The 56,630-nt window shown below is 44.6% G+C and carries 60 protein-coding genes, 1 pseudogene and 1 riboswitch (1 of these 62 only partly in view); of the genes and pseudogenes, 23 read left to right on the forward strand and 38 right to left on the reverse strand.

What is annotated here, in order from left to right; genetic code table 11:
* Positions 1-181: 181 nt before the first annotated feature.
* The 9 genes from AXG56_RS06010 to AXG56_RS06050 form a co-directional block, all read right to left on the reverse strand.
* Positions 182-565 carry an S-Ena type endospore appendage gene (locus AXG56_RS06010; protein ID WP_008639805.1) on the reverse strand — a complete coding sequence of 128 codons (384 nt, stop codon included), beginning with the start codon at positions 563-565 and terminating at the stop codon, positions 182-184.
* Positions 566-776: 211 nt separating this feature from the next.
* Positions 777-2,075 carry a TRAP transporter large permease gene (locus tag AXG56_RS06015; protein WP_062513577.1) on the reverse strand — a complete coding sequence of 433 codons (1,299 nt, stop codon included), beginning with the start codon at positions 2,073-2,075 and terminating at the stop codon, positions 777-779.
* Entirely contained in the window at positions 2,072-2,548 is a 477-nt protein-coding gene (locus AXG56_RS06020; protein ID WP_008639802.1) for a TRAP transporter small permease, read from the reverse strand. The genes AXG56_RS06015 and AXG56_RS06020 overlap by 4 nt, the downstream gene beginning before the upstream one ends.
* Positions 2,549-2,606: 58 nt before the next feature.
* Complete coding sequence (locus tag AXG56_RS06025) at positions 2,607-3,626, reverse strand: TRAP transporter substrate-binding protein (RefSeq protein ID WP_026577299.1); 1,020 nt, start codon at positions 3,624-3,626, stop codon at positions 2,607-2,609.
* A 27-nt stretch (positions 3,627-3,653) separates the two neighbouring features.
* Positions 3,654-4,307, reverse strand: a complete 654-nt coding sequence (locus AXG56_RS06030; protein ID WP_062513579.1) for a bifunctional 4-hydroxy-2-oxoglutarate aldolase/2-dehydro-3-deoxy-phosphogluconate aldolase — start codon at positions 4,305-4,307, stop codon at positions 3,654-3,656.
* Between the two features lie 11 nt (positions 4,308-4,318).
* Positions 4,319-4,861: a 6-phospho-3-hexuloisomerase gene (gene hxlB / locus AXG56_RS06035; RefSeq protein ID WP_062513581.1), complete on the reverse strand. Its 543-nt coding sequence runs from the start codon at positions 4,859-4,861 to the stop codon at positions 4,319-4,321.
* On the reverse strand, positions 4,842-5,483 hold the full coding sequence (gene hxlA / locus AXG56_RS06040; RefSeq protein ID WP_008639797.1) for a 3-hexulose-6-phosphate synthase: 642 nt from the start codon (positions 5,481-5,483) through the stop codon (positions 4,842-4,844). Before hxlA ends, hxlB begins: the two co-directional genes overlap by 20 nt.
* 8 nt (positions 5,484-5,491) lie before the next feature.
* On the reverse strand, positions 5,492-6,445 hold the full coding sequence (locus tag AXG56_RS06045) for a sugar kinase (RefSeq protein WP_008639796.1): 954 nt from the start codon (positions 6,443-6,445) through the stop codon (positions 5,492-5,494).
* On the reverse strand, positions 6,442-7,467 hold the full coding sequence (locus AXG56_RS06050; RefSeq protein ID WP_008639795.1) for a LacI family DNA-binding transcriptional regulator: 1,026 nt from the start codon (positions 7,465-7,467) through the stop codon (positions 6,442-6,444). The genes AXG56_RS06045 and AXG56_RS06050 overlap by 4 nt, the downstream gene beginning before the upstream one ends.
* 231 nt (positions 7,468-7,698) lie before the next feature.
* Between AXG56_RS06050 and AXG56_RS06055 the strand changes: the two genes are divergently transcribed.
* Together AXG56_RS06055 and AXG56_RS06060 are read left to right on the forward strand one after the other, a co-directional pair.
* On the forward strand, positions 7,699-8,229 hold the full coding sequence (locus tag AXG56_RS06055) for a DUF420 domain-containing protein (protein WP_008639794.1): 531 nt from the start codon (positions 7,699-7,701) through the stop codon (positions 8,227-8,229).
* A 122-nt stretch (positions 8,230-8,351) separates the two neighbouring features.
* A complete protein-coding gene (locus AXG56_RS06060; RefSeq protein WP_026577295.1) occupies positions 8,352-8,582 on the forward strand; it encodes a hypothetical protein in 231 nt (76 codons plus the stop codon).
* 42 nt (positions 8,583-8,624) lie between these two features.
* Here AXG56_RS06060 and AXG56_RS06065 read toward each other — a convergent pair whose 3' ends face one another.
* From AXG56_RS06065 to AXG56_RS06075, 3 genes are read right to left on the reverse strand one after another with little or no spacing between them, the layout of a single operon-like run.
* Positions 8,625-9,149, reverse strand: coding sequence for a GNAT family N-acetyltransferase (locus AXG56_RS06065; protein ID WP_062513583.1), 525 nt, complete (start codon positions 9,147-9,149; stop codon positions 8,625-8,627).
* A complete protein-coding gene (locus tag AXG56_RS06070) occupies positions 9,146-9,622 on the reverse strand; it encodes a GNAT family N-acetyltransferase (RefSeq protein WP_026577293.1) in 477 nt (158 codons plus the stop codon). Before AXG56_RS06070 ends, AXG56_RS06065 begins: the two co-directional genes overlap by 4 nt.
* A gap of 19 nt (positions 9,623-9,641) precedes the next feature.
* A complete protein-coding gene (locus AXG56_RS06075) occupies positions 9,642-10,073 on the reverse strand; it encodes a PH domain-containing protein (RefSeq protein WP_008639781.1) in 432 nt (143 codons plus the stop codon).
* 138 nt (positions 10,074-10,211) lie between these two features.
* A riboswitch (TPP riboswitch) is annotated at positions 10,212-10,311 on the forward strand.
* 94 nt (positions 10,312-10,405) lie between these two features.
* Here AXG56_RS06075 and AXG56_RS06080 point away from each other — a divergent pair.
* Genes AXG56_RS06080 through AXG56_RS06095 form a run of 4 tightly spaced genes read left to right on the forward strand, consistent with a single transcriptional unit; the run spans position 10,406 to position 13,929 of the window.
* Entirely contained in the window at positions 10,406-11,005 is a 600-nt protein-coding gene (locus AXG56_RS06080; RefSeq protein ID WP_062513585.1) for a YkoF family thiamine/hydroxymethylpyrimidine-binding protein, read from the forward strand.
* Entirely contained in the window at positions 11,002-11,580 is a 579-nt protein-coding gene (locus tag AXG56_RS06085) for an ECF transporter S component (protein ID WP_008639777.1), read from the forward strand. Before AXG56_RS06080 ends, AXG56_RS06085 begins: the two co-directional genes overlap by 4 nt.
* Entirely contained in the window at positions 11,580-13,205 is a 1,626-nt protein-coding gene (locus tag AXG56_RS06090; RefSeq protein WP_062513588.1) for an ABC transporter ATP-binding protein, read from the forward strand. Before AXG56_RS06085 ends, AXG56_RS06090 begins: the two co-directional genes overlap by 1 nt.
* Positions 13,192-13,929 (forward strand): energy-coupling factor transporter transmembrane protein EcfT, encoded by a 738-nt coding sequence (locus tag AXG56_RS06095; protein WP_008639773.1) that lies wholly within the window; start codon positions 13,192-13,194, stop codon positions 13,927-13,929. Before AXG56_RS06090 ends, AXG56_RS06095 begins: the two co-directional genes overlap by 14 nt.
* 101 nt (positions 13,930-14,030) lie before the next feature.
* Here the strand turns inward: AXG56_RS06095 and AXG56_RS06100 are convergent, their stop codons facing one another.
* Positions 14,031-14,756 carry an alpha/beta family hydrolase gene (locus AXG56_RS06100; RefSeq protein ID WP_008639770.1) on the reverse strand — a complete coding sequence of 242 codons (726 nt, stop codon included), beginning with the start codon at positions 14,754-14,756 and terminating at the stop codon, positions 14,031-14,033.
* Between the two features lie 199 nt (positions 14,757-14,955).
* Here AXG56_RS06100 and AXG56_RS06105 point away from each other — a divergent pair, with 199 nt between their 5' ends.
* Entirely contained in the window at positions 14,956-15,489 is a 534-nt protein-coding gene (locus AXG56_RS06105) for a peroxiredoxin family protein (RefSeq protein WP_026577291.1), read from the forward strand.
* Between the two features lie 83 nt (positions 15,490-15,572).
* Here the strand turns inward: AXG56_RS06105 and AXG56_RS06110 are convergent, their stop codons facing one another.
* The 4 genes from AXG56_RS06110 to AXG56_RS06125 form a co-directional block, all read right to left on the reverse strand.
* Entirely contained in the window at positions 15,573-16,742 is a 1,170-nt protein-coding gene (locus tag AXG56_RS06110; RefSeq protein WP_008639764.1) for a GTP-binding protein, read from the reverse strand.
* Between the two features lie 16 nt (positions 16,743-16,758).
* Entirely contained in the window at positions 16,759-17,892 is a 1,134-nt protein-coding gene (locus AXG56_RS06115; RefSeq protein ID WP_062513590.1) for an FAD/NAD(P)-binding protein, read from the reverse strand.
* 31 nt (positions 17,893-17,923) lie between these two features.
* Positions 17,924-18,193, reverse strand: coding sequence for a 30S ribosomal protein S14 (gene rpsN, locus AXG56_RS06120; RefSeq protein ID WP_008639759.1), 270 nt, complete (start codon positions 18,191-18,193; stop codon positions 17,924-17,926).
* A gap of 161 nt (positions 18,194-18,354) precedes the next feature.
* Positions 18,355-18,903: a GNAT family N-acetyltransferase gene (locus AXG56_RS06125; RefSeq protein ID WP_008639757.1), complete on the reverse strand. Its 549-nt coding sequence runs from the start codon at positions 18,901-18,903 to the stop codon at positions 18,355-18,357.
* Positions 18,904-19,181: 278 nt separating this feature from the next.
* Between AXG56_RS06125 and AXG56_RS06130 the strand changes: the two genes are divergently transcribed.
* On the forward strand, positions 19,182-19,595 hold the full coding sequence (locus AXG56_RS06130) for a sporulation protein (RefSeq protein ID WP_062513591.1): 414 nt from the start codon (positions 19,182-19,184) through the stop codon (positions 19,593-19,595).
* Between the two features lie 16 nt (positions 19,596-19,611).
* Here AXG56_RS06130 and AXG56_RS06135 read toward each other — a convergent pair whose 3' ends face one another.
* Positions 19,612-20,751 carry an FtsW/RodA/SpoVE family cell cycle protein gene (locus AXG56_RS06135; RefSeq protein WP_008639754.1) on the reverse strand — a complete coding sequence of 380 codons (1,140 nt, stop codon included), beginning with the start codon at positions 20,749-20,751 and terminating at the stop codon, positions 19,612-19,614.
* A gap of 127 nt (positions 20,752-20,878) precedes the next feature.
* Here AXG56_RS06135 and AXG56_RS06140 point away from each other — a divergent pair, with 127 nt between their 5' ends.
* Positions 20,879-21,256 carry a CrcB family protein gene (locus tag AXG56_RS06140; protein WP_062513593.1) on the forward strand — a complete coding sequence of 126 codons (378 nt, stop codon included), beginning with the start codon at positions 20,879-20,881 and terminating at the stop codon, positions 21,254-21,256.
* Entirely contained in the window at positions 21,253-21,624 is a 372-nt protein-coding gene (locus AXG56_RS06145) for a CrcB family protein (RefSeq protein ID WP_008639750.1), read from the forward strand. The genes AXG56_RS06140 and AXG56_RS06145 overlap by 4 nt, the downstream gene beginning before the upstream one ends.
* A 17-nt stretch (positions 21,625-21,641) precedes the next feature.
* Here the strand turns inward: AXG56_RS06145 and AXG56_RS06150 are convergent, their stop codons facing one another.
* Positions 21,642-22,349 (reverse strand): GDSL-type esterase/lipase family protein, encoded by a 708-nt coding sequence (locus AXG56_RS06150; protein WP_008639749.1) that lies wholly within the window; start codon positions 22,347-22,349, stop codon positions 21,642-21,644.
* Between the two features lie 131 nt (positions 22,350-22,480).
* Between AXG56_RS06150 and AXG56_RS06155 the strand changes: the two genes are divergently transcribed.
* Positions 22,481-22,906 carry a YusW family protein gene (locus AXG56_RS06155; RefSeq protein ID WP_008639747.1) on the forward strand — a complete coding sequence of 142 codons (426 nt, stop codon included), beginning with the start codon at positions 22,481-22,483 and terminating at the stop codon, positions 22,904-22,906.
* Between the two features lie 29 nt (positions 22,907-22,935).
* On the opposite strand, the gene AXG56_RS06160 is transcribed toward AXG56_RS06155, so the two are convergent.
* From AXG56_RS06160 to AXG56_RS06180, 5 genes are all read right to left on the reverse strand, one after another.
* Positions 22,936-23,235, reverse strand: a complete 300-nt coding sequence (locus AXG56_RS06160; protein ID WP_008639745.1) for a hypothetical protein — start codon at positions 23,233-23,235, stop codon at positions 22,936-22,938.
* Between the two features lie 163 nt (positions 23,236-23,398).
* A complete protein-coding gene (locus tag AXG56_RS06165) occupies positions 23,399-24,547 on the reverse strand; it encodes a saccharopine dehydrogenase C-terminal domain-containing protein (protein ID WP_062513595.1) in 1,149 nt (382 codons plus the stop codon).
* A gap of 27 nt (positions 24,548-24,574) precedes the next feature.
* The gene (locus AXG56_RS06170) at positions 24,575-26,071 is read right to left on the reverse strand and encodes an aldehyde dehydrogenase family protein (protein WP_008639741.1); all 1,497 of its coding nucleotides are present in this window, start codon (positions 26,069-26,071) and stop codon (positions 24,575-24,577) included.
* Between the two features lies 1 nt (position 26,072).
* Positions 26,073-27,728 carry a thiamine pyrophosphate-dependent enzyme gene (locus AXG56_RS06175; RefSeq protein ID WP_062513597.1) on the reverse strand — a complete coding sequence of 552 codons (1,656 nt, stop codon included), beginning with the start codon at positions 27,726-27,728 and terminating at the stop codon, positions 26,073-26,075.
* On the reverse strand, positions 27,725-28,900 hold the full coding sequence (locus AXG56_RS06180; RefSeq protein ID WP_008639739.1) for an aminotransferase class I/II-fold pyridoxal phosphate-dependent enzyme: 1,176 nt from the start codon (positions 28,898-28,900) through the stop codon (positions 27,725-27,727). Before AXG56_RS06180 ends, AXG56_RS06175 begins: the two co-directional genes overlap by 4 nt.
* A 280-nt stretch (positions 28,901-29,180) precedes the next feature.
* Between AXG56_RS06180 and AXG56_RS06185 the strand changes: the two genes are divergently transcribed.
* Both AXG56_RS06185 and AXG56_RS06190 read left to right on the forward strand, forming a co-directional pair.
* On the forward strand, positions 29,181-30,368 hold the full coding sequence (locus tag AXG56_RS06185; protein WP_062513599.1) for a CaiB/BaiF CoA-transferase family protein: 1,188 nt from the start codon (positions 29,181-29,183) through the stop codon (positions 30,366-30,368).
* Between the two features lie 12 nt (positions 30,369-30,380).
* Positions 30,381-31,574 carry an acyl-CoA dehydrogenase family protein gene (locus AXG56_RS06190; protein WP_026577287.1) on the forward strand — a complete coding sequence of 398 codons (1,194 nt, stop codon included), beginning with the start codon at positions 30,381-30,383 and terminating at the stop codon, positions 31,572-31,574.
* Between the two features lie 2 nt (positions 31,575-31,576).
* Here the strand turns inward: AXG56_RS06190 and uvsE are convergent, their stop codons facing one another.
* From uvsE to AXG56_RS06210, 4 genes are all read right to left on the reverse strand, one after another.
* Positions 31,577-32,554: a UV DNA damage repair endonuclease UvsE gene (uvsE, locus tag AXG56_RS06195; RefSeq protein WP_062513601.1), complete on the reverse strand. Its 978-nt coding sequence runs from the start codon at positions 32,552-32,554 to the stop codon at positions 31,577-31,579.
* Positions 32,555-33,148: 594 nt separating this feature from the next.
* A complete protein-coding gene (locus AXG56_RS06200; protein ID WP_062513602.1) occupies positions 33,149-33,613 on the reverse strand; it encodes an SRPBCC family protein in 465 nt (154 codons plus the stop codon).
* 26 nt (positions 33,614-33,639) lie between these two features.
* A complete protein-coding gene (locus AXG56_RS06205; protein WP_062513604.1) occupies positions 33,640-34,269 on the reverse strand; it encodes a class D sortase in 630 nt (209 codons plus the stop codon).
* A gap of 61 nt (positions 34,270-34,330) precedes the next feature.
* Entirely contained in the window at positions 34,331-35,221 is an 891-nt protein-coding gene (locus AXG56_RS06210) for an LPXTG cell wall anchor domain-containing protein (RefSeq protein WP_062513606.1), read from the reverse strand.
* A 264-nt stretch (positions 35,222-35,485) separates the two neighbouring features.
* On the opposite strand from AXG56_RS06210, the gene AXG56_RS06215 reads away from it, so the two are divergent.
* Entirely contained in the window at positions 35,486-35,689 is a 204-nt protein-coding gene (locus AXG56_RS06215) for a hypothetical protein (RefSeq protein ID WP_062513608.1), read from the forward strand.
* 11 nt (positions 35,690-35,700) lie between these two features.
* Here AXG56_RS06215 and AXG56_RS06220 read toward each other — a convergent pair whose 3' ends face one another.
* A complete protein-coding gene (locus tag AXG56_RS06220; RefSeq protein WP_062513610.1) occupies positions 35,701-36,408 on the reverse strand; it encodes a DUF421 domain-containing protein in 708 nt (235 codons plus the stop codon).
* Between the two features lie 514 nt (positions 36,409-36,922).
* On the opposite strand from AXG56_RS06220, the gene AXG56_RS06230 reads away from it, so the two are divergent.
* Entirely contained in the window at positions 36,923-37,561 is a 639-nt protein-coding gene (locus AXG56_RS06230) for a FusB/FusC family EF-G-binding protein (protein ID WP_062513614.1), read from the forward strand.
* Positions 37,562-37,684: 123 nt separating this feature from the next.
* Positions 37,685-38,668 carry a GMP reductase gene (gene guaC, locus AXG56_RS06235; RefSeq protein WP_062513616.1) on the forward strand — a complete coding sequence of 328 codons (984 nt, stop codon included), beginning with the start codon at positions 37,685-37,687 and terminating at the stop codon, positions 38,666-38,668.
* Positions 38,669-38,722: 54 nt separating this feature from the next.
* Here the strand turns inward: guaC and AXG56_RS06240 are convergent, their stop codons facing one another.
* Positions 38,723-39,802 carry a diguanylate cyclase gene (locus AXG56_RS06240; RefSeq protein WP_008639691.1) on the reverse strand — a complete coding sequence of 360 codons (1,080 nt, stop codon included), beginning with the start codon at positions 39,800-39,802 and terminating at the stop codon, positions 38,723-38,725.
* Positions 39,803-39,940: 138 nt separating this feature from the next.
* Here AXG56_RS06240 and AXG56_RS06245 point away from each other — a divergent pair, with 138 nt between their 5' ends.
* Positions 39,941-42,124, forward strand: coding sequence for a hypothetical protein (locus AXG56_RS06245; RefSeq protein ID WP_235601467.1), 2,184 nt, complete (start codon positions 39,941-39,943; stop codon positions 42,122-42,124).
* A gap of 103 nt (positions 42,125-42,227) precedes the next feature.
* On the opposite strand, the gene AXG56_RS06250 is transcribed toward AXG56_RS06245, so the two are convergent.
* A complete protein-coding gene (locus AXG56_RS06250; RefSeq protein ID WP_062513618.1) occupies positions 42,228-43,658 on the reverse strand; it encodes a glycosyltransferase in 1,431 nt (476 codons plus the stop codon).
* Positions 43,655-44,698 (reverse strand): hypothetical protein, encoded by a 1,044-nt coding sequence (locus tag AXG56_RS06255; protein ID WP_062513620.1) that lies wholly within the window; start codon positions 44,696-44,698, stop codon positions 43,655-43,657. The genes AXG56_RS06250 and AXG56_RS06255 overlap by 4 nt, the downstream gene beginning before the upstream one ends.
* A 233-nt stretch (positions 44,699-44,931) precedes the next feature.
* Between AXG56_RS06255 and AXG56_RS06260 the strand changes: the two genes are divergently transcribed.
* Positions 44,932-46,098, forward strand: coding sequence for an iron-containing alcohol dehydrogenase (locus AXG56_RS06260; RefSeq protein ID WP_062513621.1), 1,167 nt, complete (start codon positions 44,932-44,934; stop codon positions 46,096-46,098).
* A gap of 33 nt (positions 46,099-46,131) precedes the next feature.
* Here AXG56_RS06260 and AXG56_RS06265 read toward each other — a convergent pair whose 3' ends face one another.
* From AXG56_RS06265 to AXG56_RS06275, 3 genes are read right to left on the reverse strand one after another with little or no spacing between them, the layout of a single operon-like run.
* Positions 46,132-46,587 carry a hypothetical protein gene (locus AXG56_RS06265; protein ID WP_062513623.1) on the reverse strand — a complete coding sequence of 152 codons (456 nt, stop codon included), beginning with the start codon at positions 46,585-46,587 and terminating at the stop codon, positions 46,132-46,134.
* Complete coding sequence (locus AXG56_RS06270; protein WP_062513625.1) at positions 46,584-47,045, reverse strand: GyrI-like domain-containing protein; 462 nt, start codon at positions 47,043-47,045, stop codon at positions 46,584-46,586. Before AXG56_RS06270 ends, AXG56_RS06265 begins: the two co-directional genes overlap by 4 nt.
* Positions 47,042-47,632 carry a hypothetical protein gene (locus tag AXG56_RS06275; RefSeq protein WP_153017406.1) on the reverse strand — a complete coding sequence of 197 codons (591 nt, stop codon included), beginning with the start codon at positions 47,630-47,632 and terminating at the stop codon, positions 47,042-47,044. The genes AXG56_RS06270 and AXG56_RS06275 overlap by 4 nt, the downstream gene beginning before the upstream one ends.
* A 241-nt stretch (positions 47,633-47,873) precedes the next feature.
* Between AXG56_RS06275 and AXG56_RS19745 the strand changes: the two are divergent.
* A pseudogene (locus AXG56_RS19745) lies at positions 47,874-47,954 on the forward strand (YjcZ family sporulation protein); the annotation flags it as partial.
* A gap of 121 nt (positions 47,955-48,075) precedes the next feature.
* Positions 48,076-48,582, forward strand: coding sequence for a peroxiredoxin (locus AXG56_RS06285; RefSeq protein WP_008639674.1), 507 nt, complete (start codon positions 48,076-48,078; stop codon positions 48,580-48,582).
* Between the two features lie 37 nt (positions 48,583-48,619).
* On the opposite strand, the gene AXG56_RS06290 is transcribed toward AXG56_RS06285, so the two are convergent.
* Together AXG56_RS06290 and AXG56_RS06295 are read right to left on the reverse strand one after the other, a co-directional pair.
* Positions 48,620-50,113, reverse strand: coding sequence for a potassium/proton antiporter (locus tag AXG56_RS06290; protein WP_026577278.1), 1,494 nt, complete (start codon positions 50,111-50,113; stop codon positions 48,620-48,622).
* Between the two features lie 118 nt (positions 50,114-50,231).
* Entirely contained in the window at positions 50,232-51,128 is an 897-nt protein-coding gene (locus tag AXG56_RS06295) for an NAD(P)/FAD-dependent oxidoreductase (protein ID WP_062513630.1), read from the reverse strand.
* Between the two features lie 151 nt (positions 51,129-51,279).
* Here AXG56_RS06295 and AXG56_RS06300 point away from each other — a divergent pair, with 151 nt between their 5' ends.
* The 3 genes from AXG56_RS06300 (at position 51,280) to asnB (ending at position 55,778) form a co-directional block, all read left to right on the forward strand.
* Positions 51,280-52,836 carry an ABC-F family ATP-binding cassette domain-containing protein gene (locus AXG56_RS06300; RefSeq protein ID WP_008639841.1) on the forward strand — a complete coding sequence of 519 codons (1,557 nt, stop codon included), beginning with the start codon at positions 51,280-51,282 and terminating at the stop codon, positions 52,834-52,836.
* 231 nt (positions 52,837-53,067) lie between these two features.
* Positions 53,068-53,739, forward strand: coding sequence for an NAD(P)H-dependent oxidoreductase (locus AXG56_RS06305; RefSeq protein WP_026577276.1), 672 nt, complete (start codon positions 53,068-53,070; stop codon positions 53,737-53,739).
* Positions 53,740-53,951: 212 nt separating this feature from the next.
* Positions 53,952-55,778: an asparagine synthase (glutamine-hydrolyzing) gene (gene asnB / locus AXG56_RS06310; protein ID WP_026577275.1), complete on the forward strand. Its 1,827-nt coding sequence runs from the start codon at positions 53,952-53,954 to the stop codon at positions 55,776-55,778.
* A 45-nt stretch (positions 55,779-55,823) separates the two neighbouring features.
* Here the strand turns inward: asnB and AXG56_RS06315 are convergent, their stop codons facing one another.
* Positions 55,824-56,630 carry the 3' portion of a hypothetical protein gene (locus AXG56_RS06315; RefSeq protein ID WP_062513633.1) on the reverse strand. 291 nt of this gene lie beyond the right edge of the window, so 807 of the gene's 1,098 nt are visible here — the last part of the coding sequence; the start codon falls outside the window, past its right edge; its stop codon occupies positions 55,824-55,826.

Below are 56,630 nucleotides of genomic sequence, written 5' to 3' on the forward strand. Positions count from 1 at the left end.
GCCTGTTTCTCCCTGTGGACCTGCCGGACCTGCCTCTCCCTGTGGACCTGCCGGACCTGCCGGGCCTTCAGGTCCTCTTAAACCGCGGACACAATCTCCACTTCCATCATAAAAGTTTATAGCCATTACTCTGTTTCTCCCTTCCATAATAGTAAGAATTCCTGCCCATAGCCGGAATTTTTTACACTGCATCACAATTGACTTGATAACGCGGCGTCAAACAAACTAACCCGGAGGAAATATCTCCTTCTTCGCTATCAGGTACAGTGACTTCAATGCGCGTAAAGTTCGTTGCGGTAAAGCTTACACTGCCCCCCGCATATACAATTAAAGGCGTGCCTACCTGCGTTCCATCATTATAAAAAGTGACGCTGATAAACTCGGCAGCACCAGAGTCATACGCAACGAAACCGGAACTAAAAACGTTCACTCCACTTGTCACATATATATCTTGGTTGACTCCCTGCGGCATGCTCCATCCTACGCAGACTTTATCCTTAACAAAATCACAAGATACCGTAGTATCCGTATTGAAACAATCAAAACAATCGGAACAACTCGCCATTCTTTTAACCTCCGTTCGCCATAAATAAGAACTACAGTCATATCGTATTAGTTAATATCTGAACCGGAGACGGCCAATGACTCATACAGTATGAATTTATAGGTATTTATAATTTCCTTTTTTAAATGTACATAGTAAAAAATACCGCGACCTCCTCCAAATATGGAAGAATATCGCGGTTTTATAACCCTTACTCTTTTGTTGTCAGTATTTATTGACCGGAGAAGATGTCAGGGCTCATCTTTTCCGGCAGATAAAAGGCGATGTCAGGTAGAAATGCCACGAATAACAACACGACAACCACCACTGCTATATAAGGAATAACTGCTTTGAACGAACGCTCCACAGGCAGCTTTCCGATCTTCGCAGCTAGTAGGAGACATAGTCCGTAAGGCGGGGTAACCAATCCTACAGCAAGCGTCATAACGGTAACGATCCCCAGCAGTACCGGACTTACATCGAAAGTCAATGCCACGGGAAGCAGGACAGGGATAAACAGAATCATGGCAGGTATGGCATCCATAAATGTTCCAACAAATAAAAAGAAAGCGATAACAATTAACAGGAAGACCCACTTGCTGTCAATGTTGTTTGCGAAGAATTGCTCCGCCCAAGTGGACAACTGGTAATAACTCATCAATTCTCCAAGCGCATTTGCAGCTGCTAACGCAAACAAGGAAAGGGAACTTAATGTAAGTGTATCAACAAGAATTTTAGGAAAATCCTTGATTTTCAATGTCTTGTAATAAAACATCCCCACGATAACCGTATAAATAGAGGCGAAAGCTGCTGCTTCTGTAGCTGTAAAGATGCCTGTGATGATCCCTCCAATCAAGATGACAGGAGTCATTAATGCCGGGACCGCATCAAAAAACTGCTTGAAGAAATTTGATATTGAGGCTTTTTGATAGGTCGGGTATCCTTTCTTTAAAGCCAGGAAATAAACAATGACCATCATGGAAATGCCTACGAGGATCCCCGGGATAATGCCCGCCAGGAATAGAGCACCTACAGAAACATTCGTAAGTCCAGCGTATATAATCATAGGAATGCTGGGCGGGATGATAACTCCAATAGTAGAAGAGGCTGCAGTAACTCCGACAGCCGTACCGGTATCATACCCCTGCTTTTTCATATTGGGAATTAAAATTTTCCCAACTCCTGCTGTGTCTGCCTGGGAAGCTCCAGACACCCCGGCGAACAACATAGATACAAGGATGTTGGCATGGGCCAGTCCACCCTTTATATGCCCGACCATGGACAAAGAAAAATCAATGAGTTTCTGGGATATATTTCCACTGTTCATTAGATTCGCTGCAAGGATGAACAAGGGAACTGCCAGCAGGACAAATGAATCCAAGCCGTTGAACATTTTAACCGGGATGGTGACTTCAGGAATATAAGGGATATTAAATATGCCCACGAGAGCAACGATTCCAATGACGAAAGCGATGGGAATCCCTATGACCATCAATAAAATAAAAATGCCGACTAATAATGGACCGATCATAGTGCTGCCTCCTCTTTGGAGAATTCCTTAATGTTTTTAATAACGTGGCCAAGCGTGTAAACTGCCATCGTAGCTCCCATAACAGGAACGGAAATCCACACATAGCCCATTTTCATAGCCTCTATAGATACCCATTCATAATCCCAGAAGCTGACGGCTGCCTGCCATCCAAAATATACGATAGCTGTACTGAATAATAGAATGATAAGATCATTAATCAAATACAGAACGTTTTTGTATTTCCCTTTTGCTTTCCTTAATAAGAAATCAAACTGAAAATGTTCCCTCCGGTTCACCATGACACCAGCCCCCATGAATACAGACCATATGAAGGAGTACGTAGCGAGCTCTTCGGTCCATATAGCGGAAATGCCCATAAATCGAGTGACTACTTGAATGACAATCGTAACGAAGAAAGTAAGAAGGAACACAACACCGATGGTCAGTTGGACTCTTTCCAGTAGTTTTATCATCTACACTTGGCCTCCCTGATGAAATTAGGAAGCCGGGATCGGCCGGCTCCCTTCCTTTCTATTCCAATTCTTTGATTTGCTTAAGGATATCCTGCGCACCAACTTTATCCGCCGTCTCCTTTTGGATCGGTTCAGCCGCATCCATGAATGGTTGGCGATCAATTTCGTTCACTTCCGCCCCATCTTTTACTGCCTGCTCCTTATACTCTTCTTCCTGGGCATTTACCGCTTCTCTTTCTGCCTTTACGGATGCTTCGGCAGCTTCTAAGACTGCTTTCTTCTGCTCTTCTGAATAGTTATCGAACTTTTTACCGTTAATCAAAAGAAAACGTGTCGTATAGTCATGGGCTGTTTCAGTAATATATTTACCATTATCTACTTTGTGATGATTTTGCTGCACGAAATACGGATAGGAGTTTTCAGCCGCATCCACAACGCCCTGCTGCATTCCCTGGTACAGCTCTCCCCATGCCACAGACGTAGGAACCGCGCCGACCTGTTCCCAATAATCCGCTACTGCACCGGAGGTCTGTGTTCGATATTTCATGCCCTTAATGTCTTCGATTGTTTTAAGAGGTTTCTTTCCATAGTAATGTCGTACACCCGCCGACCAATATCCCAGCAATTTAAAATCATTCTTTGATTTCTCATTGATGATATCGGCCATTTCCTTTCCTATGGAACCGTCAACTACCTTTTCCCAATGGTCATAATTTTTAAATACATAGGGTACTGCAAAAAGGTCAATCTCTTCAATTCCCGTTTTAGACATAAAGCCGGGAGAAACAAGAACGATATCTGCTCCGCCAAGTTTTAATTTCTCCACCAACTCTGATTCACTTGTTCCCAATGTGCCTGCATGAACTTCTACTTCAATTCCCGCGCCTGCACTTTCAGCCGTTTCTTTGAAAGCTTCCATCCCAATTTGATAAGGGTTTTCCGGAGACGTTTGGTTATGAGCGGCTACGATCTTGATGCTTCCTTCTCCGGAAGGATTCTTAGCTTCACCATTGCTGCAGCCTGCTGAGACAAAAGCGATGATTGCAAAAGAACAAAAAGCCATTAGTAATTTCTTCATTAATTGTCCTCCTCCTATTGGATGCGCTTACATAGTAGAAAAAGATAGATTTATTTTCTTCTTCACCATTGAGACATAATCCTCGGTTAACTGTTCCAACAACGTGTAATCTTCGGTCTTTTGATAGGCAGAGGGTCGGACCAACTGGCTTCCAATCCCTACAGCATCCGCGCCGCTTGTCAAATATTCCTCCATATTCCCGAGATGAATCCCCCCTGTAGCCATAACTTTAATGTCAGGGAACGGACCTTTTAGACTTTTAATATATTGCGGGCCCATAACATGCGCTGGAAATACTTTAACCATTGCAACTCCGTACGTTAGCGCCTGGCTGATTTCCGTTGGAGTGAGGACTCCCGGAACACATAGTTTCCGGTATCGGTGGGTAAGCTTTATTGTGTCGATGTTCAATCCCGGAGATACGATGAATTCTGCTCCTGAAGCAATCATTTCCTTCGCCGTTTCTGGATCAAGCACCGTACCAGCACCGACCAGCATCCTAGTTCCGAACTCTTTCTTCACATCAGCTATCATGGCTGCCGCTCCAGGTGTCTCTGCCGTAATCTCCACTGCTTTTATACCACCTCTAAGCAAGGCTTCCGTAATGGGAACAATCTTATCTCGTTCTACCCCTCTGATGACAGGAGTCAGGCACAGCTTATTTAAGATCTCTTCCTGCACAGTTTCCCCTCCTATTCTAAATTGGCGTGTCTTGCCACCATTTCTTCTTGATCGCCACCCACTACCTGTATAACCACAGCATCCAAAAAGAGGTGGACGGATTGATCAAACTGGTTACCAAGAGGCTGAATGGTTTCCGGTTCACCCGCGTTTCTTCTCTTCGTCGCTGCAGGAACAAGAACATATGTATCGCACTTATCCAGAATTGGCGCATCCGAATTAGTAGTAACAACAGCGGTTCTCACTCCTGCTCCAGCCGCCGTTTCCGTATATTGGACAAGACCTGAGGTCGTACCGGAACCAGTTATGGCAATAAGGAGATCCCCTTTTTCGATAGTTGGTGTAATTGTTTCCCCGGTTACATACACTTCAAATCCTCCATGCATAAGCCTCATCGCAAACGCTTTTCCCATCAAACCCGACCGGCCTTCTCCCGTCACGAATATCCGATTTGCTTTGCCTAATTCCGCTGCAAGTTTCAAGGCTTGGTCCTCATTTATATTACGAAGCACATCCGTGACTTCCTTGGCTACCTCAACAATAATTTCCTTCAACCTTCATCGCCCCCTTTATAGCTTCCGCTTCCGCTTTTGGATTCTCTGCTTTCGTTAGTGCACTGCCCACAATGACGATTTGCGGTTCGTACTCGGACAAGGTCTTTATTTTATCTATGCTTATCCCACCAGCTACCGCTATATCAAAGTCTGGATACTCTTTAACTAACGAAAATAACTCATCCATCTCCGCGCCCTTCTTTTTCTGCATATCTTTTCCATAATGAAGACCAACCAAGTCGACACCAAGGTTCGACAGCTCTTTCAGCCTGGTTTCATTTTGAACATTTAACAGGTCGACCATGACTCGCTTTCCGTATATTTCTGCCATTAGAAGAGAATCCTTAATTGTTTGATCCGCAGAAAAGGCCATAACCGTAGTGACATCTGCACCTGCCCTGAAAGCTTGTTCCGACTCGTGCTTGCCGGCATCACATGTTTTCATATCTGCAACCAAAGTCGATTCAGGATACGCGGCTTTTAATTCAGCGAGAAAAGAAACACCGTACTCTTTAATGACACCTGTCCCGACTTCAATCCAGTCCACGTATGCCTTCGTTTCTTCGATAAGATCGATGCAATTTTCTTTGGTCATTCTATCCAATGCAAGCTGTAACTTCATAAGCTCCCCTACCTCTCTATCATTTCTTTCTCCCCAAGCTGAACAAATACATCTTCCAATTCAGGCAATCCTTCATTATCCCCGTGTACACTTACCACCATGGATCCAATGGTATTAGCAAATGCTAACGTTCGGTCCAAGGACCATCCTTGAAGCAGACCATAAATGAAGCCGGCATCAAATCCATCCCCGGCGCCTACCGTATCAACCACTTTGGCTGGAGGTACGGCAGGCATAGTAGCGGATTGATTATCTTTAAACGCATAAGCACCTAAATCTCCGTGTTTTACAGCCACAGTAGTTATTCCATAAGCGGTACACGCAGCGGCAATATCACGTGGGTCCGTCACTCCAAATAACAGTTCCGCCTCTTCGACACCGGTAAGCATGATATCTACATAAGGCAGCAATTCCTTTAAGGACTCTTTTGCTTCTTCTCTGCTCCATAGCTTCAAACGGATATTCGGGTCGAAGGAAATTAATGCTCCATGATCTTTGGCATATGTAATCACCCGCTTCAACAATCTTATGTTTTTTGCCGGGTTGATCGCAGCAAATACTCCTGTTATGTGGAGCACCTTCGTATCGCGGATGAAATCCATATTGAACGTCTGTTCTGTGAGTGTCTGTGTAGGGGAATTGCTCCTGTAATAGAACGTGCTGCCACTTCCATCCTCTTTGATCTCCTTGAAATTAATGGAGGTAGGATGTCCGTCCACAAGCTTCACTTCTGATACATCAATTCCTTCTCCTCTTGCAAAATTGCGAATATACTTTCCGAATTCATCCTTTCCAAGTCGGCTGATCCAAGCAGTTTCCAGCCCAAGTCTTGCGCAGCCAATGGCGAAGTTAAACTCAGCGCCCCCTGCTTTACGCTCAAACGTATGAACATTCCTCAGCGGTCCTTTTTTCAAAGGGTCAAATGTAATCATTGCATCTCCTATCGTCGCAACATCTTTCATTTCCCATCACCATCTCCTTTCCCCTTCTTTAGAGAGTCTCGGATCATCAAAGTCGGCTGGAACCGAAGATCAGACTCCCGTATCTCTTTTTTAGTAATTTGATTGAGAAGCAGTTCCGCGGCCTTTTTCCCCATTTTAAAAGTTGGTTGAGCAACGGTGGTAATGGCCGGAGAGTAAAATCCTGCGAAGGAAACATCGTCAATTCCTATCAACGCCAATTCATCCGGTATAACCACATTCTTCCTTTTGGCATATTTCAAGATTTCGATCAAAACGAGGTCGTTACCGGCCAGGAGAGCATCCGGAGGTGTATCCAATCTCAACAGCTCTTCCAATTGGTCTGTCAGGCCCTGAGGTTCAGCGCTGACAATATAATCTTCTGAAACCGCGATGCCATGGTTACTCATCGCTTCTTTGTAACCTTCGATTCTATCTATCCTAGTAGAAATATGCTCAAGGATGGATGTCGTAATAACAGCGATCCGCTCATACCCTTCTTCTACTAGGTGGTCGACTGCAAGTTTGGATGCTTTTCGATTATCAAGCGATACGGTCGGGATGTGGACGTCGGTTATCGTGCGGTCGAGAAACACGACCGGGTACGAAGCGTCCTTCATTTGTCTATACAAGCTAAGATTGTTCCCTGTAGGGAAAATGATCAGGCCATCCACCTGCTTCGCCCGCAGCATTTCAATATAATGCCTTTCTTTGACAGGATCATCATCTGCGTTACAAATAATCGTATGGAAATCTTCCCCGTGGCAATAGTCTTCGATCGCTCTTGTTACTTCTGTAGTAAATGTGTGCAGGATATTCGCTACAATGACACCTATTGTCTTTGTGGATTTCTGCTTTAAACTCCGCGCTACGATATTAGGCTGGTAACCAAGCTCCTGAATCGAAGCTTCAATTCTTTCCTTTGTCTTTTCCCCCATGTACGTGTAGCGTTTATTCAAATATTGAGAGACCGTGCTCTTCGATACATCTGCATGCTTTGCCACATCGGCTATTGTCACTGTCATTTTATACATCGACTCTTTCTTTTAAGTTTAATAAATCGGTTTAGTAAATCGGTTTAGTGATAGTATAATGCCTTTGTAAGCGTTTTACAATCATTATTTTCAGAAATTTCTACACAGAGAACCCATAAAGTTACTATTTTTGTCACGACAGCTGTATCTTCATTAGTGAATTTCTCGGGTTTTTTTAATATACTTAGATTGGACAACTTAAAGAGAGATGGTGAATTTCACATGGAGATTAAAAAAGATTTCAATTACGTCCCTTGGGTCGTGGGGCTTTCAATTGTCATTAACGCCATTGTTGTGGCACTATTATTCGCTCCTGAAATTGAAGGAGATACAGGTTTTGATCTGAAACTGCTACCTCTTCTAAATGCAGTTTTCAATTCCTTTACGTTCGTTTTTCTATTGGCAGCGTTGTTTATGATTATTCGAAAGAATATTAAATGGCATAAACGGTTCATTTTCGCCGCTTTCACAACAACAGCATTGTTCTTAATTTCTTACCTGACCTACCATTCGATGGCTGAGTCTACTCATTTTGGTGGGGAAGGAATAATCGTACCTATCTATTACTTCATCCTGATCACCCATATCGTTCTTGCAGCGCTGATCGTACCATTAGCACTTGTTACACTATTCCGTGGGCTTTCCATGCGCGTCGACAAACACAGGAAGATTGCCCGCTGGACGATGCCCCTCTGGCTGTATGTCAGCCTGACAGGCGTCATTGTTTACCTAATGATCTCCCCATATTATTAAACGCAAAAAAGATCCAGGAACCTGCAGGTTCCTGGATCTTTTTATGGGTAGGTTTGAGAAAAATTATATCGGGAAAGTATAAAAGTAGTTACATCTATTCTTTTCGTTATAAGGAGCATTCCATGGATATTTTGAAACATATGTTGGAAGAAGGCTATGGTTCCGCCAGGTTTTCCTCTGTCAGCGGGAAAGAATTCCACGTTGACCTCCATGACTTGATAAGCAGTAAGGAGCTCTTTGATAAGATGGAGATTATTCCACGGGCAATTGAGTATTTCCCCTTTGAAAGAGTCCCATATATCGCCCTCAATGACGGGGAACAATCCTACAAAATTAAACTTATTAAATTATAACCATATAAGAAAGCAGACCTTATTCACCGGCCTGCTTTCTTTTTATTTTCTGCTTATCCAAAACCGCTTGACTACGTTGCCGTCCTCTTCCACGAAGTCTTGGTCTTCCTTCCCCCCATTTTTCAAAATAGCTTTCCAAGACCCTGTATTCCACTGATCACATACGACAAGGACATCCGTTATCTTCATTTCCCAGGCTTTCTCCAATGAAAGGCGCAGTAATGTCGTTGCATAACCATTCCTTCTTTCCGAAGGTCGGATACTATATCCTATATGACCGCCTTCTTTTCTCAGACGATCTGTCAATTTGTGGCGTATGTTGGTAACACCGATTATTCGTTCTTGTTTATCCATCATCCAATAGGTGGTGTCCGGTACCCACCCGGGAGGAAGATAGACTCCTCGTTCATTATTTTCCAGGAATTCTATCATCTCGTCAAAAGCATACGGATCTTTCTCTATGACCCATGGTATCATCGTTTCTCCACTTTCCAGCCATTCCTTATAATAATTTATGTAAGCATCCTTCCACTTCAAGGCAGGCTTCACCAGAGTCATTTCACTCATCTTTCCCCATCTCCTTTCACCAAAACGATTTCATCCAAAATTGGTATCCCTGTAGAAGAAAAGCGGGGGATGGATGGTTTTACTAATCTCGCTTTTTCAACCGCTCCTCTAACGACGGACTTCAATCGGAAGCCTCTGCGCTGATAGAAACGGATAGCATGAATATTTTCATTCGTCGTGATTACCTTAATCCTTCGACCATCTGCAACACTCTCGACTCTATCAATCAGAAGAGAACCTATCCCTCTTCCTTCCCTCAAGCTGTCCAGAGATACGATTTCCACTTCCTCCTCACTCTCCACGTATGTGATGAGACCGATAATTTCTGCTTTTTCCCCCACATATGTGAACCCATCTAACTTCCTGCAATCGTAGATCCCGCTTGATACGATCATATATGGACTGTCCCAGTTATCCTTAAAAAAGGAATCCCACTTTCCCTTAGCTGTCTCCTGTTTTTTGTATATATTCATGAAAGTGCTCCGTACTTTCTCATCTACTCCCAATCTCCTTCAGAAACAGCGATTTATTTTTCGGGGATACTTTAATGGACTCCGCTGTTCCATAGTGAATTTCCAGGCGGTCAAAGGAAAGGGCAGGTGCCTGAAGTATATCTTTCACTTCCTCCACTCTCCTGATTTGGTCAAGCGGTACACGCTTCCGGAAAGGACCGTAGACGATTTTCAACTCCTCGTGATCGATGATATATCGTGTCCCAAAATATATCCAGCCGACGAGCGCACTTATAACAACTGCAAAGATCACCTTGGCAATGTAAGAATTCGAAAGGCCGGGAATCATAAATACCCCCCACTCCAGGCCGCCTATCGCATCAATAAGTACCACTCCCATTACCAGAACCAAGAAGACGGATAACCACTTGCTTTTCTTTGACGTGAATCGAAGGGATTGCTGATTGCTCATACCATCTCTCCTTTATGGAAATTTTATACTACTACATTCTACGACCGGACCCCTGCATACGTTTCAAGAAAAACAACCATTTACAAAAATTAAAATATTCGCTAAGATGAAGGCATCCAAGACAACTGCATAACGTGGAACTTGCACTGGGGGAGCTGCATTTGCGGCTGAGAGGTTTATCCGACCCTTAGCACCCGAACTAGATAATACTAGCGTGGGGAAGTGCAGCCTGACTCTCGCGATCAGACTTCTTTTTTGGCTTTTCTTTTCGATTGTTGGACTGCATTCCCATGGAATGCAGTTTTTTTGTGTTTAAAAAAGGAGGAAATTAAATGACTCAAGTATGTGGAAATTCAAAAATTGCCGGCTGCTCTTTTTCTGTCCATCCTATGTGTAATGACTTTCAGGATATGATCATGACAAGCCTTCAACAGACCGACACATCCAAAGTATGGATGAAAACGGATCATGTTACGACGACGGTTCGCGGACGCTTGGAACACGTCTTTGACGTAGCCAAAGCCGTCTTTCACCATACCGCCGTCACAGGGGTTCATGCCGCATTTCAGGGGACGTTTTCCATCGGCTGCCCGGGCGATCCTACTGGTGATGTGTACCTGGATGAAACATCTAACGTGATGAACAGGAATACAGCAGCTGTCAAACAGGCGGTGACAGCTAAGTTTTCTCTATACCCTTTAGGTGGAGGTAAGTATATGGAAACGATTTACGAAAAGATTGAAAGGATGAGAGAACAAGGCATTTCTGTAACACCTGCCCACTATTCCACCAGGCTGGAGGGGGATATCCACGACATCTTTCACGGTTTGGAAAACGTGTTTAAGGAAACAGAAGCCGGTGGATCCTCCCACACCGTGATGACTGTGAGCATTTCTGCAAACAGCCCATCTAAAAAGGAGGAGGAGGAATGAAGAACTGGAAATTAAAAGAAATCGTCGTCATGTCTGTACTTGCCGTCGTATTCGCTGTTGTTTACTTAGCTTTTCTACCTGTAGGCAAAGTTCTGTCCGGATTAATGGGTCCGATTGGATATGACTTCATATATGGAATATGGTTCATTGTCTCCATTATCGCCGCCTACATACTAAGGAAACCAGGCGCTGCATTCTTATCGGAAACCATTGCCGCCACTGTGGAAATGCTGCTCGGGAATGCGTCCGGACCGATGCTCATTTTGACAGGCGTCATTCAAGGACTTGGGGCAGAGACCGCCTTCGCCATCACCCGTTATAAGAGTTACCAACTCCTTACACTTATGCTCTCCGGTATGATGGCTGCCGTGTTCAGCTTTTTCTGGGAATATTTCCGCCTGGGGTACAGCGCCTTAAGTACGGATTACGTAGCAGCTATGTTCATCATTAGACTTCTAAGTGGAGCTCTCATCTCCGGGCTGGCAGGAAAAGCAATTGCCGATGCCCTTGCCAAAACAGGAGTGCTGTCAGGATTTGCTCTGGGTAAAGAACGTCGTAGGAAGCGGGCGGCATAATGAAAATGATTTTTGAAGTTGACCATTTATCGTTGACTTATGACCAACACCCGCAGCCGGTACTTAAGGATATAAACTTAAATGTCGCACAAGGAGACAGCGTTTTGGTACTTGGTCCAAGTGGCTCGGGAAAAAGTTCCCTGGTGCATTGCCTGACGGGACTTTATCCTGAAGAACTTGACGGCACCATGACCGGTACCGTCAAGATAGCAGGAAAAGATGCGTGCACCTATAAACCGGGAGAAGCAGCAAAAAAAGTAGGCGTCGTATTTCAGGATCCTGAAACGCAGTTTTGTATGCTTACAGTAGAGGAGGAAGTAGCTTTTGGTCTTGAGAATTTAGCCGTACCTCCTTCGCAAATGCAGGATCTTATCGAACAGGCGCTCTCCTGGGTTGGTCTGGAACAATACAAGAAAGAAAAAATCCACGTCCTTTCCGGCGGCCAGAAGCAGAAACTGGCTCTTGCCTGTACACTCGTAATGGAGCCGGATGTGCTGATATTAGATGAACCAACAGCGAATCTGGACCCGGTTTCGGCTAGAGAATTCATCGAGATCCTCTCAGAAATAAAGCGTAAGCGTAAACTGACTTTAGTAGTCATCGAACACCGGTTGGAAGGCTGGCTTTCTCTTCTTACACGCGTAATCGTCCTTGAGAAAGATGGACATATGTTTAGTGAGGGACCACTTCTGAAAAATTTGAAAACCTATGGGCCTACCTTGATGAAAGAAGGCGTCTGGCTCCCCTACTCTGCCCGCACTGCCATGGCTCTTGGATGGAAGGGAAAGCTACCGCTGAGCATAGATGAGTATGTATCGCTGCCAATTCCTTTACCAGCTCCCGAAATAAAAAAGCCGGCGACTGAGGGAACGCTATTGTCAGCAAATAACGTGGCATGGAAAGAAGTCCTTCATAATATCCATTTGGATATCCATCCTGAGGAATGGGTGGCCGTCGTTGGAGCGAACGGAAGTGGAAAAAGCAGTCTTTCCAAGCTTTTAGCGGGTATTATAAAGCCGTCCAACGGAGATGTTGCTTTCAAAGGAAGATCGATCACACGCTGGAAAGAGAAGCTTCTTCGCCGCGAAATCGGTTATGTTTTTCAAAATCCCGAACACCAATTCATAACAGATTCTGTATTTGAGGAAGTGTCCTACAGTTTGAAAGAGCGAGAAATGGATGAACAAGAGACGAAGGAAATAGTCCGGAAGACGCTTCTACTCTGTCAATTGGAAGGCTTGGAACATTCTCATCCATTCCTTTTGAGTCAAGGACAGAAACGGAGACTCAGTGTCGCCACCATGCTCGTTTTGGATGTCAATCTACTTATTTTGGACGAGCCGACATTCGGTCAGGATGCTGGTTCTACCGAAAGTCTTATGCAGATCCTGAAAGAAAAACACGACCAGGGCACCTCCATCATCATGATCACTCATGACATGGAGCTTGTCGACCGTTTTGCAACAAGGACCATCGTTATCCAGGAAGGCGGTATTCAATGGGACGGACCTACGGAAGAACTATGGGAAATAGAATCATTGGAAGATTACCATTTGGAAACACCCCCGAGGCTGCAACTGACATCCTCAAGGGACGCAAAGGAGCGGACTCATGTCTTTTCATAACGTTAACCCGACAGTGAAAGCATTGACGATCCTCGCCGTTGTCTTCGTGCTGGCTTTACGATACGATCCTGTCACCCCGGCGGTTTTCTCTGCTGCAACAATTGCCGTCACTTTTTTGTTCGGAAATGTAAATAAGAAGTTGTATGTGATCTATTTAATGATATTTTCCATCTTCGCCTTTGGGATGTTATGGACAACCATCGCATTCGCGGACGTTCCTGCAGATGCTAAGGAAACGGTTTCCTTGTTCGGATGGGTCGTCCCAAAAGAAGATTGGCTAATGGCATTATCTTTATCCTTCCGCATCATCGCATTTGCATCGCTTTCCTTATTGTTTGTCTTTACGACAAATATGGTGGAGTTTTTATTAAGCTTGATGCAGCAGCTTCGGCTGCCACCAAAACTCGCCTATGGCATTTTGGCAGGCTACCGCTTTCTTCCCATGATGAAGGACGAATTCCAACAAATCCGTGCAGCCCACCGGATCCGGGGCATCGAATACGCTTCCAGCCTGCAAGGAAGATGGATGCAATACCAACGTTATCTCATACCTCTACTAGCAGGAGCCATCCGAAAGGCAGAACGTACGGCTGTCGCAATGGAATCCAAAGGGTTTACAGGTAGTTGGAATCGTACCTTTTACAGACCCATGACTATCCGTAAGAAAGATTGGATGTTTCCGCTCCTCATGACGGCCATCCTTATGGGATCGATTCTCATATAGGTAAATGATCATTCCCACTCCTAAAGAAAATCCGAACGACCAATTCAGGTCTGTTCGGATTTTCTTTAGTGTTATATTTCCTGGTTGGGACATGCATTTGCTTACTCTTCCATGTCCTGTATCCAGTCCGTCATATCGTTTATAATGATGTCCTGCTGCTCCCATACGGTTATTTCAGCTTCCTTATCTCCTTTTTGAGGACCGTAAACACCAAACTGACCGTGATTACCACCAGGTATTTCCTTCCAAGTCGTCTGATTGGAAAGCAGCTGTTTTGTCTCTTCGACCTTATCAAGCGTCGTCAGTCCATCCCTCTCCCCGTATATCGAAAGGATGGGAAAGTCAGTTCCGGACAAATCATCTCCGGCAGGGTAGGAGGCCAGTAAAATTAACCCGTCGACCTCATTCATATTCCTGGAGGCAAAAGATGCAGCTGCGACCCCCCCAAGGGAATGACCGCCAACATACCAGTGCTTAACATTCGGATAGTCATCGATCAATTGCTCTGCTTTATCGCTGTCCAACATGGCAAGATTAAGGGTGACTTCAGGAATTCCTGTTACATATCCATCATCTGCTAAATTTTCGGCAATATAGCTGTATGCTTCCGGCTCTACTTTCGCTCCTGGATAAAGGACGATTCCTCCTTTGACGGCACCTTGCGGAATGTAAGTGATCCACCCATCTATACGGGACGGAATTTCCGTCCTTTCTTTCAATTCCGGAGATGCTTTATATGTCTGCTGTGTCCAAATCAGAAAAGCTGCTACTCCAGCTGCAGCTAAGACAAGAAGACTAATACCAATATATTTCCACCTTTTCTTCATATACCCTCCACCTTCATCTGTACCTTGGATTAATAGAATGATTCTATAAGATATAGATGGAGATTGTCCAGTTGGAAGATGGTTTGATATTAACCCCAATTGGTTATGCTTATGGATGATCCATTATTTTAAGAACCACTGAACAAGGAGCCGCATACGTTTGGTAAGAGATGCAATGAATCATAAAGGAGGTCACCATATGGCTGATATCACCCTTGGAGATCCTGCTCCAAATTTCTACCTTCCCTCTGTAGATGGAAGTAATTTTCTCTTTGAAACACAGCGGAAACACTATGAAGAATCGTGGCATCTCATTGTTTTCTTTCGCGGGTCCTGGTGCCCTGTGTGTATAGAAACCCTTAAGGAACTGGAAGTGTACCATGCAGAGCTTCATAAGAACGATATACAAGTAACTGCCATAAGCGCAGAGCCTTTGAATAAATTGAAAAGAATGAAGGAAAAAGAGAACCTGACATTCCCTGTTCTATCCGATGAATTCTTTTCCGTTCTCGACGCTTTCGGTGTCTACATTCATAAGACAGGAGCCCCCTATGAAGATCACGGCGCGCATGGCGAACCAGCATACTTTCTTTTCAATAAAGGCGGGACGCTTATGTACCAGCAGAAACAGACAGGTCCATTCGGGCGCCCTTCTCCAGAAGCAATCTTACAGACCGCTGCATTGATCCGAAGTCATATGAAGACTACGCCTCCAAAAGAAGAAAGTGGATAATTAATAAATCAACTTCAGAAGCTTTCTGAACACGGAATGAATTAAGCATGTGAATGGTCCAAAAAGAATGCCCATTTTCTGTGCTATTGGTAGGAAGGAAGAGTATCTGGAAAGGACCTCCAATCCATCTGCATCTCTTCCTCACTCAGCAGACATCCATCCAGTTCCTTTTGAATGGTTTCCTTGTCCATATTTGCACCAATGAATACCAGCTCCGTCAATCGATCCCCATGCATAGTATCCCACTCATCATAGAGAGCCGGATCTTCTTCCAACAAAGCAGACTGCTCCTCTGCGGGGTAGGACGCTATCCAGGAACCTGCCTTCTGGATGGATAAAGACGGGCCGGCCTGGGAAAGCAGACCAATGGCTTCATTCCTGGAAGCAAGCCAGAAAAAACCTTTAGAACGGATGACTGTATCCGGCCATTTCTCGAGCCATTGATGGAACCTTTCCGGATGGAAGGGTCTTTTCCTTTTATAAAGAAACGATGCGATTCCGTATTCCTCCGTTTCCGGCACGTGTACTTCATTCAATTCTTTGATCCAGCCTGCAGACTGACTGGCCTGCTCCCAATCAAATGAATAAGTACCCCACACTTCTTTTACATCCAGTTTCCCAAAGGATGTTTCGACAATTTTGGCATCCGGGTTCAATCGACGCAACACGGCAGAAAGATACTCCCTGTCTTCATCCCTAACAAGATCCACTTTATTGACGACGATTACGTTGGCAAACTCGACTTGGTCTATTAGTAAATCGATTACTTCCCGCTCATCCTCCTGACCTGACCCTTCCCCTTTGTCTATCAGTGACTCGCCAGATTGATAATCATGCCAGAAGCGATAGGCATCAACAACTGTGACCATCGTATCCAGTCTGCAGATAGAATTCAAATCAATTCCAGTTTCCTCATCTTTATAAGTGAATGTCTGTGCGACGGGGATAGGTTCGGAAATTCCTGTCGATTCAATGATAATATAATCGATATCCAATTTAGTTAATTTTTCCACTTCTATAATAAGATCTTCTCTTAATGTGCAGCAGATGCACCCATTTTGAAGTTCCACCAATTTTTCCTGCGTGCGCTTAAACGCCCCGTGTTTAATCAAAGAAGCATCTATATTCACTTCACTCATATCATTCACGATAACGGCTGCTTTGACCCCTTCTTTATTATGCAGAATATGGTTTAAAACTGTAGTTTTACCCGAACCTAAGAAACCGCTTAATACCGTAACAGGTACTCTCATTCATCCTTTTCCTTTCTTATAAAGCAGAGATGCGCTCTGCCACTTTTCTTGCACCTGCAATATTCCTTGCAGCTGGACCAATTTCAAGCTCAGCTAACGGACCTGTGACAAAAAGGCCCGATGCCCACGCCAGATTTTTATCGGGTATTGGAAACCCACACGGGGCACAAGGCAGGTCGGCTTGGCATATGGTCTCTTTTAACCAGAGAGGAAGCTTCTGCTCTGATCCAGTAGCAAAAATGCATTCGTTCACTTCGATCGTACAACAGTCCAAGGACAGCTGGATTTCCATCCCTTTATCCTCTACTTTCTCTATTTCACCTGTGTGAACAGTCAGCATCTTCTTTTTTTCCAACCTGTTAGCCTTTATGTGAAGATCCCTTGTTATCGACCCTTTATTACGGGCATGACGGATCATATCTCTTCGCTTTATATAGCAGGTGCTTTCATTAAATTTATTTAAATATTTTGGACCTAACCATCCGGGATCACTGTCAAAGTCCTTGATTCTGAACGGGTGACGTTTGATAAGATGGACCGGCTTCTCTGAAGTCTCAGCAAGCGATGCCGCCAAATGAACGGCTGACATTCCACCACCAATCACCGCCACTTCCCCTTCCTTTTGAAACGTATCGTGGGAAAAGACGTGGACAGGCTTTCTTTTCAACCCCTCCGCCCAGGCAGGTATAGATGGATACTCCGTCGCACCAACAGCAAGAACGACATTTTCAGCTATCATCTCTTCCCCGTCGTCAAGCTGGATCTTCCAAACATCGTTCAGCTTCCAGAGACCTCTTACTTTCCCTTTTTCCCAACACGACTTAAGATCAACAGCATGAAACATATCTTCACAGTGATTATTAAACATTTCAAGCATCGGGCGGTCATATCGACCGACAAACCCTTTCGTATATTCCTTCTGCTTCTTGTATTTTCTCAAGTTGTAAGGGTCGGGATGAAGATGATGAACGGAAGAGGACCGAAGATATTTCATCCCCACTTTAGAAGTTAATGTTTTCCATTTTTCCATTGGATGATCATGCGGGTCGATAATTACTACATCTTCCTTTCGCGTTTTCTCCTGAAGTAAAAGCCTTGTGGCAACGCTGCAACCGTGTACCCCTCCCCCAATAATCACCCACTCAAACATCATTTTCACCTCTTATTCCTCTGTTTTGAGATTACCAGCTTGATTTCTTCACGCCGGGAATCTGGCCTTTATGGGCATAATCTCTAAACGTGATACGTGACATTTTGAATTTTCGCATATATCCGCGGGGCCTTCCTGTGACTGCACACCTTCCAGTCAACCTTGTAGGAGAAGAATCCCTCGGCAGTTTACGAAGGGCCTCATAGTCACCCCTTTCCTTTAGTTCTCTTCTCAAGCTCGCATACTTCGCGACTAATTCCTGACGTTTTCTTTCCTTGGCAATCTTCGATTTTTTAGCCATCCTGTATCTCTCCCTAAAAAGTAATTATTACGATTTAAAAAACGTTAAAAAAAACACCCTCGAGGATGTTTTTTAGTAACGATTACGATTTACATGATATCGTATCGTTCCAATCTTGTAAAGTTTCTTTCCTCTCATGAAGAATACCGTCCTTTCCAACACTACGAAGACAGATCGTATTCCTCACTTAATAGCGAGTGAATGAAAGCGTCGTGACTTTGATCTTCACGGACTAAATAGTTCCGCAGCGTCCCTTCTTTCTTAAATCCGAACTTCTCCAACATACGGTTGGAAGGAATATTATCAGGAAAAGTGACAGCCCCGAGCCTACGTATCTTCAGCTCAAGAAAGGAAAAACGGATAATCTCTTTTACTGCTTCAGATCCCAATCCGAGACGCCAAAAGTCAGGATGAATCTCATAACCGATCTCCGCCCTCATGGCTCTTGGATTCCAATTGTTGAGACCAACTGTACCTATAAATCTTGACTCGTTCTTCACTGTAAGGCCCCAGCGGATTCCCCGCTTTTCCTTCCAAGTGGATTGGAAAGACCGGATGATTTCTCTCGCCTGCTCCGGAGTTTTCAATGCATCCATCCCATAATATTTGGTCACTTCTTCTCTGGACATGATGTCTAAATATGCAGCAGAATGCTTTCTTGATACATTAGTAAGTGACAATCTTTCTGTCTCCAAAATGGGAAATTCCATCTCCATCCCTCCTGATAAAATCAACCATACCACACCCTTAGAGAAAAGAATAAAGAAATTTCGAAAAAATGTTGACGAGGAGTGAAGCGTTAGGTAATATATGGCTACAGTCTTTAGAAAAAGAAAGATCATTGATTTTTGTGCAGCGAGGCGAAGGCTCAGTGGGAGCTGTTCGTGATGGATCTGCCTCTTTTTCACAGGAATGGCGATGGACCTTTATTTCTCCGTCGGGAATTATAATTTTGAGCAGCTATCACTTTTGTTCGGAGGTCTTACCTATGATTGCGAAACTACTGAACCTGGTTGGAGTTGGATCCCCAAATGTTGATCTTGTGTTATCGAAAACGAATTTTCACCCTGGGGATACGGTAACCGGTGCATTCCATTTCCGGGGAGGAATTAGTACACAAACTGTGAAACGGCTTGAATGTGATCTGATGAAGAAAGAACCCGGGGAAAACCCCGTATGGATCCAAGCCGTCACAACCATTTTAATGGCCCGCACGATGGAATCAGGGACCCGTGAAGAGTATCCATTCAGCTTTTTGATACCAGATAACATCGACTGCTCCAATCCGGCTCTGACATATGAACTAAAAACACGTCTTGTTTTTACGAACGATAAGAAAACATCCGATACGGATATGATTCATATCATTCCGAGACACGAAAAAAAAACGCCGTCCCTTTGAGGGCCGGCGTTTTCCGTTATGCGGCTATTTTGTCTTCCTGGTTTTTCTTTACTTTCGATACAGCGTGAATATTGATCAGGATACCCACAGAAAACATCATCATCAATAATGACGTTCCACCGTAACTCACAAAAGGAAGTGGAACTCCAGTGAGCGGAATCATTCCCGTCAACCCTCCGAGGTTTACAGCTGTTTGTATTCCTATCAGACCCGATATCCCTATTGCCAATAAACGCCCGAACATATCATGGCTCTTCATACTAATGAAAAGTCCCCTGAGTACAATCAAGGCAATCAATCCGAGTACCACAGTTACTCCAATAATGCCAAGTTCTTCTGCCACAACAGCCATGATGAAATCCGTGTGTGCTTCCGGCAGATAACCGAGCTTCTGGACACCTGCTCCGAGACCCGTACCAATCAAACCGCCATTATGTATTGCAAGGTAGGAATTGATCAGTTGATAGCCGGAATCATCAGCGTTTTGAAAGGGCTGATAGGCTCCCTCAAAGCGCGACATCTGCTCTTCACTAAGTCCGAACATATACAAACAGACGGCTGTTACACTAGCAAGTGTCAACAGGAATATAAGGTGGGACCGCTTCAGGCCGCTTGACATAATAACTAGTCCGGATACAGCAAGCGCAATAACGGCTGTCCCTAAGTCAGGCTGTTTAAATATCATACCGATGATGAGCATGGTCATGATGATAGGCGGCAGCAATCCGCGTGCAAAATCTTCAATGTAATCTTTTTTCTTCGTGTAAATAGCTGCAAGGTAGATAATCAATGTCATCTTGGCCAGCTCCGCAGGCTGAAAGCGCCCCAAAAACGGGATCGGCAGCCAGGATTGGGCGTTATTGGAAGTATGCCCGATGGCAAATACAAGCAGCAGAAGCACGATGGTCAATAAAAGCAGTAGTTTGAACAACTTCCTGTAATTCCTGTAAGGAAGGACAATTCCGAGGAACAAAGCGAACAAGCCTATTATCCACGAAACCACCTGCCTTTTAAAGAAAAAATCAGGGGTTACATCGTACACCATCACACTACTGACCATACTCGCGCTGTACACCATCACTGTACCGAAAGCGGAAAGGGCCAGAACTGCGAATAGGATGGAAAAATCCATGTTTTTTAAAATCTTCAGAATCATTGGTAACCCTCTTTCATCTGTTCCTTCCCTTAAATTATAAGGCTTATCTTCCCGTAAAAAAAGCATTCCTTTCAAATAACTTCGAAAGTAATTATAATGTCATATAGATAGGCAGGTGTTTTGTAAGATGGTATACCTTTATGTCGGTATGGGTGGTTTTATCGGGGCTGTCCTGCGTTACCTCGTCGGGTTGTTTTTGATGGGGCCGGTTACAGGTTTCCCGTACGCCACGCTTTTTGCCAATTTGACCGGCAGCTTCCTGCTGCCCGTCCTGACGATAGGCTTTTTAGAGAAGCATGATATTTCAAGCGAATGGAAGAGCGCAATTGGTACAGGATTAGTCGGATCTTATACGACTTTCTCGACTTTGACGACAGATGCACTGGCTCTTTACGGAACAGGCGCGTCTATTCTTTCCATTACTTATATTATCATCAGCCTTGCCGGGGGGCTTCTATTATCTAAATTCGGTTTCGAACTCGGAAGAAGGAGGGTCGCATCTTGATTTTCTTAAAAATTTTCTTAGTGGGTGCGGGAGGTTTCCTCGGTGCCATCCTTCGGTATGAGGCAAGCGAGCGTATGAAAGGGTGGATGAATGGGGACTTCCCATGGGGAACGTACACAGTGAACCTCCTGGGTTCCTTCCTGTTGGGATTCTTAATAGGCAGGGATACGCCCCCGTTGGTATTGTTATTCGCCGGAACAGGATTGATGGGCGCCTTTACAACCTTTTCCACCTTTAAGTTTGAGGCTGTTAAATTACTTGCGCAGGAGAAGCGGATAACATTCTACGTGTATCTTACCTTCAGCTACGCAGGCGGCTTGCTCTTTGCGTTTACAGGACTAAAACTCGGGCAATGGTTCGTATACTGAACCTTGTGCCCGAGTTTTTATTCATCAAAATCATATGCCTGGATAATCCGTTTCGTCAATCGTTCGTACCCTTTTTCATTCAGATGAAGTTCGTCACTGAAAATACGTGTCGTTTTTTCTTCAAAAAGATCATTGGTTTCTACAAACGTGATACCTGTATAAGAATCGATCAGACCCTTGCTCGTGCTATTCCATTCCTTAATAATTTCATCTATTTTTCCATTATCCGGGTAAGGGTTATAAAGACCGAGAAAGAGGATGGGAGCATCTCCGTTCGAACCCCTCACCGTTTTCAAGATTGATTTTAAATTCTTTACATAATCCTTTTTACCCGCAGCGATTGCCTCCTTATTGATTTCTGACAAGTCTCCCCCGTTACTTTCAATCAAGTCATTGGTTCCAATGAATAACAGGATATAGTCTGCCTTCTGCAATGACTTCAGAACTTCCGGATCATTCATCTGGGTTAGCATCCCGTCCGTCTGCTGATCAGGAATTCCGTAATTATCTACTTTCACATCTTCTCCATTCGTTTCAAACCACTGTTTAAGGTTTTCCACGTACCCTTGTCCGCTGTCATCTCCAATTCCATAGGTCAATGAATCTCCCAATGCGACAATTCGCTCCTCTTTTGGACCGAACCAATCATTTCCCGCACCTATCAGAATAATAGGGACGAAGACGACTAATACAGCAAGGATGGCCTTAGTTGTTGTTTTTTTCATGACTGCACCTCCGAATCCATGACACGTAGTTTCCCCAGTTACAAAGGAATAAAACTTTTACTGCGACGTTTAGTCAATGATTTTTCAGCATAAACTAAGATCAAATCCGATAAAGGAAGGCGGCAGGAAGAATGAAAGTCGTTTTCATTTGCCTATTGACAGGATTTCTACTTTTAAGTGGATGGATGTCCAGCCCGGAAACAGCAAAAAAGGAAGATAGGGTCCTGAAACAGTCCCTTTCTTCCTCTCCCCAACACGTGGAACAAATCCATATAGGAGTCATTTATCCAAATAATAAGGTCGTGCGCATTCGATTCCATTCCGGCAATCAGCAGTCTGCAGCCTATAGAGACGACCGGAACCTGATCAACTGGAAAGGGGAAGAGGCATGGAGGGAACTCGATGGCGTTCTTGAAAGCCTTATCTTATCTAAAGAATTGGACGAATCCTTCTATAAAAATGCTGTGCTTGAGATGTTTGCGATTTCCACAGATTATAAGGAATTCTCCATGGAAGTGACCTTCGAAGATGGAACAAAACTCAAAGTGGAAGAATAAATAAACTATAAAAACCAGAGAAACTCAGCTCAAAGGCGGTTTCCCTGGTTTTTGAATTGTCGCGCATGCATCTTGGCAAAGGCGATGATACGGCGGTAAACATCCGGATGAATCTCTTTCTTTAAAGGGATATAAAGTTTAGCACTATCCTCGTCAATGATTTTGATCCGCTCTCCTCCCCTTACATAAAGAGTCACATAGAGGAACGGGTCCCTCATTTCAATCTGTCTGAGGTAATTTTTTGGAAACTGCGCGGTGATCAACAATCGATCTTCTACCTGCTTCAAAGAAAGCTGGCTGTGAAACGTTAGATTATTTATTTCTTCCAAGTACAACAAACCACCTCCGCATTTTTACAGAATTTTATTAGGCCTATAATAACATTCCACATCCTCTACTTGAAATCCTACCCTTCCATCTACAGTGACTGTAAAGTTAGTGTGAAGGTTTTCTTAAAACAGGAAAGGGCGGTCTCTGCCGCCCTATTCCTTCTTACTTTAGGTCCTCATTAATCATGACTCCGCGCTTCGCCATTTCCTCGATATACAACGCACCTGGAACGATGGACTCCGGCGGACATACACCTCGCTTGGATATGGCACCGCTTCCGATCATTTGTGCGACAACAGATATCGTATTAGCAGTCGCACGGGCCATTGCTGTCACCTTTGTTTCCGGGTCTTTATACGTCACCATCTCGTACTCGTATGTCTTCTCGACGCCTGCCCTGTTTCCACCAACGCTCACGCGCAGGAGCACAGCATCCTCTTTATCTTTCAAGTCGACTATTGGGTCAATGGACTTTAGTAAGACCTCTCTCGTCTTTATCAGTGTTCCGCCTATTTCGACTGTATTGTCGGCTCCGGTTAATTTCAAATCTACGAGCAGCTTCATTTTTTCAGCATGGCCCGGGTAGCGGATCGTTTTGTACTCGAGCGTCTCTATATTCGGGTAGGATTTCAACAGCGTCGAAGTCCCGCCCGACGTATGGAAAGCTTCCAGCGGCCCGAACTTTGCGAAATAGATTTTTTCCACTTCTGTAAGGGATTCCACCTCCGTAAGTTTTCCACCACGAATGATTGTAGAAGGATCCGAATAATGATCGAGCAGACCTTCCATGGAGAAGACATGATTATATTCAAGCGGGGGTTCTGGACGAACCGGTATCCCTCCTACGAACAGCCGGATCGAAGACAGGTGATTGAGCTTTCCAGCACCGAATCCGGAGAGAATATTTATCATCCCCGGAGCTACACCTAGATCCGGTATAATAGTCACACCCTCCTCTTTAGCCCGTTCATCAAGTTCGAGCACTTTATCGGTTATGTGCCCGATATGCCCTCCAAGGTCCACCGAATGAACACCAACATCGATTGCTGTCCTCGCTACTATTTCATTAAAAGAATAGAACAAAGCATTGATGACGACGTCATAGTCCTTGAGAAAGGCCGCTAGCTCGTTCGTATTCCCGGCATCGACGACATGAGCACTGATTTTACCGCTGCTCAGCGATTTACAGACCGCTTCTGCTCTTTTAAGGTCGATATCTGCAAGCCCGACCTTCTTCACGCCGGGACTGTGCACTAAATCACGCGCTGCTTCTTTTCCCATTAAACCAGACCCTAGAACAGCTACTCTCATTGTCCCATCCCCTTTTATATATTGATCTTAATCCACGTCGATTTGGGCCCTTTGGAGCTTTCCGCTGAAATCGACATATACGGCTTTCCACTCTGTAAATACATCCAACGCAGCAACCCCGGAGTCTCGATGGCCGTTGCCTGTCCCCTTCGTACCTCCAAAAGGAAGATGGATTTCAGCTCCTGTCGTTCCGGCGTTTACGTAAACAATTCCTGTATCTAAATCTCTTTGAGCCGTAAAGACTTTGTTGACATCCTTTGTAAAAATGGAACTGGAGAGACCATATTCTACACTGTTGTTGATATCAACGGCTTCTTCAAAACTCTGGACAGGAATAAGCGAAACGACCGGTCCGAAAATTTCTTCTTTGGCTATACGCATGTCTTTTGTGACATCTGTGAACAGGGTGGGGGCAAAGTAGTTGCCTTTTTTATGGCTGCCGTTTTCCATAATATAGCCGCCCGTAAGCAGCTTGGCTCCCTCCGCTTTCCCAACATCAACATAGCCTTTTATTTTTTCGAGGCCGGACCGGTTAATAATCGGTCCTACTTTGATCGATTCATCCAAGCCGTTGCCGATGGAAAGCCTGGCAATTGCTTTCTGAAGGCGCTCTTCCAGCTCATTTTTCACCTTCTCATGTACCATCACACGGCTGCACGCCGTGCAACGTTGGCCGCTTGTTCCGTAGGCGCTCCACAAGATCCCTTCTACGGCAAGGTCCAAGTCTGCGTCATCCATGACAATAACCGCGTTCTTTCCACCCATTTCAAGGGATACTTTCTTCAGACGCTCCCCGCATTTCCCTGCAATGGTGCGCCCGACCTGGTTGGACCCTGTGAAAGAGATGACGCGGATGTCCTCTTCTTCGATCATGGCTTCTCCCACTGTCGAACCAGAGCCGAAGACGACGTTAAGTACGCCTTCCGGAAGTCCGCAATCCTCAAAGATCCTTGCCAGTTCGAAAGCCATAATCGGTGTTTCCGTCGCAGGTTTCCAAACGACTGCATTTCCAGCTACAATTGCCGGAAATGATTTCCATGTAGCAATGGCAATAGGGAAATTCCAGGGGGTGATGATGCCGACAACACCGACGGGCGCGCGGACACTCATTGCGAATTTATCCTTTAACTCAGATGGTGTTGTTTGACCGAAAAGTCGTCTTCCTTCACCGGCCATGTAAAACGCCATATCAATTCCTTCCTGCACTTCACCGCGGGCTTCCTCAATCACCTTTCCGTTTTCCATCGTTAATAATTGAGAAAGGCGTTCCTTTTCTTCTTTCATCCTCTGACCGACTTTGTATAGAATTTCTGCACGCTGTGGTGCGGGTACTAGTGCCCATTTTCTTTGAGCCTTCTTTGCAGCCTTCACCGCATCGGAGACTTCCTTGCGCGTCGACAACGGAACATGAACGATCGTTTCGGATGTAGCTGGATTGACAACCGGCACCGCGGCTCCTGACTTGATTTCCTCCCATTTACCACCTATAAAGTTACGCAGTGTTTCCGTTTGAATATGACTCATACTATTCCTCCTCCATATGACGCTCTCTAATTTGGTCGATCGTTGCTCCTACCGATATCCGCTCGCGGTCCTCTTCAATTTCAATGAGGACCGGTCCATCTATCTGCAGGGCTTCTTCCAATACTTCGCGGAATCGGGAAGCCGTTTTGACATAAAACCCTTTTGCTCCAACTTTGTTTGCCCATTCATGGAATGGAACTTGTCCCAGTTCTGTACCGATGACTTCACCTGGATAATGCATTTCCTGATGCATCCGAATAGTACCGTACATGCGGTTGTTAAATACGATACTGATGACAGGGATGTGATACCTTACCGCTGTTTCCAACTCCTGCATCGTCATCATAAATCCACCGTCACCGGACAGGGATACCACTTTCTTTGTAGAGGAAGCAAGCTTTGCTCCAATCGCTGCCGGCAGACCATATCCCATAGCTCCTGAAGTAGGGCCGATATAAGTCCGATCCTTCCTGAATTGAAAAAAGGAGTGAAGCCACCCGGCAAAGTTCCCTGCATCATTGGTTATAATCGTATCTTCCGGAACCGTTGCTTGCAGATGACCGATTATTTGACCATTCAGCGTTTCGTCTCTCGACGTAAGCGTTCTTTCATAAACCAACCTTCGTTCCTTCCTCCATTCCTCCCACGTTCTATTAAGAGAGAGAGCATTTAACGAATGTAATGATTCCTTTGCATCCGCTACACAACCGACATCCGGCGCAAAACTTGTTCCGAGAGTATCATAGGATATATCGATGTGTATGAGTTTCTGCCACGGCTGAATTAAGGAATAATCCTGGGTGGTCACTTCGGAAAGTCTCGTGCCGACCGCAAGAATCACATCCGCACGTTGGACGGTTTCTTTGACACCGCGGTCCAGCCCTAAACCTAAGTGGCCGACATAGTGAATGGAGTCGTTTGGATACACATCGTGCCTCCGAAATGCAGCCAGCACCGGAATATCATTTTTCTCCGCAAATGTTCTTAATGAAGCTTCGGCCCCTGATGCAACGATTCCACCACCGGCAATGATAACCGGCCGGTCTGCCCCTTTCAGCAGATCGAGGATGTCTTGGATTTGACTGTCCGAGAGCTTCGGTTTCGGAATCTTTACAGGGGCCTTTTGAAATACCATGGAGGACGTCTGCTTTAATACATCTTCCGGCAAAGAAAGCACCACAGGACCCGGCCTTCCTGTCCTTGCAATCCGGAATGCTCTTTGCACAAGTTCCGCTGTCCTTGGAGGCTCACGTATTTCAGCCACCCATTTTGAAATCGGACGCAAAAAAGCCTCAAGATCCACTTCCTGAAAGCCTTCACGGCCACGAAAACCTGAGTGTACCTGACCAAGCAAAACGACCATTGGTGTAGAATCCTGGTACGCGGTGTGTACCCCAATGGTTAAGTTCGATGCCCCGACCCCTCTCGTAGCCAGAACCACCCCGGGTTTTCCGCTTGCCTTGGCATAACCTTCTGCCATGAAGGATGCTCCACCCTCATGTCTCGCAGAGATAAGCTCGATATTCTGCCTCTTCTTTATGGCGTCCATCACAGGAAGGTAACTCTCTCCGGGAACGCAAAACACTTTGGATATTTGCTCCCTGTTTAGACATTCAACGATGGCCTCTGCGCTTGTCATTGTTTTTTCTTCTTTCATACAGATCCCCCCTTCCTCGCTTTCTTCATACGAATGACCGCTTGTTCCAGCCTATCTAAAGGAACAGACAAACTGATCCTTACATACCCTTCTCCACCTTCGCCGAAAGCCGTGCCAGGGGTAATTATGACTCCCGCATTGTCGAGCATCTTCTCACAAAACTCTGCAGATGTTTCTCCCGCCGGTACCTTTGCCCATATAAACAGCGTTCCCTTCGGTTTCAAAGCTCTCATATCTAGAGATTCTAAAGCACCCATCATCATCTCCAAACGTTTTTCATAGATGCAGTTGTTCTTTATAACTTCCGATAGATCACTTTGAAGCGCAGTTGCCGCTGCCTTCTGAATCGGGAGGAACTGACCAGTGTCTTTATTGCTCTTTACTACCGACAACGCCTGGATCAATCGAGCGTTACCTACGACATATCCGATCCTCCACCCCGACATGTTGAAACTCTTTGACAGAGAACCGAACTCGACCGCGACTTCTTTCGCTCCTTCTACCTGAAGAATGCTTGGTGCACGATAGCTTCCGAAAGTAACCAGGTCATAGGCGGCATCTTGAATTAGAAAGATTCCTTTATTACGCGCAAAGGTTACAGCTTGCTCAAATGTTTTCCGTTCCACGGTTGCTCCGGTAGGGTTGTTTGGATAGTTCATGAGCATCAGTTTTAATCGCTGGTCCTCCTGACCAAGGAGCCTCTCAAAAAGGGGCTTGTACCCGCTCTCCTCATACAGCCGGTATTTAATCCCTACACCATGAGCCAAGTGAATGGCGGATTGATAAACAGGATACCCGGGATCCGGCATAAGGACACCGTCTCCCGGGTCGATGACGGCTTCCAGCATATGGGCCAACCCTTCCTTGGAACCAATCAGGGCAAGCACTTCCGTTTCCGGATCCAATTGAACATCATAGCGTTTCTCATAGAAATCAGCGACCGCTTGTCTAAACTCTTCGCAGCCGCTGTATGGAGAATATTTGTGATTCGCCGGTTTGTGGACTTCATCCACCAACCGGTCGATGATGAATGGAGGCGTCGGCAGGTCCGGAGCCCCTATTCCAAGATCAATCACGTCTATCCCCTGCGCCTGAAGCGCCTGCTTCTTCTTTTGAAAAATAGAAAATAAATAGGTAGGTAAACGATCCACTAACTTCGAGCTATGCATCATACCATTCAAACCTCCAAGCGGAACCATAATTGATCAAATGAACTGCCCACTATCTCATTCTATGGTCTGCCGTTCTGATTCATGATCATTGATTTTAAGAATCATAAATAATAGGGGACCGGCATAAATTAAAGTGTACATCCGGACAACTTCCCTCCCTTGTTTCAAGAAATGATCATGTTGTTCCCAAGCCAGTCGGATTCATACTTCGTATGGGTTCTTCTGGCTTTTCCCATGAGGGTACGCCCATATAATCCCAATCCAGATAGGATGTGGTGGTATGACAACCGCACTAAGCGGCATACGTGTGTTGGATTTATCGAGAGTCCTTGCCGGTCCCTACTGCTCTATGATCCTAGGAGATCTTGGGGCGGAAGTAATCAAAGTGGAAGCGCCCGGTGGAAGTGATGACACGAGGACTTGGGGACCGCCGTTCCAAAAGGGGGTCAGCGCTTATTATCTCTGTGCAAACAGGAACAAAAAAAGCATAACTGTTGACTTGAAAACAGCCGAAGGACAAGCAATCATACGGGAGCTGGCGAGCCGGAGTGATGTTCTTCTCCACAATTTCAAAACCGGTTCGATGGAAAAATTCGGACTGGACTATGAGAGTATGAGCGAGCTTCATCCCGCTCTCATCTATTGTTCCATTACAGGTTTTGGAGAAACCGGTCCCTACAGCCATTTACCAGGATATGACTTTATCATCCAAGCCATGAGCGGATTGATGGCCGTTACAGGTACGCCTCAGTCCGGCCCTCAAAAAACAGGTGTTGCAATTTCCGATATTCTCACAGGTCTGTACGCAGCTATTGGAATTCAGGCAGCGCTGCTCGAAAGGCAACACACCAATAAAGGGCAGAAAATAGACTTATCCCTGCTCGACTCAGCGGTCAGTGCTTTAGTGAATATCGGAAGCAATTTTCTGATGACAGGAGAAGAACCGACCCGCATGGGAAATCATCATGCAAACATAGCCCCCTACCAGATGTTCAAAACAAAAGACGGGGAGGTTATAGTTGCAGTCGGTAATGACAGGCAGTTTTATCATTTTTGCAATGCTGTCCAAAAGCCCGAACTCTCTGAAGATCCCCGTTTCTGCACGAATGCTGTCCGGGTTAAGAACAGGGAAGAGTTGACCGCTATTCTGCAAAAAACAATGGAGGAGAAAAAAACAGCCTATTGGTTAAAAATATGCCGGGATTCTCAAATACCAATAGGACCTGTTCATACGCTTACCGACGTTGTGCAGGATGAACAGCTGATGGCAAGGGATATGTTCGTGACTGCGAACCATCCGGCGGCAGGCCCCATTCGGATGGTCGGAAGCCCGCTGAAGTTATCCGGATCATCCTTCCGTGTCAACCATGCCCCGCCAGAACCCGGGGAACATACAATAGAAATTTTAAACATGCTTGGTTACAGCAGAGAAATTATTGATGAATGGAAAAAAAAGCGCATCATATAGGGAGGCTTACTAATGAATTTCGACTATAGTGATGAACAGGTAATGCTGAAAAAAACAGTAAGGGATTTTGTAGATAAGGAAGTTATGCCTTACATTCAGGAATGGGATGCGAGAGGATTTATAGATGCCGGTATCTATAAAAAACTTGCGGATTTAGGTTTAATGGGGGTATGCATCCCGGAAGAGTACGGCGGGAGCGGCATGGATTATAATGCGCTGGCCATCGTCTGTGAAGAACTCGAACGTGGAGACACGGCATTTAGAACAGCTGTTTCCGTACATACCGGACTCAACAGCATGTCGCTGCTCCAATGGGGGAATGACATACAGAAAAAGAAATACCTCATCCCACAGGCGAAAGGCGAGAAAATAGGGGCATTCGGCTTGACGGAACCGGGAGCAGGATCGGACGTGGCTGCCCTTCAAACGACCGCGCATAAGAATGGGGATCACTATATTTTAAACGGTCAGAAGACGTGGATATCCCTATGTGATACGGCTGATCACTTTCTTGTTTTCGCCTACACAGATAAAAGCAAAAAACATCATGGGATATCTGCGTTTATTGTGGAGAGGACGTGGGAAGGTTTCTCTTCCAAAGCGATTAAAGGAAAACTGGGGATACGGGCTGGAAATACAGGCGAGTTGTTTTTTGATGGCGTCCGAGTTCCAAAAGAGAACCTGCTAGGTAAAGAGGGAGATGGTTTCAAAATAGCCATGGCTTCCCTTGATAACGGCAGATTCACTGTGGCAGCCGGAGCTTGCGGGCAAATCATGGCATGCCTCGAAGCAAGTGTTCAATACTGCAAGGACAGAAAGACCTTTGGTAAAGAAATAGGAAGACACCAGCTCGTTCAGCAAATGATCGCCAGGATGGAAGCAGGTCTTCAGATGAGCCGATTACTCGTCTATAAGGCAGGAGAACTAAAAAACAAAGGTGTTCGAAATACCAGGGAAACCTCCCTCGCCAAATGGCAGGCCTGTGACTTCGCAAATGCTGCTGCCGACGATGCCGTTCAAATCCACGGAGCGTACGGCTACTCCGGTGAATATCCAGTAGAGCGGTATTTAAGGAATTCGAAGGCCCCTGTCATTTATGAGGGAACGAGAGAAATCCATACGATCATGCAGGCGGAATACGTCCTTGGTTACAGGAAGGATAAGCCGCTTCATAACAACCTCCCTCCCTATGAACCTAAGATTTGAAGCTAAACACCTGTTCCTTTCCAACGAAAAGTGGAAGGTGTTTCAATAAGGATATTGGGATGAGTCTGTAATTCCCTCATCAGCTTTTTCAGTGCCTGATCCTTTTGTTTCGCCTCAATCATACAGTCTATCATCGAAGTCGACCCATCTACATTTTTTATAAAATTTAAGAACATGTCCCTATCAATGAAATCAGCATGGCTGTTAAAAGCTTTTCCACTTTTCGGACTGGATATATGCATTTTAACTGGAAGCTGGGATCCCCGCCACGTGTCGATCACCCTCGACCAGTGTGACGTCCAATCTTCCCCATCGTTATTAGCCAAATGATGGTGAAGGTCAAACACTTGAGGGATACCCAGCTTTTCGCATATATACAAACAATCGGAAAGAGTGAAGGAAGTATCATCGTTCTCAATCATCACAAGCTTCTGCAGTCCGCTCGGTACATGCGCCCATTGGTCAAGGAACCTTTCCAGAGACTTTTCTTTATCCCCATACTTTCCTCCCAGATGAAGTACACAGCGGTGCATAGGATCGATCCCCATGTAGTGAAGCAGCAGGTAATGGTGCTTTAATACTTCCATGGAATTACGAAAGACATCCTCACTTGGAGAGTTAAGAACGACGAAATGATCTGGATGAAAGTCTACGCGCATCGCATGTGAAATGGCATAGTCTCCAAGCATGTTAAGCTCTTTCTTAATAGAGGAGATATAATCCCAGTCGGTCAGTTCTTTATGAGTAGCAAGGGGAACAAGTCGTGAACTGAACCGGAAAAATTCAATTTGTTCCACGAGATTATGTTTTAAGATACGCAGACAATTATGAATGTTGGATACAGCGATGCTTTCAAGCTTTCTTAACGCTGCTTCCCGGTCTTTCATCCCAGAAAATCGCTTGAAGGTTAACGTCTGTGACGGTGAAGCATTTTCAAGCTCCAGGCTCATTGCTACGTATCCCAGTCTAAATAAAGTCATGATTTTCTCCTTCTTTTTCGTTAGTTTGGGGTGAAATCACAATTTCATGTACTTTAAATATAGAAACTTCAGCACGCGGCAAACCTGCCCCCAGCCAATCCAAACTTCGATAAGGGTGCATAATAAAGAGCCGGCAGTATCCAAATTCCTTTTTCCCAATAAAAACCTGCGCCTAGGACGGCAAGGTACGCCATTCCATAAAAATACAAAATAAATGCTGCAATATTTTTTTATTTTTTAAAAAAACAGGGTGGGGAGAGGTTTATGTCACATTGCTTCAGGGTATATACTCACTAAGACCATTGAAGAGGCTCAACCATTGCGAGTTCGTTTCCCAAGGAACGAATCATTGGCGGATAAAGGGAACATCTCCCGTGTATGGGTATAGGCAGAGCCCTGATGAAGCCGAACAGGAAGTGGAAAGAGTCATTACACGCTTGAAGGGAAAAAGCACAACAGGAAACGGATTCACAAGCAAGAATCCTTCCGATCAGCTTTTCACCACAGGATCGCGAACGATTCTGAAATGGTTGGGTCCCTTCAGTGGTCTAAAAAAAACCCGGCATAACTGCCGGGTTTTTCATTACTCTCTCATCATTCCAATTGTCTTCTCAAAGCAATCTCCGCGAGAACCTCTGCTCTTTCCATCAATAACCGTTGCATATACCTTTTCAAAAAAAGCACATCGGCAAGCTTACCTATCCATCCGAACGGCGCTTCATATTCAAATACATCCGTCATGATTGTACCGCCGCTTTGTGTATTCTGGAATCGGTGTGTATGTGTAAAAGAATGAAATGCGCCTTCCAGCATTTGGTCCGTGAAATTCCACGGCTCGTTCAATTCAGTAATCTGAGCGGTCAATGACTGCCAAACACCAAGGTGCTTGGCTCTCCACGTTACCTGATCTCCAAGCCCCATAATGCCGCTGGTCACTCCACTGATTGCACTCTCCCGGCTCTTCTTCGTTGTTTCTGTATGTACATCTACATTCCTGGCCATATTAAAGCAAATCTCCACAGGTGCGTGGATGTACTGATGATGTATAAGAACGGGCATCTATTCTTCTCCCCCATAAAAAACCATTATTCTATTTTATTCACACTTTCGAGAGTCGCCTCAATAATATACCTGTCCGGGGCGTCTCCAACGAATTCAAAGGGATAACAAGTAGTAAGCGTCAGGACAGGTTCATCCTTATCAACAATGACAGTGCGATCTTTTGCATCGGTGACCCAAGTCTTGGCCACGCGGTATTCGTATCGCTTGTTTTGGAATTCCACAAATATACTGTCTCCTTCCTCCACTTCACCAAGCCCCGTAAAAACAGTCTCTCTATGGCCGCTCAAAACCGTATGGCGTTGTTCTTTAGGAGTCGTTGTCCATTGACTAACATACATTCCTACCCCTCTTTTCAAGGATTCTTCATCGGCTCCCCAATAAACTTTGAACCCTTTCTCCAGCTTGGGAATGATCACTCTCCCCACTTCATCCCCTTGCTTAAACGTCTCCAGATCTTCCGTATAAACAGGAGGTTTTTCTTTCCTCTCGATTGTTTGTTTTTCCATAGACGGAGCATCTTTGACCTGATCCCATTGCTCAATTTCCTCCAGTGGTACTTCTTCCACCGCCTGGATCGAGCTCCACCACTGGAAGCCGAAAAAGAATGCTATGACAATTCCGGCAGTCATTACAGCAGCAAGTATCTTATTCAAAAGTCGATCTCCTTCCATTATGTATAGAGGGGAAACCGACAAACCGGTCTCCCCTTCCATATTAAGCGTTCTGTTTTCTTCTAAACACCAACACACCGCCTGCAGTTAAAGCAAGAATAGCTCCAAGAAGCGTAAACGCTGGTTCGGATGTAGCCGTATCCGGCATTTCCCCGCCCGCTTCCTCCAAAGGCTCCGCTCCGTTTATTACTTCCTGTGGTATTTCTACGGTCCCGACATTATTAAACTCGCTGACCGTTGTTTTAGATGACTGGGAAATATTCATCGTTTGGCCTTCCATGGAAAGGCTCATATCGATCATCATATCCACACTGGTTAAATAATGGTTTTCTTTATCTACAGTTATTTTATAGGACACATCATTGATTGTCATCTGATCCTGCAGTTGTTCCATCATTTTCTGCATTTCCCCGCTGTCTTCTCCGGAAGACATATTGGACTCCATCATCTTCATAGACATTTCTAAAAGTTCTTGTCCATCTCCTTCATAAGTTAAAACATAGCCATCATCCGACTCTTCCACACTCATGTCTTTAGCAAGGCCGGCCGCCTGATCCACCTGCGCTTGTGCCATCATCGCATTCTTGATCATGGTACCATCCGTTACTTTAACCCATCCTTCTCCAGGAATTTCTGTAAAATAACCCTCTTCCGATAGATAGGATTCGATCGTCTCCCCATCAAGCATAGTCTGAATATGCATGACTAACGGATTGTTTTGAACATCCGCCGACATTTCTGTCTTAACGGCTTCTTCGCTTGAACCATCCGTCATTTCCGATACGGTATGGATTTTGTAACTATCAAGTTCCATCATAGCCTTATTGGATTTCTTCAGAATCTCCTCTGCTTCCATCTCCTCTGCGGATATCTGCATCGGTAATACGAACAAAACCACCAAAATCAACGACAGACTTACCCATTTTTTCGCCATCCAAACACTCCCCTATCAAATTTGGTGAAAGAGCAGCAGTCATTATGTATGTAAGGGACAAAAGATGCATCCACTTTCCCCACCAAAGTCCCTATTTCCTTATTATTACATCATTAAACATTTTTAGGTGATAGAATGACAAAAAAAACGAAAAACATCGAAATTTCCGCATATTAAAACTTGACTCTGCAATTATTACGTTTAGTTCTATGAAATCGTGGGAATTGATATCTTCAGATATGAATGAGACGGGAGTTCTGCCGAATGGAGGATCAACTAACATTAGATAATACAGAAATATTGCTGCTGGAAAGAGATAAGCATTCCTTGCGATGCCTGAAACAAAAAACACAGGATTCCTCTCACCTGTCGATACTCAATTCGCAGATTAATCTATTAGAGGAAGCCTTATACTTATCTAAGAAGCAAGCCATACAAAAGCGCCGTACTAAAGAAAAATCGGTATAACAGACTGATTTCTACATGTCTTTTCGTGTCAAACCAAGGCTGTCTTCGCTCCGATCTATATAAAGATTCCCTTCTGTATCCAGCTGTGCCGTGACGATTTCTGCCCAGTCCGATATTCCCCTCTCTGCTATCTTATCCTCTATCCATTCCTCACTGTAACCGGTAGCAGCTAAACTGTTAGGCAGAAGATTCCCTTGTATAATAACTACCTGCGGAAAAGATTGTTCGTTTCCCTTCATTCCAATATCCCCTTGAGTCAATGGCGTATACTGTGATTTTCTTAATACGCTCACGGTTCCATCCGTTTCCAAGACTGCGACTTGAACATCACGGAAGTGAAATACGCCACTTTTCCTCAACTCCCCAATCAATTCATCCACCGTGAAACGCACTTTCGCCATCCCTTCCTCTAAAATTTTTCCGTTGTCGATCAGCAGCGTCGGTTCACTGTTCAACCATTTTCTTGCACGGAACGACTTGATTGTCCATATATCCATAATCATTACCAGAGCGGAAAACAAAACGAGAGCAGCAATCCCGTGCCATAAAGGGAGATCCGGGGTAAGAAATGTGTTGGAAGTCATAGATCCTAACGTAATACCCGCAATAAAATCGAATAAGGTCAGTTGGGATATAAGCTTTTTACTTAAAATTCTTGCCAGTATATACAATAGGGCAAACATAATAAAACCACGCAAAAGGAAATCAACAAGGACCATTAACACTCCCTCCAATACCCACTCATTCACTGTACAAAAGGAAGAAAGCCGCGGCCTTCTCCCTCCCTCTATAATGGAATTTCCATCTTAAACAGAGATAAAAACCACTCCCAGCAGAAACATCCCCGCTGCATATAAACCGATCCATGCTGATATCGGGAGCGGGAGCCTCAACCAATGAACAGATTTCCTCATCCATAAAAAAAGAGCATAGGACAGGAAAAAGGTAAACAGATAAGCAGTAGAATTCCAGTCCTCTTTAAAGATTCGATCTGCTATATTATGTAAGATCGTAAAAGAAAGCAGAAACAGGAGAAACCACACCTCTTTAAACTTACGGAAATTTCGAAAAATCATAGTTCTTCCCCTTTCATCAGTTTTTCTTCCTAGCTTGTTTCAATTTCCTGTTCTGCATACATAAAACAAACTATTCTTTTTAAGAAGGTGAATAAGTTGATAGAAAGTCCCTGACCTGAAATAATAAGAGTCACCACAATGAACGGAGGCAGGATTCATGGAAAAATTCATTCGTCCCGACCAATACCATTTCATTCAGTCTTGTGCACATCATTTATATAAAAACAACCTCATCTCGAACGATGCTGCCGTCACCAATGCTTTGAAAGAGATGACCCATGAAAAAGTTCTTGAAGCTTTTCAAAGCCTCACACTGCCTCAAAAGCAAATTATAGATCAAATAAAAAATGTGCAGGATGAAACGGATGCCATCCTTTATTTTTCTCGTATCAAGCAATATGTTAATCCACTTGCAGATATCACAGAGGAAACCATCCAGCTGCTTTTTCCTAAAACAAAGAAATTGACTATTCCAGACCTTAATAAGCTGGAGTGGACGGAACTGTCGTATATAGGATGGAATGATTATGGAACAGCAAAGAAATTTATCGTTACTACAATCGATGACAGACTGGTTGGTTTATCCGGACATTTCTCATCATCCGTTAAGCATGGAATCTGTTCCATTTGTCATGAACAGGGAAATGTGGGACTTCTTACATCCGTCGTATCACGACAAACAAATGGTGAAATGGTGAGTCGGGGTAACTATATTTGCGTAGACAGTCAAACGTGCAACAAGAATTTGAAATCGAGAGATCATCTGGAAAACTTCATGAAGCGAATGAAATCATAAAAAACCTCCCATTCCTTGGAGGTTTTTTATTTTGACTTTCAAAAGAAAATGCTGTAAATTACAATATGTACGAACGATAAAAGATATTAAATCGAATAACATTCGGTTTTAGGAGTGTTTTAAATGGAAAATGTATTTGATTACGAAGATATTCAATTAATTCCTGCTAAGTGTATAGTGAACAGCCGCTCAGAATGTAATACCTCCGTTACTTTAGGGTCTTACACATTTAAACTTCCTGTAGTACCTGCAAACATGCAGACGATCATCGATGAATCCATCGCTGCGACCCTCGCGGAAAACGGATATTTCTATGTAATGCACCGGTTCCAGCCGGAAACACGGGAAGCATTCATCCACACGATGAAGCAGAAAAATTTAATCGCTTCCATAAGTGTCGGGGTGAAGGATGAAGAATATGAATTTATTACAGGCCTTGCAAATAAAGGTCTTGTTCCAGAATTTATTACCATTGATATTGCACACGGACACTCAACAGCTGTTATTGAAATGATTCAACACATAAAGGAACATTTACCGTCGACTTTCGTTATTGCAGGTAATGTCGGTACTCCGGAAGCAGTCAGGGAACTGGAAAATGCCGGAGCGGATGCAACTAAAGTAGGGATCGGCCCGGGGAAAGTATGCATTACGAAATTAAAGACCGGTTTTGGTACCGGAGGGTGGCAGCTTGCAGCTCTTCGTTGGTGCGCCAAAGCTGCTAAGAAGCCGATTATCGCTGACGGAGGAATCCGAACCCACGGAGATATTGCAAAATCTGTTCGTTTTGGCGCCTCTATGGTCATGATCGGTTCCTTATTTGCCGGGCACGAAGAATCTCCAGGAGAAACCATCGAAGTAGATGGAAAATTGTATAAAGAATACTTTGGATCTGCGTCTGAGTTCCAAAAAGGGGAGAAAAAGAACGTAGAAGGCAAGAAAATGCATGTAGAGCACAAAGGAAACCTACAGGATACACTTGACGAAATGGAGCAGGATCTACAATCAGCTGTCAGTTACGCAGGAGGCACGGACTTAAACGCTATCCGCCACGTCGACTATGTCATTGTGAAGAACTCGATCTTTAACGGAGATAAAGTCTTCTAAAATACTCAAATAAAATCCATACAAAAAAGGAGCCATAGAGGCTCCTTTTTTTATTCAGTAAACGACCCGGTTCCTGCCAGTGGTTTTTGCCTTATATAAAGCTTTATCTGCGTTCTTGTATAAATCATCCGGCTTCTTCATTTCTTTTTCTAATTGGCTGACCCCTATTGAGATCGAAAGTTTGATTTCATCTCCCTCCGGCAGCACGAAACGGTGCCTTTCCACCGCGGCCCGGATTCTTTCTGCAATTTCCAAGGAATCTTTCCTAGAACAGTCGGGAAGCAGCACGGAAAACTCCTCCCCCCCGTTTCTTGCTATCTGGTCTGTCGGTCTGGCATTTGCCTGCAGAAGCCCACCCAGTTGTTTAAGGACGGCATCCCCGGCGTCATGTCCGTATGTATCATTAACGCGTTTAAAATGGTCAAGATCCATGAGCAGTAAAGATACACCTTTCACTTGATTACCGCTCTTCTTAAATAAATCGTTCAGGGTAAAGTGAAAGTGACGTACGTTGCTTAAACCGGTTAAGAAGTCCGTCTTTGAATCGTTTTTCAACTGCTGAAACATGCGCTTGGAATATTGGATGTCCTGAAAGAAAACTGCTGCAAAAACGCCGGCTGGAACAGCAATAAACCAATAATATATCAACACTTCCCAATATTCCCTATCTCCTCCCATAACTACATACAAATGTGTACTGATGATCAGCAGACTGATGATGTTCAGGACGGATATCTTTTTGGTTGTCCCTAAGGAAATAAATCTGCTGGCAACTCCTACGATCAAACCGAAGATAAGAGTAGTCATTAAAGCGAAAAGCGACGTCTCATCGAAACCGAATAAAAGCCGGGATATGCCGATCAGCGCGGCAGATACCATCGTCGGGACAAACCCTGCATAGTAAGCAAGAATAATGATTGGAATATGCCTGAGGTCGATCATGATATTGTCTCCAACTTCTATAGAGAAGAACATGAGAACCAAGCCTATACCCGCTGCTAACACACTCATAAGACATCGATCCCATCTGCCTGACTGCCTGCCGATCGGTTCTTTAATAATTTTTCCTGCCAGATAGAACCCGGCTATCATAATTGCTAAATTAGCCACTAATTCTTTCAATATATACACCATCCCTGTAATCTCTCCTGTCATCCATCTATCCTTACTACGTGAACACTTAAAATCATCCATCCATCTACCCAATTTTATCACGAGCTATTATAATGAACATATAAAAGTAGAAATTTTTTCCTCTAAGGAGCTGTTTTTTTGAAAAACTTACTTATATTCTTTTTTTTGGCTGTAATGATCGTGACAGGGGGCGTTCTTTTTTGGCAGAATCTCTCAACCGAGCCGGAAAGTAAGCTTCCATCGAACAAATCTTTGAATGAGGAGATGAAGAAAGTGGAACTGGCCTCTGTCGACGACTTGTCTTATCCATCCAAAATAGAAGATAACCGAATGCACGTATATAAGGATGGAAAGTGGGTGCCTATTACCATTAAAGGGGTGAACATTGGTATGGGCAAGCCTGGGCACTTTCCTGGTGAAGCAGCTATTGACGAGGATGAATACCTGCGTTGGTTCCAGCAGATTGGGGACATGAACGCGAACGCCATACGGATTTATACCCTTCATCCCCCGGGCTTTTACAAAGCACTGGCCGCCTATAATGCTCAGGCAGAACAGCCGCTCTATGTCCTGCACGGCGTATGGGTCGATGAAACTCCGCTAGAGGAAACAGAGGATGCTTTTCATAAAGAAATAACAGATTCCTTTCAAAGCGAAATGAAGAAAATAGCCGATGCCATTCACGGTCATGCGGAAGTAAAACCTTCTCCTGGACATGCATCCGGGGTTTATGACATCGATGTTTCCCCATATGTGATCGGTTGGATTATCGGAATTGAATGGCACCCTAAAATGGTGGATTCTATGGATCGCGGGTATCCTGATCTTGGTGACTTCGACGGAGAGTATGTTTTCACTGAAGGCGCGAGTCCGATGGAACACTGGCTTGCCGTCCAACTGGAAACCCTCACAGCCTATGAAAGCGAAAATTACAAAAGCATGCGTCCCATCAGTTTTACGAACTGGGTAACCACAGATCACATAGATCAGCCGGCAGAGCCGTTGGAAGAAGAGGATTTGGCGTCTATAGATCCCAATCACATTCACCGAAAAGGAGCCGGTACAAAACCGGGAATGTTCGCTTCCTATCACGTCTACCCCTATTACCCTGACTTTATGAACCTGGAAGAAAAGTACACAAAGTATTTGGATCACAGAGGTGAACGTAATAATTATGCAGGCTACCTGCATGATTTATCCGAAGCGAATGATATGCCGGTCCTGATTGCGGAATTCGGAGTTCCTGCATCCCGGGGTCTAACCCATCGTAACCCTTTCGGTTGGAACCAGGGCTTTCACTCCGAAAAAGAGCAAGGGCAGATTGTCAAACGGCTCTATGAAGATATCCTGGAAGAAAATATGATGGGAGGACTTATCTTTACTTGGCAGGATGAGTGGTTTAAACGGACGTGGAACACTATGGATTATGATAACCCGGACAGACGCCCCTATTGGTCCAACGCGCAGACTAACGAACAACAATTCGGACTACTAAGTTTTGACAGACACAAAATTAAAGTCGACGGAAAGAACGATTGGGATGCATCGAAAACGCTCCTTTCCAAAAATGAAGGCAGCCTGCAGAGCTTAGCGGTAGACCATGATGAACGTTACCTCTACATAAAAACCGAGCTTGAGACACTTTCCGATACGTTTTGGGACAATCATCACATCAACCTTTATTTCAGCATAAGGCCGGAAAAGGGCATCGATGTCTTTGGTGACGCATCGATGAGAGCAGACTTCCGCCTGACGATTCGTGGAAAGGATGAGGCAGTCCTCGAAACAGCCGGGGATTATGATCCATTCCTGTTTCACTACACCGAAGATTTGAACATGGTCAAGGTACCGGAGAAAGAACTGGAGAGGAAAGAGAAGATTTTCCGCCCCATCCATCTCGCCTTGAACAAAGGACTTGTCCGTCCGGATACTGGAGAAGAGATTCCATTTGAATCCTACGAAACGGGCGTCTTCCGCTTTGGAAACGGAAATCCAAATGCAGATGATTACGATTCCCTCGCCGACTACTTTTTCACAAAGGATGGACGAATAGAAATCCGTATACCGTGGATGCTCGTTAACGCAAAAGACCCCAGTCAGAAAGAGTTTATGGGGGATATATATAAGAACGGAATAGACGCCTCCATCAAAGTGGACGGGGTGGAAGTTGCTGCCGCGATTACAGATGACAATTCAAACGTAGAGAAATTTCCTGACGGGCCGTCTCTTTACACGTGGGACAACTGGGACCTTCCACAATATGAAGAGCGGCTGAAGGACTCCTACTCGATCATCCAGCAGCTATTTAAAGATGTGAAATAAAACAAAGAACCACAGTAAACCACTGTGGTTCTTTGTTTTATCAGCGCCCCAAGGAAAGCACCGTCTTATCGCTTTATAACCATGAAAATAGGAAACCATGGGACTAAGACTCTGCATTGGTTTGAGATAAACCTTTCCGATTCATATCTCCCCAACTTCCTTTTTTCTTACGGATTGCTTGATAAAGGCCTGCGACGCGCCACCAAACAAGCATAGGCCGATACCAGAAACTCTCTGTAAGTGCGTAAAGAAATAACACGACGACACTTTTCAAATCAGGGTACTTGTGATAGGTCCACTCTTCAAGAAGGACCGCCAGTGAGGACAACATGGAACCATAGAATATGGTTAACAGCCCCATAGCAATACTCACTTCAATAGATATAAAGGAAAAAATCAAACCGATTACGATAATGGCATACCCCAGTAATTCGAAAACCGCACTCAACAATTCGACGAAGAGATAATAGGGAAGAGAAAACATTCCAATTCCTTTGTATTTAGGATTAAAAAGCATGTCCCGATGCTTCCATATTGTCTCTGCAAGCCCACGCTGCCAGCGCTTTCTTTGCGCACGAAGAGAGGAGATCGTAGATGGAGCCTCTGTCCAGCATACAGGATCCTGAATGTATTCAATTCGCTGCTTTGAGTTCTCTTCCTTAATAGTACGGTGCATACGAACGATCAATTCCATATCCTCTCCAACTGTATTCGTATCGTAACCCCCGGCTTTAATCACCCGTTTCTTTTCAAACACACCAAAAGCACCGGATATAATCAGCAGGATATTTAAACGGCTGAGGCCTAGTCTCCCAATCAGGAATGCTCGAAAATACTCAATGATCTGCATTCGCACCATCGGTTCTCTGGCAAGACCGATCTTTTCCACCACACTTTTCACGATAAGGGATCCGTTGGCGATCCGGACGGTCCCCCCAGTAGCGGTCACCTCCCCGTTTGAGTCAATGATCGGTTTCATCGTCTTAAGTAAGGCATCCCTGTCTAATAAAGAGTCACCGTCGATAGCTGCAAAATAGGGATACTTGGAGAAATTAATGCCGGCATTCAAGGCATCGGCTTTTCCTCCATTTTCTTTTCTTAATAGATAGACATGAGGATAAAGAGTGGATTGATACCCAGCGGTCACATCCTTCGTTTGAAAGTGCCGTCGTGTAGCTAGATTAAACGGCTCCATCTCGAACGTATGGATCATTTTCTCTGCCGTCCGGTCTTTGGATCCGTCATCAATGACGATGACTTCATATTGAGGATAGTGTAAAGCAAGCATCGATTCCACCGTATTAAGAATACCCACTTCTTCATTATAAGCCGGCACGAGAACAGATACAGGGAACGTATCTGTATTAACAGCCGTGTCTTCAATCAATTCTTCCCTGTCCAGCTCTTTCTCCTTTTTAATTTTCGGCCCGGCGAGAAGAAATAATACGCCATATAATACGGCAACGATTACCATATAGAGAATGACAAACACCGCAGTTACATCTACGATAACCGATAATATTTCCTGCATCATACGCTTTCCCTCACTTTCATGCTCATAAATTGACGAGCCATATCACGAGCAAAACCATCGGGATGCTCCTCCGCTATACGAGCCAACATATCCTGTCCGGCAGGCAGCTGCCGGATAGCTTGACATGCGGTGTACCGCACCCACCATTCTCTGTCCCCGGTCAGATCATGAAGCGCTTCTCTGCTCTCCTTTACTCTACGCATGCCTGCAAGTCGTGCCACTAACATTCGTTCCTCCCAATAATTTGATTGGAAGAAAGAGGCGATTACGCTCATTTCCACGTCCGCATCCGCATCAGCATAGCTGCGAAGTGCTTTTAAACGTATTTCCTTATCCTCATCCTGAAGCCATCCCTTAATAAAAGCGACATGTTCCTGATTTTTTGTTTCTCCGCAGTAGGTAAGGATTCCAATAATTACATCTCTTTTTGTATCCGCTCCTTCCTCTATCAAATAGATTAATGTACTAAGAAAATCAGCAGGCATACGCCTGAGCATTTGCTTTGCAAGCCTCTGAGTCATGTGTGGAGTTTCAAGAATCACTCGAATGACTCTCTCATCCCCAAGTGCAGCAGCTGTCCTTAGGGTCTGACGATATTCTTCATCCATTTTTCTTAACGATTGGAAATGTTCCCATACGTCATCCTTTAATTGGGTCATATGAAAGTCTTCTATGTAGAACAGAGTGTTTACGCGCTGAGACCAGCTTCCCTTCTTTAGTAAAATCTGGTAGGACTGAGCAAGGTGTTTATGAGAAGATTCTTCCACCCGCTCTTCTGAAACAGCCGGGTCCTTGCGATCGACGATATCATTGAGCATTCGTTCGATCAGGTTAACCTTGTCTGTTTTTGACATGATGTACTCCGGCTCTTCCTCCTCACCGGCAAGGAAGGATCGAAAACTACCATAGTAAAAAGCATAAAGGTCATTCCGGTGTTCCTGGATCCTCAATCTGTTTGCTTTCATAACCAATAAATAGCAAAGCAAAAAAACTTGAAGAGCAAAAAGGACTCCAACAAGGATGAACACAAGTTGCAGCATCCCATCACCTCACTTGTTAATTATAATGAACATTATACGAATACTTTCCGTGTTTTGGAAGTTAAATACTCGCAATCACGATATAATAAGCTTCATTTCACCCCTTATTACCTAGGTACATGGTAGACAAATGGTCTGAATGTTCCTTTTTTCCATATTGCTATGTTTACATGTATCAGCAATCGGCAATGCACAGGAAGGTAGGCAAGAAACTCAGCATAGGAGGATGTATAATGAACCGATTTACCATACCCCGAGACATATATTTTGGCGAGAACGCATTGGAAGTGCTGAATACGGTAGCAGGAAAGAAAGCATTGATCGTAATCGGAGGAGGCTCCGTCAAGAAGAACGGAAACCTGGATAAAATTGAAGGATACTTATCGGAGGCTGGCTTGGAAACGAAAGTTTTGGAAGGCGTCACAGAAGAACCTTCGACTGATTTAATAAATAAGTATCTGGACGAGGTGAATGATTTTGCCCCTGATTGGATCATTGGAGTAGGCGGCGGTTCTCCGATGGATGCAGCAAAAGCCCTTTGGCTCTTTTACGAACATCCGGATTTGACCTTCCAAGAAGCTGTAGAACCTTTTCAGCTTCCGGAGCTAAGGAATAAAACCAAATTCATAGGCATTCCCACGACAAGCGGAACGGCCTCTGAAATATCCAACCTATCTGTCATTACCGATTCAGAAACCGGCGTCAAATATCCTCTCGCAAGCTTCGAGCTCACTCCCGACCTTGCGATTATCGATCCGGTCATGGTGGAATCCATGCCTAAAGAGGTCATTGCATACAGTGGAATGGATGCAGTGACCCATAGTATTGAAGCCTATGTAGCTAAACCACGGACTACATTCACCGATTCCCTGTCCATCGAAGCACTGGACATATTAAATCAGAATCTGCTGGCTTCTTATAACGGGGAGGAAGCAGCACGTGAGAAAGTCCATTACGCTCAAGCGATGGCTGGTATGGCATTCGCTAATGCTGTGCTTGGGAATGTACACAGTATGGCTCATAAAAGCGGACCTACATTCGGAATCCCGCATGGTTGTGCAAATGGTATCTACCTTCCCTATGTCATCCAATTCAACCGCTCCGTAGTAGAAGATCGATACGCTGCACTCGCTCGACGAATCGGCCTTGTCGGAAGTAACGATAAAGAGCTTGTTGATTCTCTCATTGAGTGGGTCCGGGATTTAAATAAGGCAATGGAAGTGCCGAACAACTTGAAGGACTTCGGCATTGAAGAAGCATTGTTCCATGACCACGTGGACAAAATGGCCGAAAATGCTGTGGAGGATCCGTGCACGGGCACCAACCCGCGTGAAACATCCAAAGAAGAAATGAAAGATCTATTCACCGCTGCATACCATGGCAAAGCCGTTACCGTTTAACACGAAAGAAGCTGCCTCATTGAGGCAGCTTCTTTAATGTTTCATCTCCGCTTCTCTTTCCACACGATCCATGAATTCCCTAACAACACGTGCATTCCCTTTTCTATTGGCGAATAATAACATCAGTTTTGATAAAACGGTGATTCCCTTATTTCGGCCCGAATATTGAAACATCGTTAGCCCGTCTTCGGATTCACGTAGTTGAAAATCAGCCGTCACTTCAAACATACCGCTGATTACAAATTGAATTTTTTTATGTTTCTTTTGTGGAATGTCCTCATATGCGAGCGTCCTTACTTCATAGGATTCCAACCGATCTCCTTCTTTATATGTCTGTTGGTGGACTGCGCCTGCCTCTGTTTCTGTTCCTTTTATCAGCTGGTGTTCGACCACTTTAGGCATAATACGCTTTATATTTTCATCGGAAAACAACACCCAGACGTCCTCGATGTTCTCCTGTAGCTTCCTTTCTTCCTTCCATTTAATCATGTATGATATCCTCCCTCCGTCGCGACGGGCTCATACAGGTCTACAACAAGCTCTTCTTGGTTACCCCACCGCCGGTAAACTTCCATACAAAAAGAAGTAAAAATCCTTTCGTAGCCGTTTACATCCATAATAGAATGTAAAGTTTCATATGTACGTCGAATATCCACACCTGAGCCCGTATGCGTCATGACGGCGTAAGTCTGGGCTGGTATTGTAAGTACCGACATTCCAGCTCTTTTTTCTCCCGCCTCCTCTAGAGGTACCCCAAGCCAATACCCATCCTCATCCTTTTCGCACGGACCAGGAATGAATGCTCCGATTTGACATGTGGAAGCTGGAAATTCCTTTGAAAGAACACGGGAGGCAGAAGCGATTTCCTTTCCATAAGCAGCTTCTGAACACAGAATATGGAAGCCGATCAGAGTCCGGCTTTCCTCCTTTATATATTTTAACGTCATATCCTTCTCTCCTTTTTTGGATCAGCGGCAGAATAACCGTCCATTTCCAGCTTTTTGTTTCTTGACTCCATCTTTGTTCCAACAATGATAGCGGAGATAGATACAATCACAATGATTGGAACAAGAAGAAATTGAAGCTCGGGGTAAACGATTATGCTGCCTAAGCAGAAAATCATCATTGCGACGGGGGGGAAAATATAAGCTTTTGATTCATACAGCCACGCAAACGGAAAGAAATGGCCGCCTGTGATAATAGCAATGGCAAAAGGAAGCGCCCCTGGATCTGAGAAAAATATGTACACGGTGAGAGGTCCCATTATTGCAGGAACAGCTGCCAGGACACCGGAAAGTCCGGAAAGCGGATTTAATTTCCGAAACAGCTCGATACCCATCCATTTAGCAAACAGGACACCGATCGGAAGCAATAACCCGGTGCCGTACAAATAAATGATGGCAAGCAGCTTTTCGTCCGTAATGAAGAAAGATAAAAGAAGCAGGGCCGTCCAGTAAAGGAGTGCACTCCATAAAACAGGAACCCCTTTCCTGTTGTAGTCCGCCAATTCCCTTCTTGCTTGATTAATATCCAACATCCACGCCCCTTTCTATTCCTCTTTTTTCTATTATACCAAAATTATTGTAATTATTTGAAGACTTCTAGACGAGCACACACCCGAATCGAAGGCGACTACATAGTATAAGAGTAGTGAGGCTGGTATTCATTGCCTCTATTCTATTAATGAAGGAGTGTTTTACATGGGCTTCGGATATGGCGGATTCGGCTGGGGAGGTTACGGCGGATACGGATGCGGAGGTTATGGCGGCGGCTGTGGTGGTTACGGCGGCGGCTTTGCATTGATTGTCGTGCTGTTCATCCTTCTCATCATCGTTGGAGTAGCGTACGTTAAGTAAACCATGAAGCGGAGCGGTCTTTACTGCTCCGCTCTTCGACATGCTTCCACACTACATAGGTTAACTATAAAAGAAACAGGGTAAAGGATGTCGTACGTAATAGGGAAGGAGTGTCATTTCAATGACTCAAACATTCAAACTGAATCAGGACGCGCCTGATTTCAAATTACCGAAAATATCCGGTGGCAGCTTCAGCCTCTCCGAGGCGCTGGAATCTCAGGATCAGTGGTACCTGATTACATTCTTCCGTGGTTCCTGGTGCCCTGCCTGCATGAGCGAATTGGATGAATTCCAGGACAGCCTGGACTATTTTAAGAAGCATGACGTCCGTGTGGTGTCAATTACACAGGATCGTGTGGAAGATTTGGAGAAAATGGTGGAAGACCATGGCTTTACTTTCCCCGTTCTGGTGGACGAAGATCTGGAATTCGCATCCTCCTACGGCGTTCATTACCATGACGAGCAGGCTCCCTATGAAGATCATGGTACCCACGGCGAACCGGCTTATTTCCTACTGGATGAGAAAGGAAAAGTCCTATATCAGCAGAGACAGACAAGCCCATTTGGTCGCCCCCATCCTAATGAGCTCAGAAAAACAATAAAATACATCAAAAAGAACTTAAAGTAAAACCACATAACAAAAGGACCCCAAAAGGGTCCTTTTGTTATGTGGCCTGAGATTGTTTGGCACGTTTTTGCTCAAGTGTCTTCTTGAGTTCTTCTTTATGCTTTTCTTCAACGAGAATATACAGGAAGTCTCCAGCATGAATCTCCGTTTCTCCATACGGGGTAATAATTTCATTGTTGCGTATGATCGCACTTATATTAGCTCGATTTGGAAATTGGACATCACGCAGCTTCTGTCCCACAATGACAGACTCTGCATTCGTCTGGTACTGTATCATTTCCGCCTTCGCCTTCCCCATTGATATAAGCTCAATCGAATGGTGCGGGACATCCTTTTTCGGCCCGACCAACTGCATCTTATTGGCTACATAATTGATGGTTGATCCTTGAACCAGTGCAGAAGTCAGTACGACGAAAAATACAAGATTGAAAATTCCCTGGCTGTTTTCCAAACCATCGACAATTGGGAATGTTGCAAGCACAACCGGTACAGCGCCCCGCAACCCTGCCCAGGAGATGAACAGCTTTTCTTTGACCGTATAATTCATTTTGATCAAGGAAAGAAAAACCGCCAGTGGTCTTGCGATAAGGATAAGAACGATGGAAATGAGCAAGCCGTTAAGGATGATACCGGAGGAGAAAAGCTCCTGCGGGAATACGAGCAGCCCGAGGATTACGAACATGAGAATCTGTGCCATCCAGGCAAACCCTTCATTAAATTGGAAAATGGAATAACGATAAGTCAATTCACTGTTGCCAATCACTAATGCTGCCACATATACAGCAAGGAACCCACTTCCTCCTATATAGGCCGTCACGCTGTAGGTCGCAAGTGCAAAGGCAACCGATAGTACCGGGTAGAGTGCACTAGAATCCAGTTTGATTTTGTTGATGGACAGAGATGCTAATTTTCCTAGACCGACACCAAATAGAATGCCGATGCCCATCTGCAGGAAAAATTCCGGGATCAGTATCCAAATGGAGGTCCCTTCTTGGGTGATCAGTTGAATGAGGGAAAGGGTCAGAAATACGGCCATCGGATCGTTTGTTCCTGATTCAGCTTCCAATGTTGCTCCCATTTTAGCTTTAATATTTCTTTCCTTTAAAGAGGCGAATACGGCTGCAGCGTCTGTAGAACCAACGATGGCACCGAAGAGAAGACTTTCCAGCAGAGTAAAATCGACAAGGAAATAAACAGCTATCCCCACCATCAGGGAAGTGAGCAGAACACCAATGGTAGCGAGAGACAAAGATGGCAGCGCAACCGAACGGACCGTCGCCCATTTTGTATGTAGACCACCTTCAAAGAGGATGATTACAAGTGCAAAAACACCGATGGTCTGCGCGGTTTTGGCATCATCGAAATATATAATCCCCAGCCCGTCGCTTCCGAACAGCATCCCCACCATTATGAAAAGAATCAGAGCAGGTATGCCCCAGCGACTGGAGAATTTAGCGACGAGTACACCGCTGAAAAATAAAAGAGCGGTTAATAACAGGATGGTATTTGGTCCATAAGAGTCAAAAAACATGGAATTTTGGATGCTCCTTAAAAGGTCATATAGTAATTGTGGAAAGAAAGAGGCAAAAGAGATGATACATTTAGATTATCGGAATTTTTTTATAAAATCAAAGTAAATGCTCAACGTTTCACTCTCTTTTTCGAAGCCACTTTTGAATCCAAATCGCCGCCTGGGCCCCTTCCCCCATGGCTACCGTCGCAAGCTGAGAATGAATAGATACATCGCCTGCAGCAAACAGACCCTCAATATTAGTAGCGGTTGTTCTTGTATCCGTCATTACCGGTCCGCTGCCTGTCACAATGGCTCCCAGTTTTTCTGCAAGAGCCGTCACAGGGCGGCTTCCCCCCAGGGCAAGAAATGCTTTTTCCGCTCTCAATACTCTCCCTGAATCCAATTTCAATCCTGCCATTATTCCATCCTTCTGCTCAATTTGGTCTACTTTCCCTTGTATGACAGGAATTGCTTCCATTCTCGATAATTCTTCAAAAACCGGTGATATTTCCTTTGATAAGTGATCAATGACTATTAAGTCTTTCGTCCAATACATAAGTGTCTCGGCCATGCGGGCTCCTGCGTCTCCTGAGCCGATGACAACCGTCTTTTTGTTAGTGATTTCATACCCGTCACAATCCGGACAAACATATATAGAACGACCGAGGCATGGAAAGAGACCGGCTATATCGGGTAAATTATCTTCCACTCCCGTGGCGAGCAAAACGGTTCTTGACTTATATCGTACCCCTTCTCTCGTCTCCACTTCGAAACTCCCTGACTCCTGACTTAAGGATACGGCCATGGTTTCCTTCCGTTCTACACTGTAACGTGCAGCCTGTAACCACCCATCCTTTCTTAATTCCTCCCCACTGATCCCCTCCGGGAAGCCGAGAATATTATTGTATTGCCGGCATAAGGAAGATCTTCCACCGCCAGCATCAATGATTAAAACTTTTCTTCGGTACCTTCCCAACATGATGCTGCACTGGAGGCCGGCTATGCCGCCTCCTATTACGATACAATCATACATTCCACCATCTCTCCTTTTTCTTTTTAACGTTCCCGGCAGCAATCCATTTTACTCGGTTTGTACGAATAGAGGGATTCCCTCCTTTCAATCCATCCGGACGCCCTTTATAATGAGAAAGAATGAATTTTAACTAAAGAAAAGGTGTTAACAGATGAGTTTACTCACAGTAAAGAATTTAAGTCATGGGTTCGGGGACAGAGCAATCTTCGAAGACGTATCCTTCCGCCTGCTTAATGGCGAACATATAGGGTTGATCGGTGCAAACGGGGAAGGTAAATCAACCTTCATGAATATCATTACCGGAAAACTGGAGCCAGATGCCGGCCACATTTCATGGGCAAAACGGGTCCGGGTCGGTTATTTAGATCAGCACGCCGACTTGGAACAGGGAATGACCATCCGCGATGTCTTGCGGACCGCCTTCCAATACCTGTTTGATATGGAAGAAGAAATGAACAGCCTGTTTGCAAAAATGGGAGAAGTGGATCCTGAGGAACTGGAGAACCTTCTCGAAGAAACAGGTGTATTACAAGACGCATTGACAAATAACGATTTCTACACGATTGACGCAAAAGTGGAAGAAGTGGCTAATGGACTCGGTTTGGATGAAATAGGTCTCGACCGGGATGTGCACGATCTAAGCGGCGGCCAGAGAACGAAAGTGTTACTTGCAAAGCTTCTATTGGAGAAACCGGATATCCTTCTTCTTGATGAGCCAACCAACTATTTGGATGTGGAACACATCGAATGGTTGAGGAATTACCTGATTGAATATGAGAATGCATTCATTCTCATCTCTCATGACATTCCATTCCTGAACAGCGTGGTTAATCTCATTTATCATATGGAAAACCAGGAACTTTCCAGATACCCTGGTGATTATGATGAATTTGTTCGTGTATATGAAATGAAGAAACAGCAGCTTGCCTCCGCCTATAAGAAACAGCAGAAGGAAATCGCTAACTTAAAAGACTTCGTCGCACGTAATAAAGCAAATGCCGCAACAAGTAAGATGGCAATGAGCCGCCAAAAGAAACTGGATAAAATGGATGTCATTGAATTGGATGCCGAAAAACCAAAGCCGAAATTTGACTTCAAACAGGCTCGCACTCCCGGCAAGTATCTATTCCAGACAAAGGATCTCGTCATCGGCTATGACGAACCTCTATCACGGCCTCTCAACTTATCTATGGAACGAGGCCAGAAACTTGCCCTTTCCGGTGCTAACGGAATTGGAAAAACGACCCTCCTGAAAAGTATTCTCGGAGAGATCAGTCCTGTTTCCGGATCGGTCGAACTCGGCGAGCATCTTCATATCGGTTACTTTGAACAAGAGCAGAAAGACATTGGCAGTCAAACGTGCATCGAAGAAATATGGGAGGAGTTCCGTCACTTCACTCAGTATGAAGTAAGAGCTGCTTTAGCAAGGTGCGGACTCACCAGAAAACATATCGAAAGTAAAGTTCAAGTGTTAAGCGGTGGAGAGAAAGCCAAAGTCCGACTCTGCAAGTTAATCAACAAAGAAACGAACCTGCTTGTACTTGACGAACCGACCAACCACTTGGATGCCGATGCTAAAAATGAACTGAAACGGGCATTAAAAGATTATAAAGGAAGCGTACTCCTCATCTCCCACGAACCTGAGTTTTATCAGGACATCGTCACGGATGTTTGGAACTGCGAAGACTGGACAACTAAATTATTTTGATTAGAAAGAAGCTTCCTTTAACAAGGAAGCTTCTTTCAGTATTTGGAGAAAGTTTAAGCGGTCAGGAAATTCAATCCAAAAACCATAACCAGGTTCACCAGCCGTCTCCTTAAAACTTCTTTAACAAGCTTCATTTCTTCACCTGTCAAACCCGGAACCAAGCATATAAGAGGAATGGTATAAGGAATTTGTGTTATATTACGTATGCAAATTCCAAGGAGGGATACTACCATGTCTGTACATGAAAAAAAGAAGCAACAACTGTTAGAAGCAGCACACTTCCGCTATGCGACAAAGAATTTCGATCCAGATAAAAAAATCTCCGATGAAGACTTTCAATTTCTTTTAGAAATCGGCAGACTTTCCCCAAGTTCATTCGGGTATGAACCTTGGCGTTTTGTCGTTGTTGAAAGCGAAGAACTTAGACAGAAGATTAAGGAGACTGCATGGGGCGCATACGGAAAGCTGCCGGATGCAAGCCACTTTGTCCTTTATCTTTCCAGAACGGGAAAGGACACACGATTCGACTCGGATTATTTGAAAGATCAGTTAAAGACAGTAAAAGGTATGCCGGAAGAACATGCTCAAAAATTCATAGGCAGAATAGAAGAATTCCAGAAGCAGGACTTCCAATTAGATACAGATCGCGCCCTACTTGACTGGGCAGGTAAACAAACCTATATTGCATTGGGAAATATGATGACAGCAGCGGCTGAGATCGGAATTGATTCTTGTCCAATTGAAGGGTTTCCGATAAAAGCAATGCACGATCTTCTTGAAGAAGAAGGACTTCTGGATAATGGAAGCTTTGAACTGTCTGTCATGTGCGCTTTCGGTTACAGGAACGAAGAACAACCGAAAAAAACACGCCGCCCAATCGATAATGTCGTAAAATGGATCTAATAAATGTTACAGGGATTTTCCTTATGTAGGAAAATCCCTGTTTACTTTCTCCCTCTCTTAACAAAAAACTCAACCAAATGTCTCATTGACGGTTAAAATCTTATAGTTGTATCATACAAATATAAAGTTGTAACATACAACTATTTATTCAAGCATGCCGTTGAAAAAGTTTCTTTACGGCAAATCAACCAGCTATGAAAGAAGGTTACATCATGTGTGGAATTACAGGATGGGTCTCATGGACCCGTTTATTAGAGAATCAAGAGAAAACACTGAAAGAAATGACAGAATCCATTACTCACAGAGGACCGGATGCCGATGGTTTTTGGCTTGATGGACAAGCCGCTTTCGGTCATCGTCGTCTGATTGTCGTTGATCCGGAAGGCGGCCTCCAGCCAATGATTTACGAAGCAGACGGAAATAAAGTCGCCCTTTCCTACAACGGGGAAATCTATAATTTCCAAGAGCTTCGCGAAGAGTTGACAGTGCTTGGTCACACCTTCCAAAGCTCCTCCGATACGGAAGTCCTCCTCCATTCCTATCTGGAATGGGAAGAGAACTGTGTCCATCATCTGAACGGGATCTTCGCTTTCGCTATTTGGGATGAACGCAAAGACCAACTGATGTTGGGACGCGACCATCTTGGCGTAAAACCACTTTACTTCGCCAACAGGGATGGAGAAATTATTTTCGGATCCGAATTGAAAACTTTATTCGCTCACCCTTCCATCGAACCTGTTATTGATAAGAACGGTTTATCTGAAGTATTCGGTCTCGGGCCGATCCGCACGCCGGGACAAGGTGTCTTCAAGGATATCGAAGAAGTACGTGCCGGCCACTACGTTCTTTTTACGAAAGATGAGCGTCACACGGAACGATACTGGAAGTTAGAAAGTAAAACACATGAAGATGACCTGGATGAAACGGTCGAGAACATCAAGTGGTATTTGGAAGATACGGTAAACCGCCAATTATATGCGGATCGACCTGTCGTCTCTATGCTGTCCGGCGGCCTGGATTCCAGCGGATTGACAGCCATTGCATCTAAACAGCTGGAGAAGACCGGGAACACACTTCATACGTACTCTATGGATTTTGAAAACAGCGACGACAGCTTTGCTCAGGATTTCCTGCGCGTAGACAAAGACGAGCCATGGGTCAAGAAAGTAGCCGAACATGCAGGTACAAACCATGAATCGATCATCCTTGACGCTGAGTCTCTTGTGAACAACTTATTAGTTCCGATGAGAGCAAGAGATCTTCCGGGTGTCGGAGAAATTGAAACCTCTCTTTACCTCCTTTTTAAAGAAATGGAAAAAGACGCAACGGTTGCTCTATCCGGTGAATCTGCGGATGAGGTGTTCAGTGGGTATCCATGGTTTCATAAAGAAGAATTTCTTGATGCAGACACGTTCCCTTGGTTATTGAACATGCAGGGGATATCCGGCATCCTTTCCGACGATATGAAAGAAAAATTAGACATTCCCGCCTATCAAAAAGCACGCTATCAGGAAGCACTCGAAGAAGTGCCGACGCTTGATAGCGAAACAGAGACACAGGCAAAACAAAGACGTATGTCTTACATGTTCATTACACGCTTTCTCCCTTTCATGCTGGATCGAAAAGACCGTTCCAGTATGATGACAGGCTTTGAGGTACGCGTTCCTTTCTGTGACTACCGACTTGTAGAGTACCTATGGAATGTACCGATTGAAATGAAGAACGTAGATGGAATAGAAAAAGGAATTCTGCGCCGTGCCCTTGCCGACTATTTGCCGGAGGATGTACGATACCGCAAAAAGAGTGCCTACCCAAGTACGAAAGATGAAGAATATTTGGCAGGGGTGAGAAACTGGATGCTTAGAATCCTTGATGATCCTGATTCTCCTGTCCTTGCCTTTATCGATACGGATAAAATTCGCAGCATTGCAGAAGAAAAAGCGACGGATATCGATGCCAATGCTGCTAAATCTCTATTCGACTATTTGATTCAGATCAATGAATGGATGAAGGAATACGACATTAAAGTAGAACTATGAAGAAGGAAAATCCCCACTGCTTAAGCAGTGGGGATTTTTAGTAAATTATTGATAGTTAATGATGGACGGGTTCGGATCCATTTTCAATACTTCTTCTGCGGTCAGTACCGGCTCGTCTTTCTTATAAAAGACTTTGAATCCACCATATTGAACGGCCTCATTCCGAACAAATTTGCGGTATAGACTCATCTTCGTTCCAGCGGCTCCCCATCCGTCATAGTTTAGCGCAACTTCGACATTATCCGTGGGCTGGATAGCGTCCTTATTAGTCAGAGCCTCGTCCATAAACTGGTGAACAAGTACGATTTTATCAGGGAGATTGTTCTCTTCCACCATTTTCGATATGTATTCTACCGCCTCCTGAACTTCCGCACCATCGACCTGTCCCAGGTTAATTCCGGGTGTTTCTCCTTCAGCAACGTGGAATTCCGTATCAATTGCTAAATGTACATTCGGCATTTTAAGCCATTTCTCTATCAATTTCACTTGGTTCATAACCGAATCTGTGCCAAGTTGCACATCAAGCATTAATAGTGCATCGTTCTCTTCCGCCAGTTCTGCATAACGGTCAATATCTTCCGGAGAAGTCATGTGAAAATATTTTCCTTCTTCGCCCGGATTACGCTGTGCCACCGTAGTGATCAGCTCAATCATTGGTATGGCCGGCCGCTCAGGATCCGCATCGGAATAAGCCTGTGTCTGCTCCTTCAATTTGCTCATCAGTGCTTCCGGCTCCATTTCTCCAAGAATACCCATATTCTCAGAGTTTGGGTGACCATAGTAAGCTACAATTCTATGATCTTTCAACGGTCCATCCGATTTATCTTCTGCACCCTTAACAAGCGTCTGCCC

This window comes from Halobacillus sp. KGW1, assembly GCF_001592845.1.
Lineage (GTDB): Bacteria > Bacillota > Bacilli > Bacillales > Halobacillaceae > Halobacillus.

Excerpts from the sequence above, each read along its gene's own strand:
- AXG56_RS06200 (WP_062513602.1), bottom strand. The coding sequence starts at position 33,613 with ATGCCCGTTCTTATACATCATCAGTACATCCACGCACCTGTGGAGATT.
- AXG56_RS06135 (WP_008639754.1), bottom strand. The coding sequence starts at position 20,751 with ATGATTCTGAAGATTTTAAAAAACATGGATTTTTCCATCCTATTCGCA.
- AXG56_RS06110 (WP_008639764.1), bottom strand. The coding sequence starts at position 16,742 with ATGAGAGTACCTGTTACGGTATTAAGCGGTTTCTTAGGTTCGGGTAAA.
- AXG56_RS06240 (WP_008639691.1), bottom strand. The coding sequence starts at position 39,802 with ATGGTGTATATATTGAAAGAATTAGTGGCTAATTTAGCAATTATGATA.
- AXG56_RS06250 (WP_062513618.1), bottom strand. The coding sequence starts at position 43,658 with ATGATGCAGGAAATATTATCGGTTATCGTAGATGTAACTGCGGTGTTT.
- AXG56_RS06295 (WP_062513630.1), bottom strand. The coding sequence starts at position 51,128 with ATGTATGATTGTATCGTAATAGGAGGCGGCATAGCCGGCCTCCAGTGC.
- AXG56_RS06180 (WP_008639739.1), bottom strand. The coding sequence starts at position 28,900 with ATGATGCATAGCTCGAAGTTAGTGGATCGTTTACCTACCTATTTATTT.
- AXG56_RS06055 (WP_008639794.1), top strand. The coding sequence starts at position 7,699 with ATGGAGATTAAAAAAGATTTCAATTACGTCCCTTGGGTCGTGGGGCTT.
- AXG56_RS06100 (WP_008639770.1), bottom strand. The coding sequence starts at position 14,756 with ATGAAGAAAAGGTGGAAATATATTGGTATTAGTCTTCTTGTCTTAGCT.
- asnB (WP_026577275.1), top strand. The coding sequence starts at position 53,952 with ATGTGTGGAATTACAGGATGGGTCTCATGGACCCGTTTATTAGAGAAT.
- rpsN (WP_008639759.1), bottom strand. The coding sequence starts at position 18,193 with ATGGCTAAAAAATCGAAGATTGCCAAGGAAAGAAAACGTCAGGAATTA.
- AXG56_RS06185 (WP_062513599.1), top strand. The coding sequence starts at position 29,181 with ATGACAACCGCACTAAGCGGCATACGTGTGTTGGATTTATCGAGAGTC.
- AXG56_RS06015 (WP_062513577.1), bottom strand. The coding sequence starts at position 2,075 with ATGATCGGTCCATTATTAGTCGGCATTTTTATTTTATTGATGGTCATA.
- AXG56_RS06075 (WP_008639781.1), bottom strand. The coding sequence starts at position 10,073 with ATGAGCAATCAGCAATCCCTTCGATTCACGTCAAAGAAAAGCAAGTGG.
- AXG56_RS06210 (WP_062513606.1), bottom strand. The coding sequence starts at position 35,221 with ATGGCGAAAAAATGGGTAAGTCTGTCGTTGATTTTGGTGGTTTTGTTC.
- AXG56_RS06290 (WP_026577278.1), bottom strand. The coding sequence starts at position 50,113 with ATGTTTTTTGACTCTTATGGACCAAATACCATCCTGTTATTAACCGCT.
- AXG56_RS06215 (WP_062513608.1), top strand. The coding sequence starts at position 35,486 with ATGGAGGATCAACTAACATTAGATAATACAGAAATATTGCTGCTGGAA.
- AXG56_RS06045 (WP_008639796.1), bottom strand. The coding sequence starts at position 6,445 with ATGAAAGATGTTGCGACGATAGGAGATGCAATGATTACATTTGACCCT.
- AXG56_RS06175 (WP_062513597.1), bottom strand. The coding sequence starts at position 27,728 with ATGAAAGAAGAAAAAACAATGACAAGCGCAGAGGCCATCGTTGAATGT.
- AXG56_RS06230 (WP_062513614.1), top strand. The coding sequence starts at position 36,923 with ATGGAAAAATTCATTCGTCCCGACCAATACCATTTCATTCAGTCTTGT.
- AXG56_RS06190 (WP_026577287.1), top strand. The coding sequence starts at position 30,381 with ATGAATTTCGACTATAGTGATGAACAGGTAATGCTGAAAAAAACAGTA.
- AXG56_RS06305 (WP_026577276.1), top strand. The coding sequence starts at position 53,068 with ATGTCTGTACATGAAAAAAAGAAGCAACAACTGTTAGAAGCAGCACAC.
- AXG56_RS06220 (WP_062513610.1), bottom strand. The coding sequence starts at position 36,408 with ATGGTCCTTGTTGATTTCCTTTTGCGTGGTTTTATTATGTTTGCCCTA.
- AXG56_RS06025 (WP_026577299.1), bottom strand. The coding sequence starts at position 3,626 with ATGAAGAAATTACTAATGGCTTTTTGTTCTTTTGCAATCATCGCTTTT.
- AXG56_RS06260 (WP_062513621.1), top strand. The coding sequence starts at position 44,932 with ATGAACCGATTTACCATACCCCGAGACATATATTTTGGCGAGAACGCA.
- AXG56_RS06150 (WP_008639749.1), bottom strand. The coding sequence starts at position 22,349 with ATGAAAAAAACAACAACTAAGGCCATCCTTGCTGTATTAGTCGTCTTC.
- AXG56_RS06060 (WP_026577295.1), top strand. The coding sequence starts at position 8,352 with ATGGATATTTTGAAACATATGTTGGAAGAAGGCTATGGTTCCGCCAGG.
- AXG56_RS06125 (WP_008639757.1), bottom strand. The coding sequence starts at position 18,903 with ATGGAATTTCCCATTTTGGAGACAGAAAGATTGTCACTTACTAATGTA.
- AXG56_RS06105 (WP_026577291.1), top strand. The coding sequence starts at position 14,956 with ATGGCTGATATCACCCTTGGAGATCCTGCTCCAAATTTCTACCTTCCC.
- AXG56_RS06140 (WP_062513593.1), top strand. The coding sequence starts at position 20,879 with ATGGTATACCTTTATGTCGGTATGGGTGGTTTTATCGGGGCTGTCCTG.
- AXG56_RS06265 (WP_062513623.1), bottom strand. The coding sequence starts at position 46,587 with ATGATTAAATGGAAGGAAGAAAGGAAGCTACAGGAGAACATCGAGGAC.
- AXG56_RS06050 (WP_008639795.1), bottom strand. The coding sequence starts at position 7,467 with ATGACAGTGACAATAGCCGATGTGGCAAAGCATGCAGATGTATCGAAG.
- hxlA (WP_008639797.1), bottom strand. The coding sequence starts at position 5,483 with ATGAAGTTACAGCTTGCATTGGATAGAATGACCAAAGAAAATTGCATC.
- AXG56_RS06165 (WP_062513595.1), bottom strand. The coding sequence starts at position 24,547 with ATGAGAGTAGCTGTTCTAGGGTCTGGTTTAATGGGAAAAGAAGCAGCG.
- AXG56_RS06170 (WP_008639741.1), bottom strand. The coding sequence starts at position 26,071 with ATGAGTCATATTCAAACGGAAACACTGCGTAACTTTATAGGTGGTAAA.
- AXG56_RS06300 (WP_008639841.1), top strand. The coding sequence starts at position 51,280 with ATGAGTTTACTCACAGTAAAGAATTTAAGTCATGGGTTCGGGGACAGA.
- AXG56_RS06070 (WP_026577293.1), bottom strand. The coding sequence starts at position 9,622 with ATGAATATATACAAAAAACAGGAGACAGCTAAGGGAAAGTGGGATTCC.
- AXG56_RS06155 (WP_008639747.1), top strand. The coding sequence starts at position 22,481 with ATGAAAGTCGTTTTCATTTGCCTATTGACAGGATTTCTACTTTTAAGT.
- AXG56_RS06080 (WP_062513585.1), top strand. The coding sequence starts at position 10,406 with ATGACTCAAGTATGTGGAAATTCAAAAATTGCCGGCTGCTCTTTTTCT.
- AXG56_RS06255 (WP_062513620.1), bottom strand. The coding sequence starts at position 44,698 with ATGCTGCAACTTGTGTTCATCCTTGTTGGAGTCCTTTTTGCTCTTCAA.
- AXG56_RS06020 (WP_008639802.1), bottom strand. The coding sequence starts at position 2,548 with ATGATAAAACTACTGGAAAGAGTCCAACTGACCATCGGTGTTGTGTTC.
- AXG56_RS06085 (WP_008639777.1), top strand. The coding sequence starts at position 11,002 with ATGAAGAACTGGAAATTAAAAGAAATCGTCGTCATGTCTGTACTTGCC.
- uvsE (WP_062513601.1), bottom strand. The coding sequence starts at position 32,554 with ATGACTTTATTTAGACTGGGATACGTAGCAATGAGCCTGGAGCTTGAA.
- AXG56_RS06090 (WP_062513588.1), top strand. The coding sequence starts at position 11,580 with ATGAAAATGATTTTTGAAGTTGACCATTTATCGTTGACTTATGACCAA.
- AXG56_RS06095 (WP_008639773.1), top strand. The coding sequence starts at position 13,192 with ATGTCTTTTCATAACGTTAACCCGACAGTGAAAGCATTGACGATCCTC.
- AXG56_RS06010 (WP_008639805.1), bottom strand. The coding sequence starts at position 565 with ATGGCGAGTTGTTCCGATTGTTTTGATTGTTTCAATACGGATACTACG.
- AXG56_RS06270 (WP_062513625.1), bottom strand. The coding sequence starts at position 47,045 with ATGACGTTAAAATATATAAAGGAGGAAAGCCGGACTCTGATCGGCTTC.
- AXG56_RS06065 (WP_062513583.1), bottom strand. The coding sequence starts at position 9,149 with ATGAGTGAAATGACTCTGGTGAAGCCTGCCTTGAAGTGGAAGGATGCT.
- AXG56_RS06285 (WP_008639674.1), top strand. The coding sequence starts at position 48,076 with ATGACTCAAACATTCAAACTGAATCAGGACGCGCCTGATTTCAAATTA.
- guaC (WP_062513616.1), top strand. The coding sequence starts at position 37,685 with ATGGAAAATGTATTTGATTACGAAGATATTCAATTAATTCCTGCTAAG.
- AXG56_RS06115 (WP_062513590.1), bottom strand. The coding sequence starts at position 17,892 with ATGTTTGAGTGGGTGATTATTGGGGGAGGGGTACACGGTTGCAGCGTT.
- AXG56_RS06130 (WP_062513591.1), top strand. The coding sequence starts at position 19,182 with ATGATTGCGAAACTACTGAACCTGGTTGGAGTTGGATCCCCAAATGTT.